The sequence below is a fragment of the Streptomyces sp. NPDC002643 genome (assembly GCF_053592555.1).
Window position 1 is genome coordinate 172,510 of sequence record NZ_JBSFVY010000014.1, and the last position, 56,355, is coordinate 228,864.

Consider the following 56,355-nt stretch of genomic DNA (forward strand, 5'->3'; position numbering starts at 1 on the left):
GATGAGGAGTGGGGCGGGGGTTCCGGGGTGGGTGACTCAACTCACGGGAGGAGTGGGGTGAATCGCTGGTATGCGGCAAATCGGTCAACTCGGGTAGGGCGATGCGCGACGGGGTGGGGTGCGAGTGGGTGCGCGACCGCGGGTCCGTCGTGGTCGCTCGCGCCCACGCGGCGGTGGCCGCATATCGATACGGCCCCGCGCCCCTTGAGGGCCGGGCGGCACCCGGTCCGCGCGGGTGAGCGGAACCCCGGCCGAGGCGGGGCCCCGGCCGCCGGGTGCCTGATGAGCGGGCCCGCACTACATCGCGCGGCCGAACGCCGTAGGCCCTCGGTGGTGATCGAAAGGTGACCGGATACGCTGACTCGGGTGATGGCAGCGACAGATCGACAAACTGTGTCATCGACCGTGAGAACCAGACCGACCGTGTGACCGTCAGTAGACGTCAGCAGACAGGAGAACCCTCGTGACCGTCGTCGAGCCGTTTGGGCTGAGCGCGCGGGACCAGGCTCTCGAAGCCGATGTCCAGGCCGGGCTGGTGGCCGTCGAAGAGGGTCTCCTTGAGGCCACCAAGAGCGAGGTTCCCTTCATCCAGGAGGCCGCCCAGCATCTGCTGCGGGCCGGCGGGAAGCGGTTCCGGCCGCTGCTGGTGATGCTCGCCGCACAGTTCGGTGACCCGTACGCGCCGGGGGTCGTGCCCTCGGCCGTGGTGGTCGAGCTGACGCATCTGGCCACGCTGTACCACGACGACGTGATGGACGAGGCCGAGGTACGGCGCGGGGTGCCCAGCGCCAACGCCCGCTGGGACAACTCCCTCGCCGTCCTCACCGGTGACTTCCTGTTCGCCCGCGCCTCCCACGTCCTCGCCGACCTCGGCCCCGAGGCCGTACGCGTCCAGGCCGAGGCCTTCGAGCGGCTGGTCACCGGGCAGATCCTGGAGACCGCCGGGCCGCGTGACGGACGCGATCCGATCGAGCACTACCTCGACGTCCTCGGCGGCAAGACCGGCTCGCTGGTCGCGGTCGCCGGGCGCTTCGGCGCGATGATGTCCGGCGCCGACGAGACCGTCGTCGACATCCTCACCCAGTACGGGGAGCGGCTCGGCGTCGCCTTCCAGCTCGCCGACGACGTCCTCGACATCGCCTCCGACTCCCACGAGTCCGGCAAGACGCCGGGTACGGATCTCCGCGAGGGGGTGCCGACCATGCCGGTGCTGCGGCTGCGGGAGCAGGCGGGGCGGACGGGGCTGCCGGAGGACATCGAGCTGTGCGAGCTGCTCGCCTCCGACCTGACCGACGACGCGCGGCACGCCGAGGCCCTGGCCCGGCTGCGCGAGCACCCCGCCCTGGAGCAGGCCCGCCGGGACACCGTCCGGTACGCCGAGGAGGCACGGGCCGTACTGACGCCGCTGCCGGAGTGCGGGGCGAAGGCGGCGCTGGTCGAGCTGTGCGACGCGGTGGTGCACCGGGCTGGTTAGGCACCCGGGGGTGCCATGACCCAACCGGGGGCTGCGCCCCCAGGGCCCCCGGCATCGCCCTTCGGGCTCGTCCTCAATCGCCGGACGGGCTCGATTTATCAATGGCCGCGCCCGTCTTGCCGGTGCGCCTCGTTGGTGCGTCTTGTCGGTGAGTCTTGTCGGTGCGCCGCGCCGCGTCTCGTCTCGTCTTGTCGATGGGCCGCGCCGTTCGTCCAAGTGCCCTCCGGGACCCCTCTGGTCGCCCCCCGAACCCCTACGGGTCGGGTGGAGGTGTCGCCCCGTCATGTCATCCCGTAGCAGTACGCCGAGTTGGCTCCCGAGTCTGACGACTCTCACGGGCCGATTTGGTCAGATGGGTATCACCACTCCTCACCGATTCGGGTGAGAATGGCGGCTCAAGGGGAGGCCGCCGCCGACGACGGAGGTAAGGCACACATGGCACCGTACGAAACCGACGACAGCGCCCGCGACGCGGCTGTGCTCGCGGCCGAGGCCGAGGAGGCGCGTTCGGCGCGGCGGCGCAAGGCGGCGCGGTACGTCGTCCCGGTCACCGTGGTGGGCCTGGCGGCGGCGACCATCGGGCTGGTCCCGGCCTTCGCCGGCTCCGGCGACCCGGATCTGCCGAAGATCAGCGCACAGGAACTCATCGAGAAGATCGCCGCGTCGGACGTCCAGCAGGTGTCCGGCACGGTGAAGATCACCACCGATCTGGGCCTGCCCGACCTGGGCGGACTCGCGGACAGCCTCGGCTCGGGGGCGCCCTCCGGCGGCTCGGGCGACGGCGGTTCGTCCGCCGACCCCTCCGCCAAACTGCTCGAACTGGCCACCGGCACACACACCTTGCGCGTGGCCACCGACGGCCCCGACAAGCAGAAGCTGTCCCTGCTGGACGAGGCCGCCGAGTACAGCGTCATCCACAACGGCGACGAGATGTGGGCGTACGACAGCGCCTCGAACGAGGTCTACCACGCGAGCGGCGTCGACGAGGGCAAGGGCGAGAAGGGCGACCGGGGTGACAAGGGCGAGGGCGGTTCGTCCGCCGAGGTGCCGGCCACGCCTCAGGAGTTCGCCGAGGAGGCCCTGAAGGCCGTCGACGACACCACCTCCGTGACCGTCGACGGGACCATGAGGGTCGCCGGGCGGGACGCGTACAAACTGCTGATCGAGCCGAAGCAGTCCGGTTCGACGGTCGGCGCGATCACCGTGGCGGTGGACTCCAAGACGGGGCTGCCGCTGAAGTTCACGCTCACCCCGGCGAGCGGCGGCGCGGCCGTCGTGGACGCGGGCTTCACCCAGGTCGACTTCGGCAAGCCGAGCGCCTCGACGTTCGACTTCACCCCGCCGAAGGGCGCGAAGGTCACCGAGGCCGACGAGATGGAGAAGTCCGGCCACGAGGGCTCCTCGTTCGAGGACTTCGACAGGGATGCGGCGCCCAACAAGTCCAAGGACGCGGGCAAGGGCTTCGAGGGCTCCGAGGAGGAGTTCGCGAGCGGCCTCGACGGGCTGAAGACCATAGGCGAGGGCTGGAGCACCATCGCCCAGTTCGACACGGGCGCCGAGGGCGCCATGCCCGGCGGCTCCGACACGGGCTCGGGCGACGCCAGGGTCGACGGTTTCCTGAACTCGCTCGGCGACCAGGTCAAGGGCGACTTCGGCTCCGGTACGGTCTTCAAGACCCGGCTGATCAACGTCCTGTTCACCGAGGACGGCAAGGTCTACGCCGGTGCCGTCACCAAGGACGCGCTGGTGAAGGCGGCGAACGCGGCCGAGTAGCGACCACCGCGGGCCACCGCGGACACCGCAGCGACACCCGGTCGGCGGGCCGGGGCGACAGCCCGACAAGGGGGCTCTCGTCCCGGCCCGCCGGTCGTACACCCGAGGGGAGCCATGACGGACGCACCTGCCATTCACACCCAGGGGCTGACCAAGACCTTCCGCGGCGGCCAAGTGGCCGTGGACCACCTGGAACTGACGGTTCCGGGCGGCAGCGTCTTCGGCTTCCTCGGGCCCAATGGCTCCGGCAAGACCACCACCATCCGTATGCTCATGGGCCTCATCGAGCCGACCTCGGGCACGGCCCAGGTGCTCGGCCATCCCATGCCGCGCGCCACCCGGACCGTACTGCCCCAGGTCGGCGCGCTCATCGAGGGCCCCGCGCTGTACGGCTTCCTCTCCGGCCGCGACAACCTCCTGCGCTACGACGCCGCCGACCCCACCGCCGACCCGCGTACCCGGCGCACCCGCGTCGCCGCCGCGCTGGACCGGGTCGGGCTCACGGCCGCCGCCGCTAAGAAGGCCAAGGCGTACTCGCTGGGCATGAAGCAACGCCTCGGCCTCGCCTCCGCGCTCCTCCAACCCCGCCGCCTGCTCGTCCTCGACGAGCCGACCAACGGCCTCGACCCGCAGGGCATGCGCGAGATCCGCGCCCTGGTACGGGAGTTGGCCTCCGACGGCACCACCGTCTTCCTCTCCTCCCACCTCCTCGACGAGATCGAACAGGTCTGCACCCACGCCGCCGTCATGTCCCGGGGCCGCCTGATCATCCAGGGCCCGGTCGCCGAACTGGCCGCCGGCGCCCGGGGCCGCCTGGTCGTCACGACCCCGGACACGTCGGAGGCGGCCAGGGTGTTGAAGGAGCACGGAGTCGGAGACGTGACCACGGAAGGGGAACGGGTGACGGCCGAACCACCGACGGACGGTGACGTGGCCGACCTGAACACGGCACTCGTCGCCGCCGGCGTCCGAGTCCGGGGCTTCGGAGTGGAACGCGCCTCCCTGGAGGACGCGTTCGTGGCACTGACAGGGGAGGGCTTCGATGTCGCGGGCTGAGACGACGGGCGGGGACGCGGGAGCGGTGGCGGACACGGCCTCCGCCCCTTCCAGCAGTGGGCCCGCCCCTGCTGCTCCCACCCGTACCCCCGGCCCCCTCTGGACCCTCGGCCTCTTCCGTAGCGAGCTGCTGACCACCTTCCGGCGGTGGCGGACGATCGCGCTGCTCGCCGTGCTCGCGGCCGTACCGATCCTGATCGGTATCGCGGTGAAGATCGAGACGGGCGACGGCCCCGGCCCCGGCGGAGGACCGGGCGGCGGAGGTGGGGGCGGAGGCCCGGCCTTCATCGCGCAGATCACCAACAACGGCCTCTTCCTGGTGTTCACGGCCCTGGCGGTGACGCTCCCGTTCTTCCTGCCGATGGCCATCGGAGTGATCGCGGGCGACGCCATCGCGGGCGAGGCCAACGCCGGCACACTCCGCTACCTCCTGGTCGCCCCCGCGGGCCGCACCCGTCTGCTGATCACCAAGTACGCGACGACGATGACGTTCTGCGTGGCGGCGACCCTGGTCGTGGCGACGTCCGCACTGATCGTGGGGGCGTTGCTGTTCCCCCTGGGCGAGCTGACGACGATCTCCGGTACCCGGATCACCTTCGCGGAGGGCCTGCTGCGGGCCCTGCTGATCGCGCTCGCGGTGGCCGCGTCACTGACCGGCATCGCGGCCCTGGGCCTGTTCATCTCCACTCTCACGAACAGCGGCATCGCGGCGATGGCGACGACCGTCGGCCTCCTGATCACGGTCCAGATCCTCGACCAGATCCCCCAACTGGACGCCCTCCACCCCTACTTCTTCTCCCACTACTGGCTCTCCTTCGCCGATCTCATGCGCGAACCGATCTACTGGGAGGACCTTCAGAAGAACCTCGGCCTCCAGGCCCTCTACGCCGCCGTCTTCGGCTCGGCGGCGTGGGCGAGATTCACGACGAAGAACATCACGGCGTAGGGGGTCACCCAGGGCGTCACCGCGCGAAGGGCGTCACCGTGGGGAGGGCGTCACCGCGGGGGTCTCGGTCACGCGGCCCCGGCGGTGTCGTACGGGAAGCGCGCGAGGGGTGCCTCCTGGGTGAAGAACGTCTTGGCGCGGGTGAGTGCCGCCGTGTCGGTGAGTACGTCGCCGGGCTTGCTGCCGTTGCCGATGAGTACGCCCCCGAATCTCATGCCCATGTAGGCGGCGGAGTTGTTGAGGGTGCCGATGAGGGGTGCGGTGACCTCCTCCTGCGGGTGGGCCTGGGCGGTGACGCCCCACAGGGTGCGGCCCGCGAGCGTCTGCTTGAAGTCGAGCCCCGGGGTGCGCAGCCAGCCCGACCAGTGGTCCAGATACCGCTTGGCCTGGGCGGAGACGGAGTACCAGTACAGCGGCGACACGATCACGATGTCGGTGGCCGCGAGCGTGGCGTCCAGCAGCAGCGCCGCATTGTCCCCCTCCGGCCGTACGTGGTCACTGTCGTGCCGTAGATCCTCGAACTCCGGCAACGGATGCTCCATCAGGCTCAGCCACCGCAGCTCGACCTCCTGCGGCAACTGCTCGGCGGCCGCGCGGGCGAGGGCCTCACTGTTCCCGTCGGGCCGGGCACTGCCGAGCACGAAGAGAAAACGACGTGTCATGGAATCCCCCTGGACGTGTGCGCTTGGAGGCGCACGATGAATACCTGCGTGGACAACATATGCGTGTGCATCCGCATTCCTGGGTGCCGCCGCGTGATCCCGTGTGTTCCCGTGTGTCCCTGCGTGTCCCTGCGTGTCCCGTGTGTCCCCGCGTGTTCTCGCGTGTTTCTCAGGGCGCGGAAGAGGCTGGTGCGGTGGTGGTCGGTGGCAGGTCCAGGAGGAGGGCCATGACGGCGACGAGGGTGGCGCCGCTGACGATCTCGCGGCGGCTGATCATCGCGGGGATGTCCGCGAGGGGGACCCACTCCAGCCGGTCGGACTCGTTCCGCTCGGTGGGTTCACCGACGCGGCGGGCGTCGTCCGTACGGAAGACGAAGTGCTGGGTGTCGGTGATTCCGGCTGCGGGCTGTGCGTAGACGAGTTCCCGCAACGTGCCCGGCCGCCACCCCGTCTCCTCCTCCAACTCCCGTGCCGCCGCCTCCTCGGGCCGCTCACCGTCCTCGACCAGTCCCATGGGCAGCTCCCAGGCCCAGGTGTCCGTGACGAAACGGTGCCGCCACATCATCAGCACCCGCCGCCGTTCGTCCACGGCGGCGGTCACGGCGAGGTCCCGCAGCCGGACCACGTGATAGTCACCCCGGGTCCCATCGGGTTGCTCCACATCCAGCGACCGCAACCGCACCCAAGGGGTGTCGAGAATCGCCCGTTCACTGTGGACGGTCCATTTCATACGGGGCTCTCCTGCTCTTGGCGTGTGTGGGGTGGGACTACGGGTCTGGCGGTGCTTCGGGTTCGGGTAGGGCTACGGGTCCGGGTGGGGCTACGGGTTCGGGTACGGCGGGATGGCTTCGGCGCCCTCCGCCACGCGCAGCAGCAGGGCCTCCTCGTGGTGCCGGGCGACGAGATGCAGCCCGACCGGGCAGCCGTCGGAGTCGAAGCTCGCGGGGATGCTCATCGCCGGATGGCCGCTGAGGTTGAACGCCCAGGTGAGAGCGGTGGAGTAACGCTCACCGGGGCCTTCGTGGCCGTGCGGGGCGTTGGGCGTGGTGGGGGTGAGGATCAGATCGACACCGGCGAAGAGGGCGTCGAGCCGCCGATCGTTCTCCGCCCGGATCGCCTGAGCGGCCCGCACCGCCGCCGAGCCGGAGCCCGCCGCAGCGCGCAGAGCGAGCCAGGCGGGGGCCGGGTCCTGCAACCGCAGGGGTGGGTACGGGTGGACGGGGCTGACTGGCCGTGTGGATTCGCCTGGCCGGACGGGTTCGTCCGACTGCGGGGGTTCGGTCGGTCGTACCAACCGTATGAGTCCGGCGTCCGCGAGGCGGAGCGCGGCGGCGTGGGCGACGGAGGCGGGCCCGGAGTCGGTGTCGGCGAAGCCGAGGTCGGGTGACCAGAGGGCGGTGGGGGGAGCCGATGGATCTACGCCGAGGGCCCCCGCTTCGGCCTCCCGGTCCACGCCCACGTAGCCGGCCCCGGTCTCGGCCCCGGCCCCGGTCTCGGCCCCGGCCCCGGCCCCGGTCTCGGCCCCGGTCTCGGCCTCCTGGCCCACGCCGACATACCCCGGCCCGGCCCCGGCCTTGCGGCCCGTTTCGACGAATCCCGTCCCGGCCCCGGTCTCGACCCTGCCGTCCACCTTGACGAGGCATGTCCCGGTCCCGGCCCCGGCCCTGCGGTCCACGTCGACGAATCCCGTCCCGGTCTCGGCCCGGGCCTCCCGGCTCGCATCAACGTACCCCGGCTCGGCCTCGGCCTCGCTCACGCAGCGCCAATACGCCGTCCCGTCCGATGCGTGGCGGGTGAGGACGCCGGGGGCGGCGAGGCCCGTGCGGTCGGTGGAGGGCAGTCGTCCGTTGGTGGTCTTCAGGCCGACGACCCCGCACCAGGCCGCCGGAATCCGTACCGACCCGGCTCCGTCGGTCCCGGTCGCCATCGGTACGAGTCCCGCGGCAACGGCTGCGGCGGACCCGGCGGAGGAGCCACCCGGAGTCCGGTCGGGGCACCAGGGGTTGACGGTCCGGCCACCGGCCCCGAGCCCCCAGGTCTGCCAGGGAGTTCCGGGCCCGGGAACGGAGGTCGCCCCCACGGGCACGCACCCGGCAGCCGTCAACGCCCGGGCCGCAGCCGTACGTACCCCGCTCCGCCCCTTCACGCCGATGGGCACACCGGCCAGCGGCAACCACACCCCGGCGGCCACTTGGGCATCCACCTCCGCCGCCCGCCGCAACGCCTCCTCGGCCCACACCTCGACGAACGCGCACAACACCGGCTCGACCCGCTCGATCCGAGCGAGCGAGGCCGCGACCACGTCGACGGCCGTCAACTCCCCGGCCCGGACGGCCGCGGCGATCCGCTCGGCCGACAGCGCCGCAAAGCCCTCGGCTGAGAGGGAGCCGGATGCCGGGATGACGGGGGCTGGTGAGTCCGGAGAGGGGGAGGTGTTCGGGTGCCTGGGGTTCATTGGCCTCATGGAGTTCTTCGTGGCGGCTCAGGGTTCTTCCCGGCGGCTCAGCGGCCGGGGCCGCCCGGTGTCGGGGCTTCGATGGGACGGGGGACTGCGCCGGGGGCGGGGCCCGGAGGGTCCGGGGGAGCCAGGTGCCGGGCCAGCCGAGGTGCTTCTTCCCTCAGCCCTCGCCCCACCCGGTCATCGAGGCGGGAGTGCGGCCCGGCCAGCGGCAGCGTACCCACCGGCATGATCATCTGCCGAGGCGGATGTGCATCGCACAGATCCGCACGGGGGTGCGAGGCGGCCGACGGACTTGCCCTGTGTCGGCCTTGGATCGGTCGCGCCGGTCACATCACTGCTGAAGCCGGCCGTGACGCTGAAGCCGGTCGTGACGCTGAAGCCGGCCGTGACGCTGACGCCGGTCGTGCCGGTCGTGCCCGGCCGGGCTGGAGCGGGCGCCCCCGCCCGGAGCGGGGTGTTCCACAACCGGCCGGGGACCGGGGTGTTCCATCACGGACCGGCGGCGTGCCGCATCACGAACTGCGCGATCGGCCCGCCCTAGCGCCGATGACGCAGGCGCCCATGACCGTCGCGGACTGGCTCAGATGCTCGTCGGCCTTCGCCTCGCCCGAGCACAGGAGGTGGCGATGCGGGAGCCGACAGTCAGCAGGCCGGTGACGACGCCGGCGGTGACCCGTCGGGCGAGCAGGCCGAGCGCCCTGGCGAGGTTTTGGTGACGGCCGTCGGCAGCCCGGCGGGCTTGTTGCCCACGGCAGCCACGGTGAGCAGGGTGTTCACGGGGTCCTCCCCGTGAGACGGGCCAGCGCCGCGCTCTCGCGGGGCAGCGGGCCGCTCAGGTCACCGGTGCGCCAGGCGGGCACCCAGGGCACGCGGTACACGTCGATGACGGAACCGATCGCCTTCACGTGCTGCACGAGCTGCCGGGGCAGCCGCCCCGGCGCGTCCGCGACCAGCACGATGGCGTCGAGGTCGAGCCCCGGCGGCGCGTCGCCCCGGCGGAAGATGTCGAGGGTGTGCGAGACCGCGTCCAGCCCGGCGGCATGCGTGCGCCCCACCAGCAGCACCGACGCCGGCTCCCCGTGCTCGGGGCGGGGCCAGTTGCGGCCCGCGTCATGACCGCCGAAGACGGTCGCGAGGGTGGTGGACCCGGCGCCGCCGTGCGTCGCGACCCAGGAGTACCGCCGTGCGGACGCGACGGGTTGGGGCCGCTGTTCCGGTGACGGCGGCGCCTGCGGTCCCATCTCGGTGACCGGCCCGCGCAGCCAGATCTCCGGCTCGGGCGCCCCCTGTTGTGTGCTCTCCTGCATCACCGCGTCACCACTCTCCACCCCACGTTCCCGTCACGCCTCATCGCCTCATCAGCTCATCGCCTCATCGTCACATGGTCCCGCCCACCCGCCCACCCGCCGACCTGCGGACCTCGCCGGTCAACGCCGGTCGCTCCGACCTCGCCGGTCACTCCGACCCACGAATCTGCCCGCCCGTCAGCTTGTCAGCTCGTCCGCTTGTCGGTTCGCCCGGCCCGTAGGGCGTTTCATTCCCTTACCGGCTCCGTCGTACCGCCACCGATCCGCACGGGGGACGGACGACTTGGAGGAGTCCGGAGGTGAGTTCCTGCGACGAGCCTGTGACGCGCTGGTGACGCGGGGAGTGGGGGTGAGCGGAGAGACTCGACTGACGCGGCGGTGTGCTGAAGCCCGTCGTGATGATGGTCGCGGTGAGCGGGGGAGGCGAGGCCGACGTGGCGGAACAGGGCGTCGGCGGCGGCCTCGGGACGGGCGGCGTACGGTGCGGAGGGGGACGACGATGAGGCTCGGCAGGGCGGCGGTCGCCGTACCCGCGTCCGTGGCCGGTGGCGCGGGCGCCCTCTGGAACGGCTGGGCCGGGCACTGGGCATGGACGACGGTCGAGGTCGGGCCGGACGACGACGGTGACGCACCGTCCGACACCCAAGTCGTGGCGTATGGTGCACTGTTCGTCGACGGAACGGCGTACGGCCGCGACGGCTGGACGGGAACCGGCCCACAGGCCACGGTGTACGTGGAGCCGGTGCGCTCGGCCAGGGGTGAGCCACGGCGGAAGGACGACGTACGTACGGTGGAGGCGGCGACGCCCCCGTCGGCGGCCCCGTCCGACCCCGCTGCAACCGCTTCGCCTTCTTCTCCCGTTTCTCCTTCTGACCGACCCGAGTGAGGGAACGATGACTCGACTCAGCCGCAAACAGAAGCGGGAACTCAAGCAGGCGGGACGGATGCCGGCCGGGGTGACCCCGATCGAGGTGCACGTCCACGCCGACGGCGGCGCGACGGTCGGCGGCATGCCCGTCCTCCCGTCCACCGGGGAGTCCCTCCAGACCGCCGCCCTCGACTACCTCCACCGCCTGGCCCTCGCCACCGGCCACCCCGTCCTCGCCACGGTCCACGACGAACGCATCGGTTACGTCATCCCTCTCCAGGTGCAGGTGGACGGCTCCAGCCACTACGCCGGGGAACCGGTGCGGGTGGGGGAGGCGAGGGGGTACACGGCCCAGGAAGGGGTGCGGCCCCGCGAAGGGGCACAGCCATACGAAGGCGTACGGTCGCACGAAGACGCGCGGGCACACGAACCGGTGGAGCCCGTCGCCGGGTCGATGCCCCTGCCTCCGCCCGTGAGTCCGCCCGCGCCTCCGGCCGAGCCCCCGTCCGTCCCCGCGTCGTCCACGTCGTCCGAGCCGCCGGAGTCGTCCGTACCATCGGCGCCCGCGCCCGCGCCACGTCGTGACAAGTCGACGCACGTACTGCGCGCGGTGCCCGAGTCGGCGGCGGACGCCGTGCCGCCGCAGGCCCGGTCGCTTCCCGCTCGGCCGGTGCCACGGCCCTCCGCTCATGCCCAGCCGCAGTCCGCCCCCGCGCATGCGCGGCCTCAGCAACAGGCGCCGCGACAGCCGGAGTCACAGTCCCCCGCCGAGCCGCAGCCGCAGGCATCCGCTCATGAGCGGCCGCAGCCGAAGAGGGAGCCCGGCACCATGCGCTTGGCGGCGGTTCAGCCGACGCCCACGGCGGAGCCGACCGCTTCCCAGGCGGAGCCGACCGCCGCCCCGGCGGACCCGACAACCCCTCCGGCCCGGTCGGCCGACCCCGACGCGGACCGCGCCGCACCCGCAGCCGTATCCGCACCCGCCCCCGAACACCCCCACCGCGACCCCAACACGCTCCCCTTCTCCGCGGCGAAGCCCGTGTCGGCCGGGGAGCCGAAGCGGGAGCCCCGGACGATGCCGCTCAGGGCGGCACAGCAGGGGGAGTCCGCGCCGGCGATGGGCGGTGTGGCCCCGTCGACGTTCGTACTCCGCGCCGTACCCGAGCCGAAGGACGGCCCCATCGCCCAGCCGCCCCGCACCCCGGGCCTCCCCCTGACCCTCCCGGGCGTCCCGGTCGCCGACGACCACACGCCCCCGACACCCGAGCCCGACGAGGACCCGACCCCCACCACGGACCCCGTCGCCCCTCCGGCCCCCGGCCCGGTCCGCGACGAGGCCTCCCCCCTGGGCACCGTCTCGCCCCCCACCGGCGCATTCGGCCCGCCCACCTCGAACACCCCCGCTCAGCACACCTCCAACCCCCCGGTGTCCGGCCCCACTTCACTGGAGCCCCACCCCTGGCCGCCGAACCGGAACCCGGCCCCGGAGCCCGCGCATCCCGAGCGGCCGCGCCCCTCCACACAGCCGCCGCACTCCGCGGACCCCACCGACACGCCTCCCCCCACCGACGCCGTGCCGCCCAAGGCCCTCGCCCAGCCCACCGACGCCGTCCCCCCACACCCCTCGAAGCCGATCTCACTCGACCCCCAGCCCTGGCCCCCGGCCGCGCCGCCCACCCCCCTGCCCGCGTCCATGCCGGCCGTGACCGCGGCGCCCCTCCGCGAGGTCAACGCGGAGTCGGAGCCCGGCTCACCCGATGTACCCCCGCCCCTCGCTCCTCCGGAGGAGTCCACGGCCGAGCCGTACTCCACCCCCGAGTGGAAGGCGCTGGAGGAGGACGCGGGCCCGAAGCCCACCCCCGTACGGGAGTTCGACGCGGTCGCCGAGGCCGTGCTGGACCAGGAGGAGACCGACGGCGGCGCGGCCACCCCCTTCGCGGAGCCGATGTCGCAGATCAACGAGGCCGTGAAGCTGGGCCGGATCAACGAGGCCGCCGAGATGGCCGAGCGGACCGTCGCCCAGGCCACCGCGGCCCTCGGCCCCCAGCACCCCGAGGTCCTGCGCATCCGCGAACTCACCGCGTACATCGCCTACTTGGCCGGTGACGCCCTGCGCTCCTTCCACCTCTCCCTCGACCTCGCCGCCCTCCGCCACCGGCTGAACGACCCCCGCGCCGCCTACGGCAACATCCAGAGCGCGGCGGCGGCCTGGCGAGCCGTCCGTGACCCGCTCCAGGGCCTCCACCTCGGCCGCGACCTCATCGCCGTATGGTCCGACCTCGCCGCCGAAGCAGGCCCCGCCGCCGACGACCTGGACCAACTAGAAAAGGCCCGCACCCGCATGGGCCGCCTTGCCGAACGAGCCCAGGTCAAGGACAGCGCCGCCCACGCCAGGAGCCCCCATGCCCAGGGCAAGTGACCCGGCAGCAGCCCGCAGCCGGGGGTCGGTCGGCGGCCCACGCCGCTGACCGACCCCCGGGAACACGATGTGCGCGCCTCGGCAGCCGCCGTGCCGCCGTCGGCGGACCGCCTACTCCGACAGCTCCCACACCGCGTACGCCGCCGCGTCCGAGTTACGGTCCAGCGCGGTGTCGTCGATGTTGGACGTGTTGTCGCAGGAGGAGTGGTAGCAGCGGTCGAAGGCCTGGCCGGAGGTGCCGCCCCACTTGGTGACCTGGGCCGCCGTCTTGGTGCGGCTGGCCCCGGTGAACAGGCCGCCGACCGGTACGCCCGCGCTCTTGAACGGCGCGTGGTCGGAGCGGCCGTCGCCCTCGGTCTCGATCTCGGTGGCGACGCCGATCCCCGCGAAGTAGTCCTTGAAGGTCTGCTCGATGGTCGGGTCGTCGTCGTAGACGAAGTACCCGGGGTTCGGCGAGCCGATCATGTCGAAGTTGAGGTAGCCGTCGATGGCGGCGCGGTTCGCGGAGGACAGGTTGTTGACGTAGTAGCGGGAGCCGACCAGGCCCAGCTCCTCCGCGCCCCACCAGGCGAACCGGAGGTGCTTGGCGGGCTGGTAGTTCGCGCGGGACACCGCGAGCGCGGTCTCCAGTACGGCCGCCGAACCGGAGCCGTTGTCGTTGATACCGGCGCCCGAGGTGACGCTGTCGAGATGCGAACCGGCCATGATCACCTGGCTGGTGTCGCCGCCCGGCCAGTCCGCGATCAGGTTGTAGCCGGTACGCCCGCCGGAGGTGAAGGACTGCGTGGTCGTGACGAACCCGGCCGCGTCCAGCTTGCCCTTCACATAGTTGAGGGAGGCCGTGTAACCGGCGCGACCGTGGGCCCTGTTGCCGCCGTTGGCCGTGGCGATCGACTGGAACTGGGTCAGATGGGCCTTGACGCTGGCCACGGGGAGGTCGGGTGCCGCCGCGGCCACCGCATCGGGGGCGGGGGCCGCCCCGGCCAGGGAACCGCTGGTGAACAACGTGGCCACCGCGACGGCCACGGCGGCAGCGGCACGCCCGGTGACTGGAACAGAGAGCTTCATGTGGGGGGCTCCGAATTCCAAGGGGTCCGGCACGGATGACGCTGTTGGCGCATCCATGTCAAACCCGAGTGAATGAGGTCCCAGGATGGTGCGGGCGCGGCTGACTCACCGTCAAGGGCGGTATTTGGACAGGGGTGTTCGTTTACCGGTGCGTACGCGGGCGTGGGCCGGTGGGCGCCGGGCGCGCCGGTGCGCGTACGGGGTGGGCGCGCGCCGGTGGGTGCGGGGTGTGGGCGCGCGCCGGTGAGCGCGGCGGGCGTCAGGGCTTCGCGTCGGCCGACGTGGTGGCCGCCGCCGTCGCTTCCGTCCCCTGCGCCGCCTCTGCCGCAACCGCCTCCACAGCCTTCACCGGCTCCACGGGCTCCACGGGCCCGGCACTCTCCACCGGCTCCGCCGGCTCTGCCGCCTCCACAGCCTCTCCTCGCTCCCCCGCCTTCACCACGCTCGCCGCCCCCAGCGCATCCAACTGCCTGCGCGACGCCTGTGCCGTCCGCAGTGCGTCCCACGTCAGCAGGGACAGCGCCAGCCATACGAGGGCGAAGCCGGCCAGGCGCTCGGGAGGCATGGCCTCGCCGAAGTACAGGACGCCCAGCAGGAACTGGAAGACCGGCGCCAGATACTGCAGCAGCCCCAGGGTGGACAGCGGTACGCGGATCGCGGCGGCCCCGAAGCAGACCAGCGGCAGGGCGGTGACCAGGCCGGTCGAGGCGAGCAGCAGGGCGTGTCCGGTGCCCTCGGTGCCGAAGGTGGAGTCGCCGTGGGAGCCCAGCCAGAGGAGATAGACGAGCGCGGGGAGGAACTGGATCGCCGTCTCGGCGGTGAGCGACTCCACGCCGCCGAGGTTGACCTTCTTCTTCACCAGGCCGTAGATGGCGAAGGAGAAGGCGAGGCAGAGGGAGATCCACGGGGGTCGGCCGTAGCCGATGGTGAGGACGAGGACGGCGGAGAAGCCGATGCCGACGGCCGCCCACTGGACGGGGCGGAGGCGTTCCTTGAGGAGGAGGACGCCCATGGCGATGGTGACGAGGGGGTTGATGAAGTAACCGAGGGAGGCCTCGACGACCTGGCCGTTGTTGACGGACCAGATGTAGACGCCCCAGTTGACGGTGATCGTGGCCGCGGCGATCGTGACGAGGCCGAGCCTGCGGGGCTGACGGAGCAGGTCGAGGGCCCAGGACCAGCGCCGCAGGGTGAGCAGGGCGAGGCCGACGAAGGCGAGGGACCAGACCATGCGGTGGGCGAGGATCTCCACGGAGCCGGCGGGCTTGAGGAGCGGCCAGTAGAGCGGGACGATGCCCCACATCCCATATGCCGCGAAGCCGTTCAGCAGCCCTATCCGATGTTCACCCCGCGACTGCGCCGCCACGTCCCCTCCTTCTCACCGGCCCGCACACCGAGTACGACCCCAAGTCCACGAAGGTAACGCCGAAACCCCCGGCTGTCATACCCGTATCGCAATACGGTCATGACAGCCGGGGGTGGTAGGTCGCGTGGTCTCATCCAACTGCGGGCAATCGTGCCGCTGGGGCGGCTCCCATCCCAAAGAGAGCGGCACCCTGCAAGCGCCGGTAAGCGAGACCCCGCCCCCGCTCAGCCGCAGCGGCACGGCACCCGCGCACCCACCGGCCGGCAAGATTCCGGCCCCCGGCTCTACGCCTTCAGCGCCGCCGCGATCGACTCCGAGATCGGCGTGGTGGGCCGCCCGATCAGACGGGCGAGGTCGCCGGACGTGACCACCAGCTCCCCCTTCTCGATGGACGCGTCAACCCCCGCCAGAATCGCGGCCAGCGGCTCCGGCAGCCCCACCCCCGCCAGAATCCCGGTGTACACCTCGACGGTCACCGGATTGTTGGCGATCTCCTTGCCCGTCTGCTTGGCCACCTCCGCCGCGTACTCGCCGTAGCTCCACGAGGCGTCACCACCCAGCTCGTACGTCTTGTTCTCGTGCCCCTCCCCGGTCAGCACGGCGACCGCCGCGGCCGCGTAGTCCGCACGCGTCGCGGACGATATCCGGCCCTCCCCACCGGCGTGGGTGACGGCACCGTGCTCCAGCACGGGAGCCAGCTGCTCGGTGTAGTTCTCGTTGTACCAACCGTTGCGCAGCAGCACATACGGCAGCCCGGAGGCGAGCAGCGCCTCCTCGGTGCCCCGGTGGTCGTCGGCGAGCGCGGCGGTCAGCGTGCCCGGCGCGCTGGTGTACGCGAGCAGCGCCGCACCGGCGGCCTTGGCGGCGTCGATGACGGCCTTGTGCTGGCCGACGCGGTCGTTGCCGATCTCGCTGCCGGAGATCAGCAGCACCTTGTCACCGGCGGAGAAGACGCCGTCGAAGGTCTCGGGGGAGCTGTAGTCGGCCACGGCGATCTTCACGCCGCGCGCCGCGAACCCGGCGGCCTTCTCCTCGTTGCGGACGACGGCCGTGATCTGCTCGGCCGGGACCTTCTCCAGCAGTCCCTCGATGACGAACTTGCCGAGCTGTCCGGTGGCTCCGGTGACGACGATGCTCATGGTTTCCTACTCCTCCTGGGCGGGTACGGCACTAACCCTAGGAGTAGCGCTAACTCTTCGAAAGTACCCACTTTGAAGTAAGGTACTGGCATGGCAGTAAGTGAAGTGGTGGTGCCCAAGTACGCCTACACGCCGCAAGGCGCCGAGGGCATGTGCCCCTACCGTCTCGTCCTGGAGCACGTCACCAGCCGTTGGGGCGTCCTCGTCCTCATCGAGCTGCTGGAGCGGTCGTACCGCTTCAGCGAGCTGCGCCGGGCCATCGGGCACGTCAGCGAGAAGATGCTCACGCAGACCCTCCAGACCCTGGAGCGCGACGGCCTCGTCCATCGCGATGCCAAGCCGGTCATCCCGCCCCGCGTCGACTACTCCCTCACCGACCTCGGCCGCGAGGCCGCCGTACAGGTCCGCGACCTCGCCGTGTGGACCAAGGAGCGCATGGACGCCGTGCAGCGGGCGCGCGAGGAGTACGACGGCCGCCGCCGGACGAACGAAGAGGCCCGCGCCTGACGAAATACGGCGCGGGCCTCCCCGCAGGACGTGCGGGCTTCCTCGCAGGACGTGCGGGCCTCCCGTAAGGCATGGGGCGTCTCGTCAGCCGACGACCGTCCCGTCGCCGACGACCGTCCCGTCAGCCGACGACCGTCCATGTGTCGCCGCCCGCCAGCAACGCGGCCAGATCGCCCTTGCCCTTCTGCTCGACGGCCGTGTCCAGCTGGTCGGCCATCTGCGTGTCGTAGACGGGGCGCTCGACCGAGCGGAAGACGCCGATCGGGGTCTGGTGCAGGGTGTCCGGGTCGGCGAGGCGCGAGAGCGCGAACGCGGTGGTGGGGGAGGGGGAGTGCGCGTCGTGGACCAGGACGCGCGACTCGTTCTCCGGGGTGACGGTCACGACCTTCAGATCGCCGGTCAGGTCGTCGCGTACGACACCGCGCGCGCCGTCCGCCCCGAAGCGGATCTGCTTGCCGTGCTCAAGACGGATCACGGCCTCCTCCGCCTGCTGCCGGTCCTTGAGGACCTCGAAGGCGCCGTCGTTGAAGATGTTGCAGTTCTGGTAGATCTCGATGAGCGCCGTACCCGGGTGGGCGGCGGCCTGGCGGAGCACCTCGGTGAGGTGCTTGCGGTCGGAGTCGACCGTGCGGGCCACGAAGGACGCCTCCGCGCCGATGGCGAGCGACACCGGATTGAAGGGGGCGTCCAGGGAGCCCATCGGCGTCGACTTGGTGATCTTGCCGACCTCGGAGGTGGGGCTGTACTGGCCCTTCGTCAGCCCGTAGATCCGGTTGTTGAAGAGCAGGATCTTCAGATTGACGTTGCGCCGCAGAGCGTGGATGAGGTGGTTGCCGCCGATGGACAGCGCGTCGCCGTCGCCCGTGACCACCCACACGCTCAGGTCGCGGCGGGACGTGGCGAGGCCGGTGGCGATCGCGGGGGCGCGCCCGTGGATGGAGTGCATCCCGTAGGTGTCCATGTAGTACGGGAAGCGGGAGGAGCAGCCGATGCCGGAGACGAAGACGATGTTCTCCTTGGCGAGGCCCAGCTCGGGCATGAAGCCCTGCACGGCGGCCAGGATCGCGTAGTCACCGCAGCCGGGGCACCAGCGCACTTCCTGATCGGACTTGAAGTCCTTCATGGACTGCCTGGCCGCGGCCTTGGGCACGAGGGAGAGCGCCTCGATCGTGTCCGTCCCCGCGCCCCCGGCGCTCTCCTTGGACGTGGACCTCTCAGCCATCGATGGCCTCCTTGAGAGCGGTGGCGAGCTGCTCCGCCTTGAACGGCATGCCGTTGACCTGGTTGTACGAGTGGGCGTCGACCAGGTACTTCGCCCGGATGAGCAGGGCGAGCTGCCCGAGGTTCATCTCCGGGATCACCACCTTGTCGTAACGCCTCAACACCGCGCCGAGATTCCTCGGGAAGGGGTTGAGATGCCGCAGATGCGCCTGCGCGATCGACTCCCCGGCCCGCCGCAACCGCCGTACGGCCGCCGTGATCGGCCCGTATGTCGAACCCCAGCCGAGGACGAGGGTCCGCGCTCCGTCCGGATCGTCGACCTCCACGTCGGGTACGTCGATGCCGTCGATCTTGGCCTGACGGGTGCGCACCATGAGGTCGTGGTTGGCCGGGTCGTACGAGATGTTGCCCGTGCCGTCCTGCTTCTCGATGCCGCCGATCCGGTGTTCGAGCCCCGGTGTGCCCGGGATCGCCCACGGCCGGGCGAGGGTCGCGGGGTCCCGCTTGTACGGCCAGAAGACCTCGCTGCCGTCGTCCAGGGTGTGGTTCGGCCCCTGGGCGAACTGGACGCGCAGGTCGGGCAGCTCGTCCGGCTCCGGGATACGCCACGGCTCGCTGCCGTTGGCCAGATAGCCGTCGGAGAGGAGGAGAACGGGTGTGCGATAGGTGAGGGCGATCCGGGCCGCCTCCAGGGCCGCGTCGAAGCAGTCGGCCGGGGTGTGGGGGGCGATCACGGGGACCGGGGCCTCGCCGTTGCGCCCGAACATCGCCTGGAGCAGATCCGCCTGCTCGGTCTTGGTCGGCAGACCGGTGGAGGGGCCGCCGCGCTGGATGTCGATGACCAGCAGCGGCAGTTCCAGGGAGACCGCGAGACCGATGGTCTCCGACTTCAGGGCCACACCGGGGCCGGAGGTCGTCGTGACAGCCAACGACCCCCCGAAGGCGGCCCCGAGCGCGGCCCCGATCCCGGCGATCTCGTCCTCCGCCTGGAAGGTCCGCACCCCGAAGTTCTTGTGCCGGCTCAGCTCGTGCAGGATGTCCGAGGCCGGGGTGATCGGATAAGAGCCCAGGTAGAGAGGCAGATCCGCCTGACGGGAGGCGGCGATCAGCCCGTACGACAGGGCCAGGTTCCCGGAGATGTTCCGGTACGTGCCGACCGGGAACGCCTGGGTCGCCGGGGCGATCTCGTACGAGACGGCGAAGTCCTCGGTGGTCTCCCCGAAGTTCCACCCGGCGCGGAACGCGGCGATGTTCGCGGCGGCGATATCGGGCTTCTTGGCGAATTTCGACCTCAGGAACTTCTCGGTGCCCTCGGTCGGCCGGTGGTACATCCAAGACAAGAGGCCGAGCGCGAACATGTTCTTGCTGCGCTCGGCCTCTTTCCTGGTGAGGTCGAATTCCTTGAGGGCCTCGACGGTCAGGGTGGTCAGCGGCACCGGATGCACGCTGTATCCGTCCAGCGACCCGTCCTCCAGCGGGCTCGTCGCATATCCGACCTTCTGCATCGCCCGTTTGGTGAACTCGTCCGTGTTGACGATGATCTCCGCGCCGCGCGGTACGTCGCCGATGTTGGCCTTGAGGGCGGCCGGGTTCATGGCGACCAGGACGTTCGGTGCGTCACCCGGGGTGAGGATGTCGTGGTCGGCGAAGTGCAGCTGGAAGCTGGACACGCCCGGGAGGGTGCCGGCGGGGGCCCGGATCTCGGCGGGGAAGTTCGGCAACGTCGACAGATCGTTTCCGAAGGAGGCCGTCTCGGAGGTGAAGCGGTCACCGGTGAGCTGCATCCCGTCACCGGAGTCGCCCGCGAACCGAATGATCACCCGATCGAGTCGACGGACATCCTTCGCCCCCGCTGTCCCCGCCGGTTTGCGCTGCTCCCTCAGTTCTCCCAAAACGGCCTCGTCGGCCTGCTCCGCTGGGCTGCTGACCTGGCTGGTCACTGAACTGGACCTCCCTTGAGGCGGCTGTCCGGGAACGGCCGTCCCGCAGGCCTTCCCAGCACCAACCCTACGTCGGCGAAGGTGACCTTCCCTCGCGCTTTCGCCTGATGGACGATGTTTTGAGACGGCTCACAGATGGCTTCCGCGATACTTCGACGCCCTGACTTGTCACGTTTCGCCCACCCCGGCAGGGTGCCGGCGAAGACGCCCTCCATCGGTCGCCGGTTCTCGTATCAGAGAGATGCCCGGGGGCCGATGGGATGAGCCGGTGACCTTGGTCACCGGGTACCCGTGGAGCGGCCATGGTCACCGGGTACCCCTGGGGCGGCGAAGGGCCACCTCGTTCATGAACCGAGGTACGCGCTCATGAGTTGAGGTAGGTGAGGACGGCGAGGACGCGTCGGTGGTCGCCGTCGCTGGGGGAGAGCCCGAGCTTCAGGAAGATATTGCTGACGTGCTTCTCGACGGCACCGTCGCTGACGACCAGCTGCCGGGCGATCGCCGAGTTTGTGCGCCCCTCCGCCATCAGCCCCAGCACCTCCCGCTCACGCGGGGTGAGCCCGGCGAGCACATCCTGCTTACGGCTGCGCCCGAGCAACTGTGCGACGACCTCGGGGTCCAGGGCGGTACCGCCACCGGCCACCCGTACGACCGCGTCCACGAACTCCCGCACTTCGGCGACCCGGTCCTTCAGCAGATACCCGACGCCACGGCTGGACCCGGCGAGCAACTCGGTGGCGTACCGCTCCTCGACATACTGCGACAGCACGAGCACCCCGAGCGAGGGGTGCTGCTTACGCAGCTGTACGGCGGCCCGTACGCCCTCGTCGGTGTGCGTCGGAGGCATCCGCACATCCGCGACGACGACATCGGGCAGCTCGCCCTGCGCGGCGAGATCGGTGATCGTCTTGATCAGCGCGTCCCCGTCACCGACCCCGGCGACGACGTCGTGCCCCCGATCGGTCAACAGCCGCGTCAGCCCCTCCCGCAACAGCACCGAATCCTCGGCGATGACCACCCGCACCCTGTCCTCCACGTTTCCGTCCCCCCAACCGACCGGCGGACCCCCGCCCGCACCACACCCCCAGCATCCCAGCAACGCCCCACGGGGTCCCCCGAAACAGCACCATTCCGAACATGGGGGCTCCCGGAATTACACGGCTGAGTTTGCTGAAGGGCGAACTGTGGGGGCGCCGGGCTGTGGGGGCGTCGGGGCGTCGGGCCGTCGGGGCCGTCGGGGCGTGGGGCCGTCGGGCCGTCGGGCCGGGCGGGAGTTGCGTGCGGCCTGGGCCGGAGCCGAATGGTTGCCGGTAGGTTCGTCGCACCGGAATCGAGTGGAGAGGTGCTGGGATGCTCACCCTGACCGCGGTCGCCGAGGACCCGCTCCTTCTGACGCGGAGCGTGACGCTGGACGACGGTTCGGAGCTCGTCTGCCGCCCACTCACCCACACCGACACCGCTCGGCTGGCCACCTTCCTCGAAGGTCTGTCCGCCGAATCGAGACGACTGAGCACGTTCGACGGCTACGACCTCGCCGCCGCCCAGGACCTGTGCGACGCGATCGCCCGCTACGACAAGCTCAGGCTGGTACTCGACGAGGTGCCGTCCGGCAGAATCGTCGGCCTCCTGGAACTGAGCCTCGACCTCCACCCCTCGGACATCACCCGCTACCGAACGGCCGGAATCCACCTCTCGGCCACCGACTGCCGCTTCGGTCCGACCCTGGCCGACGACCACCAGGGCAGAGGCGTGGGAACCAAGGTCTTCCCCCTCGTCGCCGACGTCGCACGGCGTTTCGGCAAGAAGAGGATCATCCTCTGGGGCGGCGTCCTCGCCGACAACCCACGCGCCATCCGCTACTACGAGAAGCAGGGCTTCCGAACGGTCGGCCCCTTCACCGGCACCGACGGCACACAGTCGCTCGACATGATCCTCGACCTCCGGAACACCTCGCCGGGAACACCGGAGCCCGTACAGCCGGGAAAACCGGAGCGCGCCCAAGGGTGAGCCCCCCGGACGCGCCCCCGACACGCTCACCCAAAACGAAGCGTCCCCCACAAGCCACTCACCCAAAGGAAAGCGACGGTCCGCAGGGAAGTCACCGCCCGCCAGGAAGTCACCGTCCGCAAGGCAGTCACCGCCCGCGAGAAAGCGTCCGCCCGCAAGGCAGCGACCCTCCGCCGGGAAGTCACTCTCCGCAAGGAAGCGACCGCCCGCAAGGCACCCACCGCCCGCCCATCACACCCGCCAGGGCAACTCCGCCGTCACCCGAGTAGGACCACCCGCCGGCGAGTCCACGACGAGCACCCCGTCCACGGCCCCCAACCGCTCGGCCAGCCCCGCCAACCCGGACCCCGCCCCGACCTCGGCGCCCCCCACCCCGTCATCCATGACCTGCAGCAACAGCCGGTTCTCCACCTTCCACACATCCACGGTCGCCCGCGAAGCCCCCGCATGCTTGCTCACGTTCTGCAGCAACTCGGAGACGGTGAAGTAGGCGATCCCCTCGATCGCCGGCACCGGCCGCCCCGGCAGCTCCACATCCACCACGACCGGCACGGCACACCGTGACGCCACCGCCGAGAGCGCCGCGTCCAGACCCCGATCCGTCAACACGGCCGGATGAATCCCCCGGGCCAGGTCCCGCAGTTCCTGAAGCGCGGTCTTGACCTCCCCGTGCGCCGAGTCCACCATCCGCGCCGCCGCCCGGGGGTCCTCCGCCAGCTTCTCCCTCGCCAACCCCAGATCCATGGCCAACGCCACCAGCCGTGCCTGTGCCCCATCGTGCAGATCCCGCTCGATCCGGCGCAGATCCGCGGCAGCGGTGTCCACGACGACCCCCCGGTCGGACTCCAGCTCGACCACACGAGCCCCGAGCCGCGACGGCCCCAGCAGCGCACCCACCAGCACCCGGTCGACCATCGTGAGCGCCCGGAGAACCCACGGCGTGGCCATGGTGAAGAGCAGCCCCACCAGCGCGGTCATGGTCACCTCGAACGGGTTGTCGAGATACACGGAGTGCGTCTCGTCCCCGTAGAGCTGCAGCCCGTCCTGCCCGGCCCACACCGGGAAGACCCAGAACCACAGCGGATACGTCAGCAGCGCCCATCCATACGTCCAGAACGTCACCGCGACGACGAACGAGAACACCGACCACGGAAACTGGATGACGGAGTAGAGCAACTGCCGCCAGGACGACCCGCTGCGCAGAACGGCCCCCATCCACGCGAGAGCCCCGTGCCCCTTCGGCCGCAACGGCTCCGGCGGCCCGACCTCCACACCGAGCAGGGCACGAGCGCGAACCCGCTCCAACGCCCCGAGGCCCCGGCACCCGGCGAGCGCCGCGGCGAGCACCGGTACGCCGATGAAGGTGATCAGCAGCCCGGCGCCGACGGACAGCATGGTCACGGCGTACGTGAACATCAGAATCCCCAGCGGCAGGCTCAGCACCACATACGCCAACTCCCGCCAGGTCCGCCCCTCGAACGGCGCCCGAACCCCCGCCGGCAGCCGATGACGCCGCCGCTCCTCGCCCCAGCTCCCGTACCCGTACTCCGAAGCCATCACCGTTCCCATCCCTCCCACACAAACCACCAGCTCGTACCCCCAACCCTCCTCTCCGCACCCCTCCACAACCATGGAGCAGGTCGGCGTCTCGCCCCGGGGGTTTTCCCCACCCCCCACCCCCAGACAACTGCGGACAGCCACACCGCCGCGCTGACCACCCACCCACCGCCGTAGCCGCGTCCAATCGCACCACTGGGGCGGCACCCCACGCAGCGGTCGCCGCAGCTGCGGGCAGTCGCGCCGCTGGGGCAACGACCGCCCAGGGTCGTCGTAGCCGCAGGCAATCGCGCCGCTGGGGCAGCGCCCACCCGGCGGTCGTCATAGCCGCGCACAGTCGTGCCGCTGGGGCAGCGCCCGCCCAGCGGTCGTCGCAGCTACGGGCAGGCAGTCGCTTCTATTGGGGCGGCACCCACGCAGCGGTCGTCGTAGCCGCGCACAGTCGTGCCGCTGGGGCGGCACCCGCCCAGCGGTCGTCGCAGCTGCGGGCAGTCGCGCTACTGGAGCGGCACCCACCCGGCAGTCGTCGCAGCTGCGGGCAGGCAGTCGCTTCTATTGGGGCGGCACCCACGCGGCAGTCGTCGTAGCCCGTCGTAGCTGCGGGCAATCGTGCCGCTGGGGCGGCACGGGTGGGCGCAGCGGCACCCTGTCAGCGCCGGCAAGCGCAACCCACGCCCGCCCAGCCCCACCCCCGGGCACCCACCCACCAAGGCACGCCCCCACGCACCCCCTCACCAAGACCCCGGTCACCCACATACCCAAGGCCCCCCCGGCCACCCCCGTACCAAGCCACCCCCTGCCCCCAACTACCGCCCCCTCCAAGGCAACTCAGCCGTAATAGTCGTAGGCCCACCCACAGGCGAATCAACCATGAACAACCCATCCACCGCCCCCAGCCGCTCCGCCAACCCCGCCATCCCACTCCCCCCGTCCAACCGAGCCCCACCCCGCCCGTCGTCCCACACCTGGATCAACAACCGATCACCGGCCCGCCACACATCCACCGCCGCCGTCCTGGCCCCACTGTGCTTGCTCACGTTCTGCAGCAACTCGGAAACAGTGAAGTAAGCGATCCCCTCAATGGCCGCCGCAGGCCGAGCCACAAGCTCGACACTCACCTGCACCGGCGCCGTACACCGCGAGGCCACCGCGGACAACGCCGCATCGAGCCCCCGGTCCGTCAACACCGCCGGATGGATACCGCGAGCCAGATCCCGCAGCTCCTGAAGCGCCAGCTTCACCTCGCCATGCGCCTCCTCGACCATCGAGGCGGCGGCATCGGGGTCCTCCAGCAGCTTCTCCTTGGCGAGCCCGAGCCCCATCGCGAGGTTCACGAGCCGAGCCTGCGCCCCGTCGTGCAGATCCCGTTCGATCCGGCGCAGATCGGCCGCGGCGGTGTCCACCACAACCCCCCGATCCGACTCCAGCTCGGCGATCCGCCGCTCCAACTCGTCCGACGGCGACAACAGCGCCCGTACCATCACCCGATCCACATTCGCCAGCCCCCGCACGACGAACGGCAGCACCGGCCACGCCACGAACAACCCCACAAGAGTGATCACGAACGTCGCGATCCCCCACGGCAGCCGGATCAGCTCATACAGCATCGAACGCCAGCCGACCGGGTCCTTCACGCTCATCCACACCTGCGCGAAGAACCCCTCCCCGCCACCCCGCAACGGCAACGGACTCGGCTCGTCCACCCGCACCCCGAGCAACTCCCGCGCCCGCATCCGCTCCAGCCGACCCAACTGCCGCGCACCCATCAACGCGGAGGCCAACAGCGGAAACCCGATCACGGTCAACGTCAGAAACACGCTGGTGGACAGCGCCGTCACCACGAAGACGAACCCGAGCACGGCCATCGGAAGGTTCAGCAGCAGATGCGCGATCTCCTTCCACGTCCGCGCCTCGAACGCGACACGAGGCGGCGGCAACGGCTCGGCGGGCGTATGACTCGACGGCAACACCCGACCGTACGACCGCCTGGCCCCACCCGACGGGAACGAGCCCGAAGCCGAGCCCGAAGCCGCCGAGGCCGACGAGGACGAAGGCCCAGCCGACGAGGGCGAAGCCGAAGCCGATGAGCGCGAGGGCGAGGGCGAGGGCGATGGCGAAGCCGAGGACGACGAGGAATCGAAGCGGGGCGCGGTCATACCCCTCACCCTGCCCGCCGAACCCCCACCGACGCCATGAGGCGAACCGCCCCGCCCCCCTGGGGAAAACCCCACCCCCACATGCCGAGCCGTGACGGCCTGCTTACGGTCTCTTTAGCAGGGCCTAGACTCCCGTGCGTACAGATCGTCGAACAGCGACGGATGCAACGCCGTACGTCTCGCGTACGTACAGCCACCGGATCAGAACCAGCCGGATCAGCCAGGTCAGCCGAATCCGTCAGGTCGATCGGGGTCAGTCAGGGTCAACCAGGTCAACCAGGTCAATCAGTCAGTCAGTCAGGGAACGAGGGGCGGACGTGCCGGAACCGACCGTCGTCGCCGTCACGGCGGAGCGCGCGGAGCACACGGGGAACGTGATCGCGGCGGACTACTTCCAGTCCTACTCGGTGGTCGGACTGCTCGCCGCGATCGGCGTGCTCTTCGTGGCCATCGCCTTCGGCGCGGGCCGACTCCTGCGCCCCGAGGTACCCACGCGGGAGAAGCTCCTGACGTACGAGTGCGGAGTCGACCCCGTAGGGGAGGGCTGGGCCCACACCCAGGTCCGCTACTACGTCTACGCCTTCCTCTACGTCATCTTCGCCATCGACTCGATCTTCCTCTTCCCCTGGGCCACCGTCTTCGCCCGCGACGGCTACGGCGCTACCACCCTCGTGGAGATGTTCGTCTTCCTCGGCTTCCTGGCCGTGGGCCTGCTCTACGCATACAAGAAGGGGGTCCTGGCATGGACGTGACCCCAAAGCCAAAGACATCGAAGGCATCGCCGACAGCGGACGCGGCGGGCACCACCCCCGTCCCGCTCCCCGAACCCAAGCGGCTCGGCGCCCTGGCCCGCCTCGCGCCCGAACCCATGAAGGTGATCCTCAACTGGGGTCGCCGCTACTCCCTCTGGGTCTTCAACTTCGGCCTCGCCTGCTGCGCCATCGAGTTCATCGCCGCCTCGATGGCCCGCCACGACTTCATCCGCCTCGGCGTCATCCCGTTCGCCCCGGGACCCCGCCAAGCCGACCTGATGGTCGTCTCCGGCACGGTCACCGACAAGATGGCCCCCGCCGTCAAACGCCTCTACGAGCAGATGCCCGAACCGAAGTACGTCATCTCCTTCGGCGCCTGCTCCAACTGCGGCGGCCCCTACTGGGACTCGTACTCCGTGACGAAGGGCGTCGACCAGATCATCCCCGTCGACGTCTACGTCCCCGGCTGCCCACCCCGCCCCGAGGCCCTCCTCCAGGGCATCCTCAAACTCCAGGAGAAGATCGCCCGCGAGTCACTGGGGGAGCGCTACGGCGACGCCCCGCGCCCTTCGGTCTCAGCCCTGCAGAGCGACCTGGTCAAGCCCCCGGCTCCCGCATCCGGCGCCGGCACGGGCCCCGCCACCTCGGGCGACGACACCGGGGAGGCCATCCCATGACCGGCTGGCTCCCCGCCCCCGTCGAGGAACTCTTCGGCCCCGACGCCACCGCCGAGGAGTCCTACGACGTCCTCACCGTCGACGTCCCGCCGACCACCTGGCCCCAGGCCCTGCGCACCGCCCACACCACCCTGGGCTGCACCTATTTCGACTGGCTCAGCGCCGTCGACGAACCCGGCACCGGCTTCCGCGTCTCCGCCCACGTCGTCGCCCTCGCCCCCGTCCGACGCCTCCTCCTCCGCACCACCGTCCCCCACGAGTCCCCGGTCCTGCCCACCGCCGTCGACATCTACGCCGGCGCCGCCTGGCACGAACGCGAAACCCACGAGATGTTCGGCGTCCGCTTCGAGGGCCACCCCGCCCTGGACCACCTCCTCCTCCCCGAAACCTTCGAGGGCCACCCCCTCCGCAAGGACTTCGTCCTCGCCGCCCGAGTCGCCAAGCCCTGGCCCGGCGCCAAGGAACCGGGCGAGCCCGCAGCCGGTACGGCCCACGGCGCCCCCAAGCGCCGCCAAATGCTCCCCCCCGGCGTCCCCGACCCCAACGAATGGGGCCCCCAAAAGGGCCAACTCCCCCCACCCCCCACCCGCCCCACCCGAACCGCAGCCCCCCGCCGCACAACAACAGAGGACTCCACCAGCCGGCCCTCGACCCCGGGCGAGCCGTCCCCTCCGGCGTCCCCTCGCCCACGCCGCACCCGCACGGCCGCCCAGGGCTCCGCCAGCCAGCCCCCGGCCGAGAGCACACCACCCGAGCCCTCGACCCCGGGCGAGCCGTCCCCTCCGGCGTCCCCTCGCCCACGCCGCACCCGCACCGCTGCCCAGGGCTCCGCCAGCCAGAACGCCCCCGGTGCGGCACCCGGCACCCCGACCGGCCCGCCGACGCCCCCGGCGTCACCGCGCCGTAGCCGAAGCGCTTCGGAGGGCTCGGCCAGCCAGCACCAGCCCCCCGAGGCCCCGCCCCGCGCCGACAAGCCCTCGGCACCCTCGACTCCGGGTGCCCCAACCCCCGACGCACCCTCGGCCCCGACCGAGCCGACGCGCCCCACCCCCTCACGCCCCGCCCCCCGTAGCGCGGACGCCCCCTGGCACCACGCCCGCCCGGCCTTCGACGAGCCGACACCCGCGCCCGCACCTGAGCCCGGGGCCGACACCGACCGTGAGCCCGCGCCCGAGGCCAAGCCCGCCCCCGAGGCCGAGGCGAGGCACGATGGCGAACTGGCACCCGAGGCCGAACCCGCGCCTGACACCGAGCCCAAGCCCGGGGCCGGGGCCGACACCGAACCCGCGCCTCACGCCCTGCGCGAGCCCGAGTCCAAGGCCCAGCCCGAGCCCACGCCACAGCCGCCCAGGTCACCCGAGGAACCCTCAGCAGCCAAGCCCCTCCCCACCGAGTCCCCGGACGAGGCTGCCCCCGACCCGGCTGGCCCCGACCCGGCCGCCACCGGCACGGACGCTCCGCGCGGCGACACCGTCACCCCGACCCCCGAGAACCCCGACCCCGAAGCCCCCACAGGAGGCCCGCAGTGAACGACGCCCTGGACGTCGCCCTGCGACTCCTCCTCGTCTTCGTCGTCTTCCTCACCTTCCCCCTGATCATCGGCCAGACCGAACACAAGGTCATGGCCCATATGCAGGGCCGCCTGGGCCCCATGTACGCGGGCGGCTTCCACGGCTGGGCCCAACTCGTTGCCGACGGCGTCAAGTTCGCCCAGAAGGAAGACGTCGTCCCGGCCGGCGCGGACCGCCGCATCTTCCAACTTGCCCCCGCCGTCGCCCTCCTCCCCTACCTCCTCGTCCTCGTGGCCATCCCCATCGGCCCGGGCGAGGGCGCGGTCGGCGAGGTCGTCGACGCGGGCATCTTCTTCGTCCTCGCCGTGATGGGCGTGGGCGTCCTCGGCTCCCTCATGGCCGGCTGGGCCTCCGCCAACAAGTTCTCCCTCCTCGGCGGCCTCCGCACCGCCGCCCAACTCCTCGCCTACGAACTCCCCATGCTCCTGACGGCCGCCTCCGTCGCCATGGCGGCCGGAACGGTCTCCCTCCCCGGCATCCTCGACGCCTTCGAATGGTGGTGGCTGCCCTGGCAGATCGTCGGCGCCATCGTCTTCTTCGTCGCCGGCCTCGCCGAACTCCAACGCCCGCCCTTCGACATGCCCGTCGCCGACTCCGAGATCATTTTCGGCGCCTACACCGAGTACACCGGCCTCCGTTTCGCTCTCTTCCTCCTCGCCGAGTACGCCGGAATCGTCGTCCTGTGCGGTCTGACCACCGTCCTCTTCCTCGGCGGCTGGCACGGCCCCGGCGGTGCCGACGGCCTCGGCTGGGTCTGGACTCTCCTCAAGACGGCAGTCCTCGCCTTCCTCGTCATCTGGCTCCGCGTCACCTATCCCCGCCTGCGCGAGGACCAGCTCCAGAAACTCTCCTGGACCCTCCTCGTCCCCCTTTCTCTCGCCCAGATCGCCCTCACCGGCGTCGTCAAGGTGGTGTTCCTCTGATGTCCCGCCCGTCGCTCGGCCACCACTCCGCAACGACGCCCTCCGGGCGGCCTCGCCTGTCGATCCCCGGCTCCGGCCTCGCCAAGGGCCTGGCCGTCACCCTCCGCACGATGACGCGTAGGTCCGTCACCGAGCAGTACCCGGACACCCAGCCCGAGCTGCCGCCCCGCACCCGCGGCGTCATCGGCCTCTTCGAGGAGAACTGCACGGTCTGCATGCTGTGCGCCCGTGAGTGCCCGGACTGGTGCATCTACATCGACTCCCACAAGGAGACCGTCCCGCCCGCCGCCCCCGGTGGCCGCGAGCGCAGCCGGAACGTTCTCGACCGCTTCGCCATCGACTTCTCCCTCTGCATGTACTGCGGTATCTGCATCGAGGTGTGCCCCTTCGACGCCCTCTTCTGGTCCCCGGAGTTCGAGTACGCCGAGACCGACATCCACGAACTCACCCACGAACGCGACAAGCTCCGCGAGTGGATGTGGACCGTCCCCGCCCCACCGGCCCTCGACCCCGCCGCCGAGGAACCGAAGGAGATCGCCGCCGCCCGCAAGACCGCCGAGAAGCTGGCCGCCACGCAGCAGCCGGACCAGCCTCCTCACCCGGAGCAGGCTTCCCGCCCCACCACCCGGCCCGGGCCGACCGAGCCGCCGAAGCAGTCCGAGTCGCCCAAGCCGACCGAGCCGGGGGAGGGGGCCTCGTGAGTCCCGCCGCAGCCGCGTCCGCCCTCGCCGCCACGACGCACCCCACACTGCCCCTCTCCGCCGTCGAGACCCGAGGTTTCCTCTCCCCGACCGGCGTCGAGATCGCCTTCCTCCTCGTCGGCCTGGTCACCTTCGGCGCCGCGATCGTCACCGTCACCACCCGCCAGCTCGTGCACGCCGCCCTCTGGCTGGTCGTGGCCCTCGGCGGCCTCGCCGTCGAATACCTCCTCCTCACCGCGGAGTTCATCGCCTGGGTGCAGGTCCTCATCTATGTCGGTTCCGTCGTCGTCCTCCTCCTCTTCGGTCTGATGCTCACCAAGGCCCCCATCGGCCGTTCCCCGGACGCCGACTCCGGCAACCGGTGGGCCGCCCTCGCCGTCGCTGCGGCCGCTGCCGCCGCCCTCGTCTGGGTCGTGGTCGATGCCTTCCGCGCCACCTGGATCGGCCTCGACGACCCCACCGCCGGCTCCACCGAAACCACCGGCGAGAGCCTCTTCCAGAACTGGGTCCTCCCCTTCGAGGCCCTCTCCGTCCTCCTCCTGGCCGCCCTGGTCGGAGCGATCGTCCTCTCCCGCAAGAAGAGGGCGGAGTCGAGCTCTCCCCCTGTGAACTCCCGGGCCGCGACCGGTGGTTCCCCATCCATCCCGAATTCCCGGAATCACCCGATCGGGCGAAAGAACCCCTCCGTGACGGCCGAAACCACCGAATCAGCCGACCCATCTGATCCATCCGAACCGGCCGATTCAGCTGATCCGACCCAACAGACCGAACGGGTCGGACAGGCCCAGCAGACCGAACTCGCCCATCAGGCCGAACGGTCCGAACAGGCCGCACGGGCACAGTCGCCCGAGGATTCCAAGGCAGTCGAGGGAGGCACCCCCTGATGCACCTCGCCTACCCCGTCGTCCTCTCCGCCCTCCTCTTCTGCACGGGCCTCTACGGAGTCCTCGCCCGCCGCAACGCGATCCTGGTCCTGATGTCCGTCGAGCTGATGCTCAACGCCGTCAACCTCAACCTCGTCGCCTTCGACGTCTGGCTCAGCGAGGCCGCCGACGAGACCCTGCACTCCGGTCAGGCCCTGACCCTGTTCACCATCACCATCGCCGCCGCCGAGATCGGCATCGGCCTGGCGATCGTCCTCGCCGTCCACCGCAACCGCGGCACCGCCGACATCGACAAGCTCCGCGACACCGCCGAGCGCCCCGGGACCGATGGCCCCGACTCCGACAGCGACGCCCACAAGGCCGACCAGGCCGAGCCGGCCGGACGGACCGAGAAGGCTGAGGCCACCGCGTGACCACGACCACCCTCGCCGTCCTCGTCCCCCTTCTCCCGTTCCTCGGCGCCGCCGCCGGCCTGCTCCTCGGCCGCACCGCCCCCGGTTTCGTCCGCCCCCTGGCGGTACTGCCCACCCTCACCGCCTTCGCCCTGGCCGTCGTGGTCGCCCTACGCCAGGGCGGCGACCAGGCCGTGAACGCCGCCACCCAGCTGACGCCCACCGGCTCGATCCCCATCGAACTCGCCCTGCACATCGACGGCTTCGCCGCCCTCGTCGCCGTCCTGGTCTGCCTGGTCGCGACCTGCGTGCAGATCTACTCGACGGGCTATCTCCGCGACGACCCGCGCTACCCCTCGTACGCCGCTCTTGTCTCCCTCTTCACCTCCGCGATGCTCCTCGTCGTCTACTCCGGCGACCTGATGGTGCTCCTGGTCGGCTGGGAGATCATGGGCATCTGCTCGTACTTCCTGGTCGGCCACTACTGGGAGACCCCGGAGGCCCGCGCCGCCTCCCTCAAGGCCTTCCTGGTCACCAAGCTCGGTGATGTCCCCTTCCTGATCGGTCTGTTCGCCCTCGCCACGGACGCCGGCTCGTTCCGCATCACCCGCATCCTCGGCTCCGTCGCCGAAGGCGGCCTCGACCATCCGACACTGATCGCCCTGCTGCTCCTCGCCGGTGTGGCGGGCAAGTCCGCCCAGTTCCCGCTGCACACCTGGCTCCCCGACGCGATGGCGGGCCCGACCCCCGTCTCCGCGCTGATCCACGCCGCGACGATGGTCGCCGCCGGTGTGTACTTCATCGCCCGTCTCCTCCCGGTCTTCGCCGCCTCCTCGGCGGCCCTGGTCGTCCTCGCCGTCATGGCCGCCGTCACCATGGTCGGCTCGGGCCTCGCCGCCCTCGCCCAGGACGACATCAAGCGCGTCCTCGCCTACTCGACGATCGGCCAGCTCGGCTACATGACCGGCGCCCTCGCCGTGGGCGACCGCGAGGCCGCCGTCTTCCACCTCCTCTCCCACGGCGCCTTCAAGGCCCTGCTGTTCCTCGCCGCCGGCGTGATCATCCACGCCGCCGGGACCAACTCCCTGGCCGCCATGTCCCGCATGAGCGACCTGCGCGCCCGCGTTCCCGACGCCTACTGGACGATGACCGTCGCTCTCCTCGCCCTCGCCGCGATCCCGCCCTTCAGCGGCTTCTTCTCCAAGGAGTCCGTCCTCGGAGCAGCCGAGCACGCCGCCACCGGCCACACCGAGCACGTCCCCGGCGCCGTCGGCTGGACCGTCCTCGTCGCAGGCCTCCTCACGGCCCTGCTCACGGCCGCGTACGCCACCCGCCTGTGGCTGCTCTCCTTCCGGGGCCGGGGCGCCGAAGCCCCCGACCACGGCCGCCAGCCCCTCACCATGACCGTGGTGCTGTGGGTGCTGGCCGTACCGTCCCTCGCCCTGGGCGCGCTCTCCTACGGCACGCTCCCCGGCTGGTTCGACGGCGGCGAACTCGCCCCCACCCTCACCACCTCGGTCCTCGGCACCGGCATCGCCCTCACCGGCGGGCTCCTGACGTACGCGGCTTGGCGGTACACCTCGGCGGCAGCGGCCCGTACCCCCATGGGCGCGGTCGCGGCCCATCCCGAAGCGGATGCCGGCACGGTCGAGGCGGAGGCCATCGCCAGCCACGCGCCCGCCTACGGAGACGTGGCCTCGGCACCCGACCCGACGGACCCTGGCCGCCTCCTGCTCGGCCCTCTGTACCGCCACGCCGCCGTCGGCTTCCACCTCGACGCCGTGTACACGGCCCTCTTCGTCCGCCCGGTCCAGGCCGGAGCGAGTCTCGTCCGGTTCCTCGACCGCGAGGTCGTCGACACCTACGTCAGCGGCGCGGGCGCTCTGCCGCGCCTGCTGGGCGCGGCCGTACGCCGGGCACAGACCGGCAATGTGCAGACCTATGTGAGCGCGCTGCTCGCCGGCACCGTCGTCCTGGTGGTCGCCGTCCTCGTCGTCGCCACGGGAGCGTGAGCAGGCGTGATCGATATCAACGAGTCCGTGATGCAGTTCCTTCTGGCGTTCGTCGTCGTCGGCCCGCTCATCGGCGCCGCCGCCGCTCTCCTGCCACCCCCGCCCGGGCTGAAGGGGAAATCGCCCGGGCAGGCCGTGCTCCGCCACGGCGTCACCGTGACCGGCGCGGTGCTCATCGCCGCGATCGTCCTCGCGCTCGGCTTCGACCACGACCAGCCGTCGAAAATGCAGGCGAGCACGGACATCAGCTGGATTCCCGCACTCGACGTGCGCATCCACCTCGGCATCGACGGCATCTCCCTCCCCCTTCTGCTCCTGACCGCGCTGCTGACCTTCCTGTGCGCGCTCTACTCGTACTTCAAGATGCCCACGGGCCCGTCCCCGAAGGCCTTCGTCTCGCTGCTGCTCGTCCTGGAGTCCGGCACCCTCGCGACCTTCGCCGTCCTCGACCTGCTGCTGTTCTTCCTCGCGTTCGAGATGGTCCTCATCCCGATGTACTTCCTCATCGCCCGCTGGGGCGGTGAGCAACGCGCGCAGGCCGCTTGGAAGTTCATCCTCTACACCCTGCTCGGTTCCGTGGTCATGCTGCTCGGCCTGCTCCTGATCGGAATCAAGGCGGGCACATTCGACATGGTGGCACTCGCCACTGACAATCACCCCGAGCTGACCGCATCCGTGCAGGTCATCGCCGTTTTGTCGATCGGGATCGGGCTCGCGGTCAAGACCCCGATGTGGCCCCTGCACAGCTGGCTGCCGGACGCCCACACCGCCGCCCCGACCGTCGGCTCGGTGCTACTGGCTGGTGTCCTGCTGAAGATGGGTACGTACGGGTTCGTCCGTATCCTGCTGCCGATCACACCGGACGGTTTCCGCACGTTCGCGCCGTACCTCGCGGCCTTCGCCGTGGTCGGGATCATCTACGGGTCCCTCGCCTGCCTCGCCCTCGCCAAGCAGGGCGCGAAGGGCGACCTCAAGCGCCTCATCGCGTACTCCTCCGTCGGCCACATGGGCTTCGTGCTGCTCGGCATCGCGACGATGACGCCCACCGGCGTGAACGGCGCCCTGTTCGCCAACATCGCCCACGGCCTCATCACCGGACTGCTCTTCTTCCTGGTCGGAGCCCTCAAGGACCGCACCGGCACCACCGACCTCGACGCGCTTTCCCAGGAGACCGGCGCCGCCCTCTACGGCAAGGCCCCGCGCCTCGGCGGCCTCCTCGCCTTCGCCGCCGTCGCCTCGCTCGGACTGCCCGGCCTCGCCGGGTTCTGGGGCGAGATGCTGGCCCTCTTCGGAGCGTTCGAGCCTGCCGACGGCCTCAGCCGCCCGGCCTTCCTGACCTTCATGACGATCGCCGCGTTCGGCACACTCCTCACCGCCGCGTACATGCTGATCGTGGTCCGCCGCGTCTGCATGGGCGCCGCCGCGCAGGAGGCGCCACGACTGGCGGACGTACAGACGTACGAGTTCGCCGCGTGGACCCCGCTCGTCGCCCTCACCGTCCTCGCCGGCCTCTGGCCCGCGGCCCTGCTCGGCCTGACCGACCCGGCCGTGCAGCAGCTCCTCGCAGGAGGCACCCGATGAGCGCCCTGGTCCAGCCGATGGCCCAGCCCTTGGCCGAGTCCGTCGTCCAGTCCGTCGACTGGCTCGCCATCGCGCCCCCCACCATCGCCGCCGCCGTCGGCCTCGCCGTCCTCGTCGCCGACCTCTTCGTGGGCGACACCAGGAAGGCCCTGCTCGGCTGGACGGCGGTCGCGGGCCTCGCCCTCTCCCTGCTCGCCCTGCTGCCCCTCCTGGACGGCGACAAGGCCACCTTCTGCCTGACCGGCGCCCCGGAGGTCTGCAGCTACACCGCCGACCGCTTCACCCTCGTCATCCAGTTCCTCGTCCTCGGCGGCGCCCTCCTCGCGGCCCTGCTGTCGATGACGACCCTGAAGGACGCCAAGAGGGAACTCCCCGAAGGGGAGTTCTGGTTCCTGCTGCTGTCGTCCGCCGCCGGAGCCGCCCTCCTGCCCGCTTCCCGCGACCTCGCGACCCTCATCGTCGCCCTGGAAGTCGCCTCCCTGCCCGCGTTCGCCCTGGTGGGCATCCGGCACGGCGACAAACGATCCTCCGAGGCGGCCCTGAAGTTCTTCCTGTCGTCCGTCACCGCCACCGCCGTCAGCCTCCTGGGCATCAGCTTCCTCTACGCCACAACGGGCACCCTCTACCTCACCGAGATCGCCGACCGCGTCCAGGACGTCGACAGCCAACTGCACACCGTCACCCAGGCCGGCATCGTCCTCACCCTCATCGGCTTCGCCTTCAAGACGGCGGCCGTACCGTTCCACTTCTGGGTCCCCGACACCTACGTGGGCGCCCCGCTCCCGGTGGCCGCCTATCTGTCGGTCGTCGGCAAGGCGGTCGGCTTCTCCGGCCTCATCCTCATCGCCGTCGTCGCCCTCCCGTCGTACGCCGACATCTGGGGCCCGGCACTCGCCACGCTGGCCGCCCTCACCATGACCGTCGGCAACGTCGGCGCCCTCAAACAGCGCTCCACGCGCGCGTACAGCGCGGTACGCCTACTCGCCTGGTCCTCCGTGGGCCAGGCCGGCTACCTCCTGGTGCCGATCGCGGCGGCCGCCTACTCCGACGACGCCGAACAGGCGATCGGCTCCACGGTCGCCTACGCCCTGATGTACGCGGTCGTGAACCTCGGAGCCTTCGCCGTGGCCGCCCTCGTCGGCCGCACGAAGACCCTCAACCGCGTCAGCGACTACCGAGGCCTCTACGCCTCCAGCCCTGTGACCGCCCTGCTGATGGCCTTCTTCCTGCTCTGCCTGGCCGGGCTGCCCCCGGGCATCATCGGCCTGTTCGCCAAGGTCACCGTCTTCTCGGCGGCCGTCGACGCCGGCCTCGGCTGGCTCGCCGTCGTCATGGCCGTCAACGTCGTGATCGCCCTGTACTACTACCTCCAGTGGACGGCCCTGCTGTTCCGCGCCCCCGAAGGCGAGCCCGAGCCGCACCGAGTCCCCGCCCCGCTGACCGCCGCGATCGCCCTCACCGGAGTCGTCGGCATCGCCCTCTCCGGCGCTCCGCAGTTGATCCTGCGCTTCACCGACACGGGCCTCTTCTAGCACCGCCCGTACGCGTGCGTGGGCACACGTCGTCCACTCACGCGTACGAGTGCACGTGCCGCCCCATGCCACAGAGCCGCCACCCGGACGGCTCACGGCCCGCCCCGCCCGCACAAGGGAACTAGGACCCCCCGTCTGGCGTTGACCAGTACGGGAGGGTCCACTGAGAGGTGGAGTCAACAGCAACAGCGAGCAAAGGGTTCCCCTGCCGCACGACTTGGAGGGCGTACCGTGCACCGCCGGCACAACGGGCTCAGGACCGCCGTACTCCTCGGGGGACTGTCCGCACTCATCATCGTCATAGGAAGCCTCTTCGGCCGTACGGGACTGATCATCGCGGTCCTCGTCGCCCTCGGCACGAACGCCTACGCGTACTGGAACAGCGACAAGCTGGCTCTACGCGCGATGCGTGCCCGCCCGGTGAGCGAGTTCGAGGCCCCGGCCCTCTACCGCATGGTCCGCGAGCTCTCCACCCAGGCCCGCCAGCCCATGCCCCGCCTGTACATCTCCCCGACGGACGCCCCCAACGCCTTCGCGACCGGCCGCAACCCGCGCAACGCGGCCGTGTGCTGCACGGACGGCATCCTCCGGCTGCTCGACGAGCGCGAATTGCGGGGCGTCATCGGCCATGAGCTGAGCCACGTCTACAACAGGGACATCCTGATCTCGTCGGTCGCGGGAGCCCTCGCCTCGGTGATCATGTTCCTGGTGAACTTCGCCTGGCTGATCCCCATCGGCCGCTCCGACGACGATGACGGCCCCGGACTGCTGGGCATGCTGCTCATCATGATCCTCGGCCCGCTCGCCGCCTCCCTCATCCAACTGGCCATCAGCCGCTCCAGGGAGTACGAGGCGGATGCCTCCGGTGCCCAGCTCACCGGCGACCCCCTGGCCCTGGCCAGCGCCCTCCGCAAGCTCGAAGCGGGCACCAAGCAGCTTCCACTGCCCCCGGAGCCCCGCATCGAGACCGCGAGCCACATGATGATCGCGAACCCGTTCCGCCCGGGCCAGGGACTGTCCAAGATGTTCTCCACCCACCCGCCCATGGCGGAACGCATCACCCGACTCGAAAAGATGGCAGGACGTCACCAGTGAAGACCATCCTCAACATCATCTGGCTGATCCTCAGCGGCTTCTGGCTCTTCCTCGGCTACCTGTTCGCAGGTCTGCTGCTGTGCATCACGATCATCGGCATCCCGTTCGGCATCGCGGCGTTCAGGATCGGTATCTACGCCCTGTGGCCCTTCGGGTACACCACGGTCGAACGTCGCGGTGCCGGCGCGGGCTCGCTCCTCGGCAACGTCCTGTGGGTGATCCTGGCCGGCTGGTGGCTGGCCCTGGCCCATATCTTCACGGGCATCGCGCTCTGCGTGACGATCATCGGCATCCCGTTCGGCATCGCCAACTTCAAGCTCGTCCCGCTCTCGCTGTTCCCGCTGGGCCGCGAAATCGTGTCGTCGGACCGCCCGTTCGCCTACCGGTAGAGCGCCCCGCCGAGAGTTGTCCACAGGCCCGGCCGCGGCGGCGCCGGCAGTTATCCACAGGCCCGCCCGGCTGTCGGTCGCGGCGGGCATCATGGAGCCATGAACGAGATACGACCGATCACAGCACAGGGGTCGTGAGCAGGTCGGTTCAGCCGCGCTGCGCCGACCCCCGCCCGGCACACCACCGCCGTACGCCATAGGCAGCCGCGCCCGCGCCCAGTACGGCCGCGCCCACACCCACCGACACCCCCGGCAGCGCGAACGCCAGGGTCACGCAGCCGACGAGCCCGACCACCGGCACGACGCGTGAGACGGGGGCCGAACTCAATGTCCAGGCGGACGCGTTGGCGACCGCGTAGTAAGCGAGCACACCGAAGGAGGAGAAACCGATCGCGCCCCGGACGTCCACAGTGGCGGCCAGGACGGCGACCACGGCACCGACCGCCACTTCCGCCCGGTGCGGTACATGGAAACGGGGATGCACGGCGGCCAGCGCACCGGGGAGATGCCGGTCCCGAGCCATGGCGAGCGTCGTGCGCGACACACCCAGGATGAGCGCCAGCAGCGACCCGAGCGCTGCCACGGCGGCGCCCACCCGCACCACGGGCACCAGCCCCTCCACCCCGGCCGCCCGCACCGCCTCGGCCAGCGGAGCCGAGGCCCGCCCCAGACCATCGGAGCCCAGCACGGAAAGGACAGCCACCGCGACAGTCGCGTACACGACCAGCGCGATACCGAGGGCGACGGGGATCGCGCGCGGGATCGTGCGCTCCGGATACCGCACCTCCTCGCCCAGGGTGGCGATCCGCGCGTACCCCGCGAACGCGAAGAACAACAGCCCGGCCGCTTGAAGCACTCCGCCCACACCACCGGACGCCCCGATGCCCAGCCGCCCGGCGTCGGATTCGCCGGACGTCAGACACACGACCACCACGGAAGCGAGGACCGCCAGCACCACAGCCACGATCACCCGGGTCAGCAGAGCCGACTTCTGGACACCGCCGTAGTTCACGGCGGTCAGCGCCACCACGGCGGCCACCGCCACGGCGTGCGCCTGACCAGGCCAGACGTACGCGCCGACGGTGAGCGCCATCGCCGCGCACGAGGCCGTCTTGCCGACGACGAACGACCAGCCGGCCAGATACCCCCAGAGGTCGCCCAGCCGCTCACGCCCGTACACATACGTGCCGCCGGAGGCGGGATACACGGCGGCCAGCCGTGCCGACGACATGGCGTTGCAGTACGCGACCACGGCCGCGACCGCGAGCCCGAGCAGCAGCCCGGACCCGGCGGCGCGCGCAGCGGGCCCGGGGGCCGCGAAGACGCCCGCGCCGATCATCGATCCGAGACCGATGACCACCGCGTCACCGACCCCGAGCGTGCGGCGCAGTTGGGCGGCCGAGTCGGGCTGTGTCATGGGCCGCACCCTACTGACCGGGGCAACCGGCGGACGTCACCGAGGCGTCCTCCGGAACAACAGGACACGAATACCCGGACCGGACACCCGTTCTCTTCGGATCTCTCCGGGTGGGAAGACAGCACGAGCACAGCACAGGTACAGCACGAAAGGGCAGGTTCACGGCATGAGCATCATCGGCTGGATCGTTCTGGGATTGTTGGCCGGCGCCATCGCCAAGTTCCTGCTGCCGGGCAGGGACCCGGGTGGTTTCATCGGCACGACTCTCATCGGTGTCGCGGGCGCCTTCATCGGCGGGTGGATCTCCTCCCGCTGGCTGGACCACCCCATCACGAAGGACTTCTACGACGGCGCCACCTGGGCGGCGGCGATAGGCGGCTCACTGGTGCTGCTGATCGCCTACCGCCTCCTGTTCGGCCACTCCCGCCGCTGAGCGGGCCTGTCCACCCGAGACCGCGGCCGACAGGCGCGAAGAGTAGGCACCTCGACCGAAACCGGCCGGGTGTCCACCCTTCCGCACAACGACCTACGACCCCTACGACTCACCGCGGCCGGCCGTCGGCGGCGGCTGGCGTCCATGGCTCATCGGAGGGCCGAGACGCGACCCGGCTGATTACCGGTAGTTGACGAACTGCAGCGCGAAGTCGAAGTCCTTGCCCTTCAGGAGGGCGATCACGGTCTGCAGGTCGTCGCGGCTCTTGGAGCTGACGCGCAGTTCGTCGCCCTGGACCTGAGCCTTGACGCCCTTCGGGCCCTCGTCGCGGATGATCTTCGCCACCTTCTTGGCGTTCTCCTGGGAGATGCCCTCCTGGATCGTGGCGAAGATCTTGTACTCCTTGCCGGACAGCTGGGGCTCACCCGCGTCCAGGGCCTTCAGTGAGATCCCGCGCTTGATCAGCTTGGACTGGAAGACGTCGAGGACGGCCTTCACACGGTCCTCGGAGTTCGCCTCCATGAGGATCTTCTCGCCGGACCACGAGATCGAGGCGCCGACGCCCTTGAAGTCGTAGCGCTGGGAGATCTCCTTGGCGGTCTGGTTGAGGGCGTTGTCGACCTCCTGCCGCTCGACCTTCGAGACGATGTCGAAACTGGAGTCGGCCATGTCCTGTGGCTCCTTGTATCGGGGTATCGGGGGGGCGTGTCGGGACCATCGGCTGCGAATCGGCGCGCACCAAAGACGACCGCCGAGCCCGGAATCGGGTCCCGGGCCGCATTCGGACAAGCCTAGCCACCCCGCCCCGTCGGGGTGCTGATCAATCAGGTGGCGGAGCACCCCTGGGCATCAGGTATCGTTTACGTCGTCGCCACGGAGCACCACCGAAAAGTGGTTCGAAGGGCGGCAAATCCCAGGCGGTGTGCCCGAGTGGCCAATGGGAGCGGACTGTAAATCCGTCGGCTTAGCCTACCCAGGTTCGAATCCTGGCGCCGCCACAGGAGGGAAGCCCCTTCCGAACTGCGAAAGCAGTCCGGAAGGGGCTTCTTCGTCTTCCTTTTGCATATGCCGCAAGTATGGGTGGCAGCCCGGATGCGGATGCGGTGCGGATCGCGCATCCTGGGGAGTCCTCCACACACGCGAGGCAGACTGGCTCCATGTCATCCCGTCGCAGAAACTGCCCCGAATGTCGTCGTGAGATCGCTGTCGTGGCGGGGCGGTTCGCTCGGCATGATCCGCCCGGGGCCAGTGGGGAGCTGGTGTCGTGCCCGGGGTCGCGCAGGCCCGCCCAACTCGGGGCGGCTCAGCCCGCGCTCGACGGTTATGCCGTCCCGGAGTTCCCCGGTCAGCTGCCACTCTTCTGACCCGACGAGCACCCTGGCAGGCACCAGCCTCGCCGACCCGCACCAGCCCTCACCAGTAGGCGCCCAGCCCTCGCTGGCCCTCACCGGCAGGCACCCGCCCTCACCCGCCCTCACCGGCAGGCACCCGCCCTCACCCGCCCTCACCCGCCCTCGCTAACCCTCACTGAACCGCCCCTCGCCGAGCCTCAGTTGCCCGCGATCGACTTCACCGCCACCGAGACCGGGGTCGAACCGCTGATCGCCTCCAGGGTCAGACCGGCCGTCGCCGGGGTCTCCAGCAGCTCCGCGAGCAGGGCGGCCACGTCGTCCCGGGGGATCGGCCCACGCCCGGTGGCGACCTCCAGCCGTACCAGCCCGTTGCCCGGATCGTCCGTCAGCATTCCGGGACGCAGGATCGTCCAGTCCAGACCCTCCAGACCCCGCACGTACTCATCGGCCTCCCCCTTCGCCCGCAGATAGGCGTCGAAGACCTCGCGCCCCTCGTGGTGGGGGTCCGCCCCCATCGACGACACGACCACATGACGTCGTACACCCGCTCGAACCGCCGCGTCGGCGAACAGGACGGCCGCGCCGCGATCGACCGTGTCCTTCCGGGCCGACCCGCTGCCCGGACCGGCGCCCGCCGCGAACACACAGGCGTCCGCGCCCCGCAGACGCGCCGCGACCTCCTCGACCGACGCCGACTCCAGATCGCACACCACCGGTTCGGCACCGGCCGCGCGCAGATCGTCGGCCTGCTCCGCGCGGCGGACGATCCCCGCGACCTCGTACCCCCGCGCGGCGAGCAGCCGCTCCAGTCGCAGCGCGATCTGACCATGACCTCCAGCGATGACAATGCGCATGCTTCCGACCGTACGCCCGAAGGAACACCTTCGCCGTGCAACCATTTATCTGCCCCGTATGTCTCACAGGTGTTCGCCGTTTCGGCGAGCGCACAGAACCACACGGGGGGACGTCATCACCGTCATGCGCACATCTGTCGTACGTACGTCCATGGCACGCGTATCCGCGGCCGGGGCGCCCGTCATCCGTCGTACCGTCACCGGGATCGGCTGCACCGCCGCCGCGCTCGTCACGGTGGCTGCCTGCGGCACCGTCCAGAATCTGACCGCGGGACAGAAGGTCGACAACGCCGTCGAACGGCTGGGCGAACAGAAGTCGCTGGCCTTCGGGCTCGAACTCGACGCCGAACCCGAGGACCTCACCGCGCTCGCGGGCAAGGACTCCGAGGAACTGCCGCCCGAGATGGCGAAGTTCCTCACCGGCATGCGCGTGGACGTGTCGGTCAAGTCCAAGAAGGCGCTGGCCGATTCCGGTGAGAAGGACATCGTCGGCGTCGGCATGAAGGTCTCCGGCGACGACGGCGTGCTCGTCGAGTACCGCGTCGTCGGCGACTACACCTACTTCCGCGCCGATATGCAGGCCGTGGGCGACGCCATGGGCGTGCCGCTCCCGACGGACGACGAACTCGACCAACTCCCCGAGAGCGAGCAGTACGTGCGGCCGCTGTTCGAGGGGGAGTGGGTCAAGATCGAGACCGCCGCGATGGAGGAGGCAGCCGAGGACGCGGGCGCCGGCTCGGGCGGCTCCGACGAACTCGACGCCAAGACCCAGAAGAAGGTCCTCGACGCCGTACGCGGTGTCGTCGCCCGCGAGGTCGACTTCACGACCAAGGAGGGCGAGGACGGCACCGAGGTCATCACCGCCAAGGCCAACTTCCGCGACCTCCTCACCGGCGTCTTCGACAAGCTCAAGCCCCTGCAGGACGAACTCCCGCCGGGCGCCGAACTCCCCACGGCCAAGGACCTCAAGGACGCCCCCGACCGGAACGTCGCGGTCGACTTCACCCTCAAGAACGGCGACCTCACCCGCGTGGAGACCGACCTCGCGGTCCTCGCCGACGACCCCAAGGGCGCCAAGGCCCCGCTGGTCCTCACCTTCGACAAGAACACCACCGACCTCACGGCCCCGAAGAACGCCACGGAGATCCCGGCCGAAGACTTCGGCGGCCCCTTCGGCGGCGGCATGCTCGCCGCCTGACGGCCACCCCGGCCACCCCGACCAGGCCGTACGGCACACCAGTACGGCCTGGTCCCGCCCCCCAACCCGCACGGCCCGATCCAGTCCTCAACCACACGGCCGGGTCCAGGCCCTCACCCGCACAACCCAGCACCGTCCTCCACCCCTACGCCGGCTCCCCCCGCCCCTGCCGAGGCAACTCCGGCCCCGCCCCCGCCGCCCCCGTCGAGCCGCAGAACTCCCGTACCGCGCTCGTCCGCGCCACCACGCGCCCCCCGTGCACCACGATCCGGCTGTACGCAAGCGAAAGCGCCCCCGACAGCCGTTCGCCCGGTACGGCCAGCAGTTCGGCCGGGAAGCCCGCCTCGACCCGGACCTCAGGCAGACCCAACGCGGCACGGGCCGTGCCGCTCACCGCGTCGTACGCCTCCTCGGGACGCAGCCCACAGCGCGAGGCCAGCAGGAACGCGGCCTCCAGAGGATCACCGCGCCCCACGGGGTTGGACACGTCCCGCAGCGCCCCACCACCCGCGGCCACCCGCACCCCGGCCGCCCGCAACAGCCGTACGGGCGCCGTCCCCCGCCGCTCAACGCTCCCACAGCCCCCCTGCGGCAGACAGACGACCGTCACACCGGCCGCCGCGAGCTGGTCGGCGGCACGGGACGCGGCCTGGGAGGGCAGCCGCGCCAGCCCACCGCACGGCCCCAGCGTGACACCGGGCCGCAGCCCACCCGCCATGGCCGCCAGCCGAGCCAGACGCGCCGGATCGTCGGCGTCGGTGTGCAGATCCACCGGACAACCGTGCTCGGAGGCGACCTCCAGAACCGCCTCCACATACCCGGCGGGATCGGGGTCCAGATCCGGACACCCGCCCACCACCGACGCGCCCATCTTCACCGCGTCCCGCAACATCGCGAGCCCGTCCGCCCCGGCCGCCCCCGTCAGCACCCGGGGCATCGCCACCGCCGTCAACTCGACCAGCCCGCGCAACGCCCGCCGCGCCTGGAGCACGGCCGCCAGCGCCCCCAGCCCCTGCACACCGCCCACCCGGACATGCGACCGCAGCGCGGTGGCCCCGTGCCCCAGTTGGAGCAGCGCCGCCTCGGTGACCCTGCGCTGGACGTCCTGGACGTCGTACGAGACCGGCCCCTCGACATCGGCGGACAGAGCCGTGTCGCCATGGGCGTGCGCCTCGACGGGCGCCGGGAGCAGCAGATGACCGCGCAGGTCCACCCGGGCCACGGGCGACCCGGAGACGCCGGAGCCGCACACGCTCAGGCTGCCCGCCGTGCCGACCGCCTCGATCCGTCCCCGGCCCAGCCGCACATCCACGACACGGCCGTCGGCGAGCCGCGCCCCGCACAACAGCAGGGCGCCGGCCCCGTCGGGTCCCGAGGGCGGCCCGGACGGGAAGGGGGACGGCTGCGGCTGACTGTCGGGCATCGTGCTCCAAGGACTCGACAGGGACTCGGTGAGGGCTGGGTCGGCGGCTGGGTTGGGGGCCGGAGTGGGGCTGGGTTGGGGCTGGGTTGGGATTGGAGGTTCGGTGGGGACCGGACACGGCTTGTAGGGACGGGACACACGGCTCGTAGGGACGCGACGGCGGCTGCCCGGTGAGGGGCACAAGATCACGCAGAGTGAGTCGAGCCTAGGCGGGCCGTACGCCCTCGGCGCGGAGGAGCGCAATAGTCGTACCGGTGTGGTTCACCTGGTGGGGGACGCGGGGGAGGCCTGGGAACGGTGGTGCCGCCGGGACCGACGGGGCCTCGGTGAACGCCCGGGAGAACCCGCCCGCACGGTGGTGGGACGTTCCTTGAACGGGCCGTCGACGCGTCGTGGACGAGCCGTGGACGGAGGCCGGGAACAGTCGTGGACGAGCCGCCGACGGGGGCCGGGAAACGGATTTGGGCGAACGGCCGTGGGGCGTGTAATGTCTTCATCGCTCGCCCCAATAGCTCAGTCGGCAGAGCGTCTCCATGGTAAGGAGAAGGTCTACGGTTCGATTCCGTATTGGGGCTCTGGTGTGAAAGGTCCCCACCGCGAGGTGGGACCGATCGCATCACAGCGGTGTAGCTCAGTCGGTAGAGCAAGCGGCTCATAATCGCTGTGTCACCGGTTCAAGTCCGGTCACCGCTACTGACAGTAGCCGATTGCGGGGTCGGTCCTTCGATCGGCTACTCTTTCTTGCGTTAAATCAATCCCATCCGTTCGTCAAGGAGCACTCACGTGGCTGCCACCGACGTCCGCCCGAAGATCACGCTGGCCTGCGTGGAGTGCAAGGAGCGGAACTACATCACCAAGAAGAACCGGCGTAACAACCCGGACCGTCTTGAGATGAAGAAGCACTGCCCGCGTTGCAACGCGCACACCGCGCACCGCGAGACGCGATAAATCAGGCTCGTACGACGAGGCCGTCCCCAAGAGATTGGGGGCGGCCTCGCGTCGTTGAGTGGCCCAGTACCGGCCAGTAGACGATCCGGTCCAGTAGACCTTCGGTCAGCAGCCCTCGGTCCGTCGATCGAGCGGTCAGCCATCAGGTCAGTGGATACAACCAGGTGGAACAACCAGGAGGTGCCGAGCCATGGCGCTCGACCAGTCCTTCGTGGGGCGGACCTACCCGCCCACCGACCCCTACGAGGTCGGCCGGGAGAAGATCCGCGAGTTCGCGGAGGCCGTGGGGGATGCCAACCCGGCGTACACGGACCCGGAGGCCGCCAAGGCGCTCGGGCACCCCGATGTGATCGCCCCGCCCACCTTCGTGTTCTCGATCACCTTCAAGGCGGCGGGACAGGTCACCCGCGACCCCCAGCTGGGCCTCGACTACAGCCGCGTGGTGCACGGCGACCAGAAGTTCGCCTACAAGCGGCCCGTGCGCGCCGGTGACCGGCTCACCGTCACCTCGACCATCGAGGCGATCAAGTCGCTCGCCGGCAACGACATCCTGGACATCCGCGGCGAGGTCCACGACGAGGCGGGCGAGCATGTCGTGACCGCCTGGACCAAGCTCGTGGCCCGCGCGGCCGAGGAGGCGTGACGAAGCCATGACCGCGAAGATCTCCTACGACGACGTCAAGGTCGGCACCGAACTGCCCGCCCAGACCTTCGGCGTGACCCGCGCCACCCTCGTCCAGTACGCGGGTGCCTCCGGCGACTTCAACCCCATCCACTGGAACGAGAAGTTCGCCAAGGAGGTCGGTCTGCCCGACGTCATCGCGCACGGCATGTTCACCATGGCCGAGGCGATCCGCGTCGTCACCGACTGGACCGGCGACCCCGGCGCGATCGTCGAGTACGGCGTCCGCTTCACCAAGCCGGTGATCGTCCCCAACGACGACGAGGGCGCCACCATCGAGGTCAGCGCCAAGGTGGGCGCCAAGCTCGACGACAACACCGTCCGCGTCGACCTCACCGCGATGAGCGCCGGCCAGAAGGTCCTGGGCATGTCGCGGGCGGTCGTACGACTGGCGTGAGGCGCGCTGTGTGAGCTGAGCCGGACTGTGCGAGCTGAACCCGCGCTGTGTAAGGGGCGTTCGCTATTGCGGGGCGCTCCTTACGCGTTTGTGGGCCCCCGGCCGACAGAACGGGTTGGGCGGGTGTGGAGTTCCGGGGGGAGCCTCTTCGACCGGCGGCGTTCTGCGTCCTCCCGAGCCGTCCTACGCCTCCCGGTCGTCCCGAGCCGTCCTACGCCTCCCGGTCGTCCCGAGCCGTCCTACGTCCTTCCGGTCGTCCCGAGCCGTCCTACGTCCTTCCGCGTCGCCCCGCGTCGGCCTGCGTGCTCCCGAGCTGTCCTGTGCCTCCCACGTCGTCCCGCGTCGGCCTGCGTCCTCCTGCGCCGTCTTACGCCCTCCCGCGTCGTCCTGGCTGTCAGTGGTGTCTCGTAGTCTTGGGCGCGTGCAGGAACTCCATGACGCTCCCCTCGCCCCGCTGACCACCTTCCGGCTGGGTGGGCCCGCGCGGCGGCTGATCACGGCGACCACCGATGACGAGGTGATCGCCGCCGTACGCGAGGCCGACGACACCGGTACGCCCCTGCTGGTCATCGGCGGCGGCTCGAACCTGGTCGTGGGCGACAAGGGATTCCCCGGGACCGCGCTGGTCGTCGCCACCAAGGGGTTCGACCTCGACGGCACCCGGCTGGAGCTGGCCGCCGGCGAGGTGTGGACCGATACCGTCGCCCGCACCGTGGAAGCCGGGCTCGCCGGGATCGAGTGCCTCGCCGGAATCCCCGGCTCGGCGGGGGCCACGCCGATCCAGAACGTCGGCGCGTACGGCCAGGAGGTCTCCTCCACCATCACCGAGGTCGTCGCCTACGACCGCCGCGCCCGCGAAACGGTCACCGTCGCCAACGCGGAGTGCGCCTTCTCGTACCGCCACAGCCGCTTCAAGGGCGAACCCGAGCGGTATGTCGTCCTGCGCGTCCGGTTCCGACTGGAGGACGCGGACGGGCTGTCCGGGCCGATCAAGTACGCCGAGGCGGCCCGGGCGCTGGGCGTCGAGCCCGGTGAGCGCGCCCCCCTCGCCGCCGCCCGCGACGCCGTGCTGAAGCTGCGCGCCGGGAAGGGCATGGTGCTCGACCCCGAGGACCACGACACCTGGTCCGCGGGCTCCTTCTTCACCAACCCGATCCTCACGGAAGAGGAGTTCGCCGCCTTCCACGCGCGCGTGCGGGCCCGGCTCGGCGACGACGTCACCCCGCCCGCGTACGCCGCCGGTGACGGCCACACCAAGACCTCCGCCGCCTGGCTCATCGACAAGGCGGGCTTCACCAAGGGATACGGCACCGGGCCCGCCCGTATCTCCACCAAGCACACCCTGGCCCTCACCAATCGCGGCGAGGCCACCACCGAGGATCTCCTCGCTCTGGCCCGCGAGGTCGTCGCCGGGGTCCACGACGCCTTCGGGATCACCCTGGTCAACGAACCGGTGACGGTCGGCGTCAGCCTCTAGCCGCACAGCCGCCGCACAGCCGCCGCTCAGTACGCGACCCCCACCCCCTGCTTCACCGCACCCGTGTCCCCCATCAGCGTCAGCATCGCGTGGGCCACGTCCGCGCGGGCGATGAAGCGGCCCCGGGGCGGGAAACCGCCGACGACCGTCCGGTAGCGGCCGGTGAGTGGCTTGTCCTGGAGCCTCGGGGGCCGGATGACGGTCCAGTCCGTCGCGCTGTGCGCCAGCGCGGTCTCCATCTCCCGCAGATCGGCGTAGACGTCCTTCAGGACGGCGGAGACCAGGGCGCGCATGCCTCGGTCGAGGGGCCCGTCCTTCGGCTCCGGGCCCACCGGCGCGGCGCTCACCACCACCAGCCGCCGCACCCCCTCCGCCTCCATGGCGTCCAGCACCGTACGGGTCAGCCGCGTCGCCACCCCGGCGTCCTTGCGGCCCCGCGCGCCGAGCCCCGACAGCACCGCGTCCCGACCCGCGACCGCCGGACGCAGCGCCCCCGGGTCGGTCAGATCGGCGCGGACCACCTCAAGCCCGGGAGCGCCGGCCACCTCCAGCCGAGCGGGGTCCCGGACGACCGCCGTGACCTCGTGTCCCGCGTCAAGGGCCTGTCGGACGAGCTGGCCACCGATGCCGCCGGTGGCTCCGAAAACGGTGAGCCTCATGGGAAATCCCCCTGCATCCGAATCGAGTGGGTGAGTGTTCACTCACCCCTGCCTCCTCTAGAGTGGGTAAGCACTCACTCACCCGTCAAGGGGCAGAGCACAAGAGGCAGAAGACATCGAGACAGAAGACGCAGAGACCGAAGACAAGAAGACGAGGGAATGACGCATGGAGAACAAGCCGGCCCGGGTCCGCATCCTCGACGCCGCGCATGAACTGATGCTCACGGTCGGCCTCGCGCGCACCACGACCAAGGAGATCGCGCGGGCCGCCGCATGCTCCGAGGCCGCGCTCTACAAGCACTTCGACAGCAAGGAGGACCTGTTCATCCGCGTCCTCACCGAACGGCTGCCCCGGCTGAACCCCCTGCTGCGGGCGCTCACCGACGAACCGGGCGGCGGCACGCTGGAGGAGAACCTCACCGGCATCGCCCGCCAGGCCGCCCTGTTCTACGAGCAGAGCTTCCCGATCGCCGCCTCGCTCTACGCCGAGACCCAGCTCAAACGACGGCACGACGACGCGATGCGCGGGCTGGGCATGGGGCCGCATGTGCCCATCGAGTCGCTGGACGCGTATCTGCGGGCCGAGCGGGCGAGAGGACGGGTCGCGGAGGACGCCGACACCTTCGCCGCCGCCTCCCTGCTGCTCGGCGCCTGCGCCCAGCGGGCGTTCGCCTACGACGCCGCCGAGGATGCCCGCCCGCCCGTCGACGAGTTCGCCGCCCGCCTGGCCCGCACCCTGCTCACCGGCCTCACCGACCCCACCGGAGCCACCGGCTGAGGGGCCGGCTCGCGCTCACCGGCTGACGGTCGGCTCCGCCGCCAGCCACTCGTCCACACCCGTCAGCAACTTCGCCCGTGCCTCCTCCGGCGCGGCCGACGCCCTGATGGACTGCCGTGCCAACTCGGCCAACTCCTCGTCCGTGAAAGCGTGGTGATGGCGGGCGATCTCGTACTGCGCGGCGAGACGGGAGCCGAACAGCAGAGGGTCGTCGGCGCCCAGGGCCATGGGGACGCCGGCCTCGAAGAGGGTGCGCAGGGGGACGTCCTGCGGCTTCTCGTAGACGCCGAGGGCGACATTCGAGGCGGGGCAGACCTCGCAGGTCACACCCCTGTCCACGAGCCGTTTCAGCAGCCCGGGGTCCTCCGCCGCGCGCACCCCGTGGCCCACCCGGTTCGCGTGCAGGTCGTCCAGGCAGTCACGCACCGAGGACGGGCCGGTCAACTCGCCGCCGTGCGGGGCCGACAGCAGACCGCCCTCCCGCGCGATGGAAAAGGCCCGGTCGAAGTCCCGCGCCATACCCCGGCGTTCGTCGTTCGACAGCCCGAAGCCGACGACACCCCGGTCCGCGTACCGCACCGCCAGCCGGGCCAGCGTGCGCGCGTCCAGGGGGTGCTTCATACGGTTCGCGGCCACCAGCACCCGCATACCGAGCCCGGTCTCCCGCGAGGTCGTCTCCACCGCGTCCAGGATGATCTCCAGCGCCGGGATCAGCCCGCCCAGACGCGGCGCGTACGACGTCGGGTCCACCTGGATCTCCAGCCAGCCCGAGCCGTCCCTCAGATCCTCCTCCGCCGCCTCCCGCACCAGCCGCCGGATGTCGTCGGGCTCCCTGAGACACGAACGCGCCGAGTCGTACAGCCGCTGGAAGCGGAACCAGCCCCGCTCGTCCGTCGCCCTCAGCCTCGGCGGTTCCCCACTGGTCAGCGCCTCCGTCAGCGCCTCGGGCAGCCGCACACCGTACTTGTCGGCCAACTCCAGAACGGTCCCCGGACGCATCGACCCGGTGAAGTGAAGGTGCAGATGGGCCTTCGGCAGTGCGGAGAGATCACGTACTTGCTCCATTGGCCGATCCTGCCGTACGTCCGAGCCGGACCGGTAGCGGATTCCCCGAACGTGGTCTTGCTCGCACAAATGAAGCGGGGAGGACCTGGGAAATTTCCCAGGTCCTCCCCGCGAGCGGACGCTCAGGACGTCAGTCCCGCGCCTCCGCCAGCAGCTTCTGGATGCGGGAGACGCCTTCGACCAGGTCCTCGTCACCCAGCGCGTACGAGAGCCGCAGATAGCCGGGGGTGCCGAACGCCTCTCCCGGGACGACCGCGACCTCGGCCTCCTCAAGGATCAGCTCGGCCAGCTCCACCGAGGAGGCCGGGCGCCTGCCGCGGATCTGCTTGCCGAGCAGTGCCTTCACCGACGGGTAGGCGTAGAACGCGCCCTCGGGCTCCGGGCAGAGGACGCCGTCGATCTCGTTGAGCATCCGCACGATCGTCTGGCGGCGACGGTCGAAGGCCTCGCGCATCTTCGCGACCGCCTCCAGATCACCGGAGACCGCCGCGATGGCCGCCACCTGGGCGACGTTCGACACGTTCGACGTGGCGTGCGACTGGAGGTTGGTCGCGGCCTTCACCACGTCCTTCGGACCGATGACCCACCCCACGCGCCAACCGGTCATGGCGTACGTCTTCGCCACACCGTTGACCACGACGCACTTGTCGCGCAGCTCCGGCAGCAGCGCCGGCAGCGACACGGAGGCCGCGTCACCGTAGACGAGGTGCTCGTAGATCTCGTCCGTCATCACCCACAGACCGTGCTCCACCGCCCAGCGGCCGATCGCCTCGGTCTGCGCCTCGGTGTACACCGCGCCCGTCGGGTTCGACGGCGACACGAAGAGGACGACCTTGGTCCGCTCCGTACGGGCCGCCTCCAGCTGCTCCACCGAGACCCGGTACCCGGTGGTCTCGTCCGCGACGACCTCGACCGGGACACCGCCCGCGAGACGGATCGACTCCGGGTACGTCGTCCAGTACGGGGCCGGGACGATGACCTCGTCGCCCGGGTCGAGGATCGCGGCGAAGGCCTCGTAGATGGCCTGCTTGCCGCCGTTGGTGACCAGGATCTGCGAGGCGTCCACCTCGTAGCCCGAGTCGCGCAGCGTCTTCGCGGCGATCGCGGCCTTCAGCTCGGGCAGCCCCCCGGCCGGGGTGTACCGGTGGTACTTCGGGTTCTTGCAGGCCTCGACGGCCGCCTCGACGATGTAGTCCGGGGTCGGGAAGTCGGGCTCACCGGCGCCGAAGCCGATCACCGGACGCCCGGCGGCCTTGAGGGCCTTGGCCTTGGCGTCCACGGCGAGGGTGGCGGACTCGGAGATCGCGCCGACTCGGGCGGAGACCCGGCGCTCGGTGGGAGGGATTGCAGCGCTCATGGGGCCATCGTTCCAGACCCGAAACCTGTCCGGCACGCGGGTTTCACAGACTGAACAGCGATTGAACAGCCGTCCGGAATCGGGCCCCGCGACAGGCGATCTTCGACCGGCAACGCCCTTACGGCCACTTTCTGTTCGACGTCGGCCGCCGGACCACGTACACTCTCACCTCGTTGGCCTCCACCGGCCGCACTCAGCGGGTGCACACCGAGCACCCGACCGGATGCGGTACGTTTGGGGAGAACCACAAAGGGTCGTAGCTCAATTGGTAGAGCACTGGTCTCCAAAACCAGCGGTTGGGGGTTCAAGTCCCTCCGGCCCTGCTACACACTCCTCACGCCAGGATGTGTGACGCATGTACGTACAGCAATGTTCCGCCGTGCGGCTCAGACCGGGCGCGGCACGGCCACGACCCGGACCGGAATCAGGTGAGGATGAATGACGGACGCCGTGGGCTCCATCGACACGCCTGATGCCCAGGACGAGGCGCCGGAGGACAAGAAGAAGACCCGCAAGGGCGGCAAGCGCGCCAAGAAGGGCCCGCTGAAGCGTCTCGCGCTCTTCTACCGTCAGATCGTCGCGGAGCTGCGGAAGGTCGTCTGGCCCACCCGCTCCCAGCTGACCACCTACACGACTGTGGTCATCATCTTCGTCGTCATCATGATCGGTCTGGTGACTGTGATTGACTTCGGACTCGACAAGGCGGCCAAGTACGTCTTCGGCTGAGCCGACTGCGAAGGGCGCCGTGCCAGGCGCCCCTTTCGCGCGTTCCACCCCCATGTATCCAGGAAGAAGCAGCCACCGTGTCTGACCCGAACCTGAACGACGCCATCGAGTCTCGCGGGGAGGCCGTCGAGTCCGTGGATGATGAGCTCGACATCGTCGAGGGAGCGGACGAGGTCGACGAGTTCGAGGCTGCCGAAGCCGAGGCGGGGGAGCCGGCCGAGGAAGCCGCCCTGCACGTCGAGGACGCTGACGAGGCCGAGGCCGAAGAGGCCACCGAGGAAGCCGCCGACGGGGAAGAAGCCGACGAGGAAGAGGCCGAGCCGGTCGACCCCGTCCAGGCCCTCCGCGAGGAACTGCGGACCCTGCCCGGCGAGTGGTACGTCATCCACACGTACGCCGGTTACGAGAACCGGGTGAAGACCAACCTGGAGCAGCGCGCCGTCTCGCTGAACGTCGAGGACTACATCTTCCAGGCCGAGGTGCCGCAGGAAGAGGTCGTCCAGATCAAGAACGGCGACCGCAAGACCATCCGTCAGAACAAGCTCCCCGGGTACGTCCTGGTGCGCATGGACCTGACGAACGAGTCCTGGGGCGTCGTCCGCAACACCCCCGGTGTCACCGGCTTCGTGGGCAACGCCTACGACCCGTACCCGCTGACCCTGGACGAGATCGTCAAGATGCTCGCTCCGGAGGCCGAGGAGAAGGCCGCCCGTGAGGCCGCGGAGGCCGAGGGCAAGCCGGCGCCCGCCCGCAAGGTCGAGGTCCAGGTGCTGGACTTCGAGGTCGGCGACTCGGTCACCGTCACCGACGGTCCGTTCGCCACGCTGCAGGCCACGATCAACGAGATCAACGCCGACTCCAAGAAGGTCAAGGGTCTGGTGGAGATCTTCGGACGTGAGACGCCGGTCGAGCTTTCGTTCGACCAGATTCAGAAGAACTGAGCAGAGACCCAAAACAGCAGGTCAGGTCGGCCCTCGGATGGCCTTCCTGACCTGCTCGTTTTTGGGCCTGCATCTATACCCGTTATCGTTGTGCGGTATGCCTTCAACCGGGACGCGAACCTGGATGAGGGCGCACTCGAATCGAAAGGACCCGGAGAGCAATGCCTCCCAAGAAGAAGAAGGTCACGGGGCTCATCAAGCTCCAGATCCAGGCCGGCGCCGCCAACCCGGCTCCGCCGGTCGGCCCGGCGCTGGGTCAGCACGGCGTCAACATCATGGAGTTCTGCAAGGCCTACAACGCCGCGACCGAGTCGCAGCGCGGTTGGGTCATCCCGGTGGAGATCACGGTCTACGAGGACCGCTCCTTCACCTTCGTCACCAAGACGCCTCCGGCCGCCAAGATGATCCTCAAGGCCGCGGGCATCGAGAAGGGCTCCGGCGAGCCGCACAAGACCAAGGTCGCCAAGATCACCGAGGCGCAGGTCCGCGAGATCGCCCAGACCAAGCTGCCCGACCTCAACGCCAACGACCTGGACGCCGCCGCGAAGATCATCGCCGGTACCGCGCGTTCCATGGGCGTCACGGTCGAGGGCTGACCTCAACCTTCGTAGAACCCCTGCGGCGGCCGTATGGCAGTCGCACGTGGCAGGGCCTGCTCGGCCCGTACCACGACTCCTTTCAGAACACACAGGAGCAGTTGTGAGCAAGCGCAGCAAGGCTCTCCGCGCTGCGGACGCCAAGATCGACCGGGAGAAGCTGTACGCCCCGCTCGAGGCCGTCCGTCTCGCCAAGGAGACCTCCACGACCAAGTTCGACGGCACCGTCGAGGTCGCCTTCCGTCTGGGTGTCGACCCTCGCAAGGCCGACCAGATGGTCCGTGGCACCGTGAACCTCCCGCACGGCACCGGTAAGACCGCCCGGGTCCTGGTCTTCGCGACCGGTGACCGTGCCGAGGCCGCACTCGCCGCGGGCGCCGACATCGTCGGCTCCGACGAGCTCATCGACGAGGTGTCGAAGGGCCGTCTGGACTTCGACGCCGTCGTCGCCACCCCGGACCTCATGGGCAAGGTCGGTCGTCTCGGCCGTGTCCTCGGTCCCCGTGGTCTGATGCCGAACCCCAAGACCGGCACCGTGACCCCGGATGTCACCAAGGCTGTCACCGAGATCAAGGGTGGCAAGATCGAGTTCCGCGTCGACAAGCACTCGAATCTGCACTTCATCATCGGCAAGACGTCGTTCGACGACACCAAGCTGGTGGAGAACTACGCGGCCGCGCTTGAGGAGATCACCCGTCTCAAGCCGTCCGCCGCCAAGGGCCGCTACATCAAGAAGGCCGCCATCAGCACCACGATGGGCCCCGGCATCCAGCTCGACCCCAACCGCACCCGCAACCTCCTTGTCGAGGAGGACCCGGCCGCGGTCTGAGCCTGAAGGCTCACCCATCGGGTTCACGGGCCCCACACCCCTTTTCCGGGGGGTTGTGGGGCCCGCGCCCGTTTCCGGCCTGCCGCAGGGGCCGTCCGGGAAATCGGGGCAACCGGAGCGAGGCGTGGGCTACGCTCGGCCCACTTCCTTGTATTCGACACAATGTTCTTTGCGTTCTCCGGGGGGAAACGATGGGGATTTCCGTACACACACGGCGTGGGAAGAAGCTCGCCGGGGTCGCGGCCCTGGTGATCGTCGGTGGGGCCGTCGGCTGCAGCGCCGGGACGGACACCGAGAAGAAGGGCGGTGCCTCCGGGATCGCCCGGAGCGCCACCGAGGTCCTGACCGTGGCGTACGAGAAGACCGCCGAGGCCAAGTCCGCCAAGGTCGAGATGACCATGTCGATACCGGGGGCTCTCGACAGCGCCGGCGGCGGCGACATGACGATGACCGGGGTCATGGGCTGGGACCCGACGGTCATGGACCTGACGATGAAGGGCTCCATGCTCGCCACCGAGCCGGACGCGCCGGAGCAGATCCGGATGATCTGGCGCGACAACGTCATGTACATGGACATGGGGGCAGCCGCCGCCAAGGACATGGACGGCAAGCGCTGGATGAAGATGGACCTCGCGGCCGCCGCCGAGGCCTCCGGGAGCGAGGAGGCCACCAGGGCCATGACCTCGGGCCTGGAGAACATGAACCAGAACCCGGTGGAACAGCTCGCCCTGCTCCTGGAATCGCCCAACCTCAAGCACGTCGGCAGCGAGAAGATCGACGGCGTGGA

The 56,355-nt window shown here is 70.5% G+C and carries 53 protein-coding genes and 4 tRNA genes (1 of these 57 only partly in view); 38 read left to right on the plus strand and 19 right to left on the minus strand.

Features of this window, described 5'->3' with window-relative positions; all coding sequences use genetic code 11:
* Positions 1-463: 463 nt before the first annotated feature.
* The 4 genes from ACWD4G_RS22565 (at position 464) to ACWD4G_RS22580 (ending at position 5,249) form a co-directional block, all read left to right on the plus strand.
* Positions 464-1,474, plus strand: a complete 1,011-nt coding sequence (locus ACWD4G_RS22565; protein WP_451296077.1) for a polyprenyl synthetase family protein — start codon at positions 464-466, stop codon at positions 1,472-1,474.
* A 435-nt stretch (positions 1,475-1,909) separates the two neighbouring features.
* Positions 1,910-3,247 (plus strand): LolA family protein, encoded by a 1,338-nt coding sequence (locus ACWD4G_RS22570; protein WP_451296079.1) that lies wholly within the window; start codon positions 1,910-1,912, stop codon positions 3,245-3,247.
* Between the two features lie 114 nt (positions 3,248-3,361).
* Positions 3,362-4,303, plus strand: a complete 942-nt coding sequence (locus ACWD4G_RS22575) for an ABC transporter ATP-binding protein (RefSeq protein WP_451296081.1) — start codon at positions 3,362-3,364, stop codon at positions 4,301-4,303.
* The gene (locus ACWD4G_RS22580; RefSeq protein ID WP_451296083.1) at positions 4,290-5,249 is read left to right on the plus strand and encodes an ABC transporter permease; all 960 of its coding nucleotides are present in this window, start codon (positions 4,290-4,292) and stop codon (positions 5,247-5,249) included. Before ACWD4G_RS22575 ends, ACWD4G_RS22580 begins: the two co-directional genes overlap by 14 nt.
* A gap of 68 nt (positions 5,250-5,317) precedes the next feature.
* On the opposite strand, the gene ACWD4G_RS22585 is transcribed toward ACWD4G_RS22580, so the two are convergent.
* The 3 genes from ACWD4G_RS22585 to ACWD4G_RS22595 all read right to left on the minus strand — a co-directional run bounded on the left by ACWD4G_RS22585 (position 5,318) and on the right by ACWD4G_RS22595 (position 8,366).
* The gene (locus ACWD4G_RS22585; RefSeq protein WP_451296085.1) at positions 5,318-5,911 is read right to left on the minus strand and encodes a flavodoxin family protein; all 594 of its coding nucleotides are present in this window, start codon (positions 5,909-5,911) and stop codon (positions 5,318-5,320) included.
* A gap of 169 nt (positions 5,912-6,080) precedes the next feature.
* Complete coding sequence (locus ACWD4G_RS22590; protein ID WP_451296087.1) at positions 6,081-6,641, minus strand: NUDIX hydrolase; 561 nt, start codon at positions 6,639-6,641, stop codon at positions 6,081-6,083.
* A gap of 90 nt (positions 6,642-6,731) precedes the next feature.
* A complete protein-coding gene (locus ACWD4G_RS22595) occupies positions 6,732-8,366 on the minus strand; it encodes an amidase family protein (protein ID WP_451296088.1) in 1,635 nt (544 codons plus the stop codon).
* Positions 8,367-8,721: 355 nt separating this feature from the next.
* Here ACWD4G_RS22595 and ACWD4G_RS22600 point away from each other — a divergent pair, with 355 nt between their 5' ends.
* Positions 8,722-8,913 carry a hypothetical protein gene (locus ACWD4G_RS22600; RefSeq protein ID WP_451296090.1) on the plus strand — a complete coding sequence of 64 codons (192 nt, stop codon included), beginning with the start codon at positions 8,722-8,724 and terminating at the stop codon, positions 8,911-8,913.
* Positions 8,914-9,145: 232 nt separating this feature from the next.
* On the opposite strand, the gene ACWD4G_RS22605 is transcribed toward ACWD4G_RS22600, so the two are convergent.
* Complete coding sequence (locus ACWD4G_RS22605) at positions 9,146-9,679, minus strand: DUF6668 family protein (RefSeq protein WP_451296092.1); 534 nt, start codon at positions 9,677-9,679, stop codon at positions 9,146-9,148.
* Between the two features lie 499 nt (positions 9,680-10,178).
* On the opposite strand from ACWD4G_RS22605, the gene ACWD4G_RS22610 reads away from it, so the two are divergent.
* A complete protein-coding gene (locus ACWD4G_RS22610; protein ID WP_451296094.1) occupies positions 10,179-10,565 on the plus strand; it encodes a hypothetical protein in 387 nt (128 codons plus the stop codon).
* Positions 10,566-11,376: 811 nt separating this feature from the next.
* Complete coding sequence (locus tag ACWD4G_RS22615) at positions 11,377-12,966, plus strand: hypothetical protein (RefSeq protein ID WP_451296096.1); 1,590 nt, start codon at positions 11,377-11,379, stop codon at positions 12,964-12,966.
* Between the two features lie 111 nt (positions 12,967-13,077).
* Here ACWD4G_RS22615 and ACWD4G_RS22620 read toward each other — a convergent pair whose 3' ends face one another.
* From ACWD4G_RS22620 to ACWD4G_RS22630, 3 genes are all read right to left on the minus strand, one after another.
* Positions 13,078-14,034, minus strand: coding sequence for a M28 family metallopeptidase (locus ACWD4G_RS22620; protein ID WP_451296098.1), 957 nt, complete (start codon positions 14,032-14,034; stop codon positions 13,078-13,080).
* A 259-nt stretch (positions 14,035-14,293) separates the two neighbouring features.
* On the minus strand, positions 14,294-15,400 hold the full coding sequence (rarD, locus tag ACWD4G_RS22625) for an EamA family transporter RarD (RefSeq protein ID WP_451296100.1): 1,107 nt from the start codon (positions 15,398-15,400) through the stop codon (positions 14,294-14,296).
* 284 nt (positions 15,401-15,684) lie between these two features.
* Complete coding sequence (locus ACWD4G_RS22630; RefSeq protein WP_451296102.1) at positions 15,685-16,539, minus strand: NAD(P)H-binding protein; 855 nt, start codon at positions 16,537-16,539, stop codon at positions 15,685-15,687.
* A 90-nt stretch (positions 16,540-16,629) separates the two neighbouring features.
* Between ACWD4G_RS22630 and ACWD4G_RS22635 the strand changes: the two genes are divergently transcribed.
* The gene (locus ACWD4G_RS22635) at positions 16,630-17,046 is read left to right on the plus strand and encodes a winged helix-turn-helix transcriptional regulator (RefSeq protein ID WP_451296104.1); all 417 of its coding nucleotides are present in this window, start codon (positions 16,630-16,632) and stop codon (positions 17,044-17,046) included.
* Between the two features lie 121 nt (positions 17,047-17,167).
* Here ACWD4G_RS22635 and ACWD4G_RS22640 read toward each other — a convergent pair whose 3' ends face one another.
* The 3 genes from ACWD4G_RS22640 to ACWD4G_RS22650 form a co-directional block, all read right to left on the minus strand.
* Entirely contained in the window at positions 17,168-18,268 is a 1,101-nt protein-coding gene (locus ACWD4G_RS22640; RefSeq protein WP_451296106.1) for a 2-oxoacid:ferredoxin oxidoreductase subunit beta, read from the minus strand.
* Positions 18,261-20,207, minus strand: a complete 1,947-nt coding sequence (locus tag ACWD4G_RS22645) for a 2-oxoacid:acceptor oxidoreductase subunit alpha (protein ID WP_451296108.1) — start codon at positions 20,205-20,207, stop codon at positions 18,261-18,263. Before ACWD4G_RS22645 ends, ACWD4G_RS22640 begins: the two co-directional genes overlap by 8 nt.
* A gap of 364 nt (positions 20,208-20,571) precedes the next feature.
* Positions 20,572-21,231 (minus strand): LuxR C-terminal-related transcriptional regulator, encoded by a 660-nt coding sequence (locus ACWD4G_RS22650; RefSeq protein ID WP_451296245.1) that lies wholly within the window; start codon positions 21,229-21,231, stop codon positions 20,572-20,574.
* Positions 21,232-21,557: 326 nt separating this feature from the next.
* Between ACWD4G_RS22650 and ACWD4G_RS22655 the strand changes: the two genes are divergently transcribed.
* Positions 21,558-22,214, plus strand: coding sequence for an N-acetyltransferase family protein (locus tag ACWD4G_RS22655; protein WP_451296110.1), 657 nt, complete (start codon positions 21,558-21,560; stop codon positions 22,212-22,214).
* Positions 22,215-22,445: 231 nt separating this feature from the next.
* On the opposite strand, the gene ACWD4G_RS22660 is transcribed toward ACWD4G_RS22655, so the two are convergent.
* Both ACWD4G_RS22660 and ACWD4G_RS22665 read right to left on the minus strand, forming a co-directional pair.
* The gene (locus ACWD4G_RS22660; protein ID WP_451296112.1) at positions 22,446-23,771 is read right to left on the minus strand and encodes a sensor histidine kinase; all 1,326 of its coding nucleotides are present in this window, start codon (positions 23,769-23,771) and stop codon (positions 22,446-22,448) included.
* Between the two features lie 806 nt (positions 23,772-24,577).
* Positions 24,578-25,738 (minus strand): sensor histidine kinase, encoded by a 1,161-nt coding sequence (locus ACWD4G_RS22665; RefSeq protein WP_451296114.1) that lies wholly within the window; start codon positions 25,736-25,738, stop codon positions 24,578-24,580.
* 506 nt (positions 25,739-26,244) lie between these two features.
* On the opposite strand from ACWD4G_RS22665, the gene ACWD4G_RS22670 reads away from it, so the two are divergent.
* The 12 genes from ACWD4G_RS22670 (at position 26,245) to ACWD4G_RS22725 (ending at position 38,436) form a co-directional block, all read left to right on the plus strand.
* Complete coding sequence (locus ACWD4G_RS22670; protein ID WP_451296116.1) at positions 26,245-26,679, plus strand: NADH-quinone oxidoreductase subunit A; 435 nt, start codon at positions 26,245-26,247, stop codon at positions 26,677-26,679.
* Positions 26,670-27,356 carry an NADH-quinone oxidoreductase subunit B gene (locus tag ACWD4G_RS22675; RefSeq protein ID WP_451296118.1) on the plus strand — a complete coding sequence of 229 codons (687 nt, stop codon included), beginning with the start codon at positions 26,670-26,672 and terminating at the stop codon, positions 27,354-27,356. The genes ACWD4G_RS22670 and ACWD4G_RS22675 overlap by 10 nt, the downstream gene beginning before the upstream one ends.
* Positions 27,353-28,885, plus strand: a complete 1,533-nt coding sequence (locus ACWD4G_RS22680; RefSeq protein WP_451296120.1) for an NADH-quinone oxidoreductase subunit C — start codon at positions 27,353-27,355, stop codon at positions 28,883-28,885. The genes ACWD4G_RS22675 and ACWD4G_RS22680 overlap by 4 nt, the downstream gene beginning before the upstream one ends.
* Complete coding sequence (locus ACWD4G_RS22685) at positions 28,882-29,850, plus strand: complex I subunit 1/NuoH family protein (protein ID WP_451296122.1); 969 nt, start codon at positions 28,882-28,884, stop codon at positions 29,848-29,850. The genes ACWD4G_RS22680 and ACWD4G_RS22685 overlap by 4 nt, the downstream gene beginning before the upstream one ends.
* Positions 29,850-30,551, plus strand: a complete 702-nt coding sequence (locus ACWD4G_RS22690) for a 4Fe-4S binding protein (protein WP_451296124.1) — start codon at positions 29,850-29,852, stop codon at positions 30,549-30,551. The genes ACWD4G_RS22685 and ACWD4G_RS22690 overlap by 1 nt, the downstream gene beginning before the upstream one ends.
* 47 nt (positions 30,552-30,598) lie before the next feature.
* Entirely contained in the window at positions 30,599-31,435 is an 837-nt protein-coding gene (locus ACWD4G_RS22695; RefSeq protein WP_451296247.1) for an NADH-quinone oxidoreductase subunit J family protein, read from the plus strand.
* Entirely contained in the window at positions 31,435-31,848 is a 414-nt protein-coding gene (gene nuoK, locus ACWD4G_RS22700) for an NADH-quinone oxidoreductase subunit NuoK (protein ID WP_451296126.1), read from the plus strand. Before ACWD4G_RS22695 ends, nuoK begins: the two co-directional genes overlap by 1 nt.
* Entirely contained in the window at positions 31,845-33,839 is a 1,995-nt protein-coding gene (locus tag ACWD4G_RS22705; protein ID WP_451296128.1) for an NADH-quinone oxidoreductase subunit 5 family protein, read from the plus strand. Before nuoK ends, ACWD4G_RS22705 begins: the two co-directional genes overlap by 4 nt.
* A 6-nt stretch (positions 33,840-33,845) precedes the next feature.
* Entirely contained in the window at positions 33,846-35,420 is a 1,575-nt protein-coding gene (locus ACWD4G_RS22710) for a complex I subunit 4 family protein (protein WP_451296130.1), read from the plus strand.
* Positions 35,417-36,952: an NADH-quinone oxidoreductase subunit N gene (locus ACWD4G_RS22715; RefSeq protein WP_451296132.1), complete on the plus strand. Its 1,536-nt coding sequence runs from the start codon at positions 35,417-35,419 to the stop codon at positions 36,950-36,952. The genes ACWD4G_RS22710 and ACWD4G_RS22715 overlap by 4 nt, the downstream gene beginning before the upstream one ends.
* Positions 36,953-37,183: 231 nt before the next feature.
* Positions 37,184-38,047 (plus strand): zinc metalloprotease HtpX, encoded by an 864-nt coding sequence (htpX, locus tag ACWD4G_RS22720; protein ID WP_451296134.1) that lies wholly within the window; start codon positions 37,184-37,186, stop codon positions 38,045-38,047.
* Positions 38,044-38,436: a YccF domain-containing protein gene (locus ACWD4G_RS22725; RefSeq protein ID WP_451296136.1), complete on the plus strand. Its 393-nt coding sequence runs from the start codon at positions 38,044-38,046 to the stop codon at positions 38,434-38,436. Before htpX ends, ACWD4G_RS22725 begins: the two co-directional genes overlap by 4 nt.
* Positions 38,437-38,584: 148 nt before the next feature.
* On the opposite strand, the gene ACWD4G_RS22730 is transcribed toward ACWD4G_RS22725, so the two are convergent.
* A complete protein-coding gene (locus tag ACWD4G_RS22730; RefSeq protein ID WP_451296138.1) occupies positions 38,585-39,853 on the minus strand; it encodes an APC family permease in 1,269 nt (422 codons plus the stop codon).
* A 166-nt stretch (positions 39,854-40,019) separates the two neighbouring features.
* Here ACWD4G_RS22730 and ACWD4G_RS22735 point away from each other — a divergent pair, with 166 nt between their 5' ends.
* On the plus strand, positions 40,020-40,286 hold the full coding sequence (locus ACWD4G_RS22735; RefSeq protein WP_451296140.1) for a GlsB/YeaQ/YmgE family stress response membrane protein: 267 nt from the start codon (positions 40,020-40,022) through the stop codon (positions 40,284-40,286).
* A gap of 180 nt (positions 40,287-40,466) precedes the next feature.
* Here ACWD4G_RS22735 and ACWD4G_RS22740 read toward each other — a convergent pair whose 3' ends face one another.
* Positions 40,467-40,955: a YajQ family cyclic di-GMP-binding protein gene (locus ACWD4G_RS22740; protein ID WP_451296142.1), complete on the minus strand. Its 489-nt coding sequence runs from the start codon at positions 40,953-40,955 to the stop codon at positions 40,467-40,469.
* A 247-nt stretch (positions 40,956-41,202) separates the two neighbouring features.
* Here ACWD4G_RS22740 and ACWD4G_RS22745 point away from each other — a divergent pair.
* A tRNA-Tyr gene (locus tag ACWD4G_RS22745) sits at positions 41,203-41,284 on the plus strand.
* A gap of 159 nt (positions 41,285-41,443) precedes the next feature.
* Complete coding sequence (locus ACWD4G_RS22750; RefSeq protein WP_451296144.1) at positions 41,444-41,650, plus strand: hypothetical protein; 207 nt, start codon at positions 41,444-41,446, stop codon at positions 41,648-41,650.
* 185 nt (positions 41,651-41,835) lie between these two features.
* On the opposite strand, the gene ACWD4G_RS22755 is transcribed toward ACWD4G_RS22750, so the two are convergent.
* Positions 41,836-42,492, minus strand: coding sequence for an SDR family oxidoreductase (locus ACWD4G_RS22755; protein ID WP_451296146.1), 657 nt, complete (start codon positions 42,490-42,492; stop codon positions 41,836-41,838).
* A gap of 151 nt (positions 42,493-42,643) precedes the next feature.
* Between ACWD4G_RS22755 and ACWD4G_RS22760 the strand changes: the two genes are divergently transcribed.
* A complete protein-coding gene (locus ACWD4G_RS22760) occupies positions 42,644-43,690 on the plus strand; it encodes a hypothetical protein (RefSeq protein WP_451296148.1) in 1,047 nt (348 codons plus the stop codon).
* A 145-nt stretch (positions 43,691-43,835) separates the two neighbouring features.
* On the opposite strand, the gene ACWD4G_RS22765 is transcribed toward ACWD4G_RS22760, so the two are convergent.
* Positions 43,836-45,113: an amidohydrolase family protein gene (locus ACWD4G_RS22765; RefSeq protein WP_451296150.1), complete on the minus strand. Its 1,278-nt coding sequence runs from the start codon at positions 45,111-45,113 to the stop codon at positions 43,836-43,838.
* Between the two features lie 502 nt (positions 45,114-45,615).
* On the opposite strand from ACWD4G_RS22765, the gene ACWD4G_RS22770 reads away from it, so the two are divergent.
* The 6 genes from ACWD4G_RS22770 to ACWD4G_RS22795 all read left to right on the plus strand — a co-directional run bounded on the left by ACWD4G_RS22770 (position 45,616) and on the right by ACWD4G_RS22795 (position 48,617).
* Positions 45,616-45,688: transfer RNA gene (locus ACWD4G_RS22770), tRNA-Thr, on the plus strand.
* 45 nt (positions 45,689-45,733) lie between these two features.
* A tRNA-Met gene (locus tag ACWD4G_RS22775) sits at positions 45,734-45,806 on the plus strand.
* Between the two features lie 90 nt (positions 45,807-45,896).
* Positions 45,897-46,061 (plus strand): 50S ribosomal protein L33, encoded by a 165-nt coding sequence (gene rpmG, locus ACWD4G_RS22780; protein WP_003948671.1) that lies wholly within the window; start codon positions 45,897-45,899, stop codon positions 46,059-46,061.
* Between the two features lie 190 nt (positions 46,062-46,251).
* The gene (locus ACWD4G_RS22785) at positions 46,252-46,704 is read left to right on the plus strand and encodes an FAS1-like dehydratase domain-containing protein (protein WP_451296152.1); all 453 of its coding nucleotides are present in this window, start codon (positions 46,252-46,254) and stop codon (positions 46,702-46,704) included.
* A 7-nt stretch (positions 46,705-46,711) separates the two neighbouring features.
* Positions 46,712-47,140, plus strand: a complete 429-nt coding sequence (locus ACWD4G_RS22790) for a MaoC family dehydratase (RefSeq protein ID WP_451296154.1) — start codon at positions 46,712-46,714, stop codon at positions 47,138-47,140.
* Positions 47,141-47,561: 421 nt separating this feature from the next.
* On the plus strand, positions 47,562-48,617 hold the full coding sequence (locus ACWD4G_RS22795) for a UDP-N-acetylmuramate dehydrogenase (protein WP_451296155.1): 1,056 nt from the start codon (positions 47,562-47,564) through the stop codon (positions 48,615-48,617).
* Positions 48,618-48,643: 26 nt separating this feature from the next.
* Here the strand turns inward: ACWD4G_RS22795 and ACWD4G_RS22800 are convergent, their stop codons facing one another.
* The gene (locus ACWD4G_RS22800; RefSeq protein WP_451296157.1) at positions 48,644-49,276 is read right to left on the minus strand and encodes an NAD(P)-dependent oxidoreductase; all 633 of its coding nucleotides are present in this window, start codon (positions 49,274-49,276) and stop codon (positions 48,644-48,646) included.
* A 166-nt stretch (positions 49,277-49,442) separates the two neighbouring features.
* Here ACWD4G_RS22800 and ACWD4G_RS22805 point away from each other — a divergent pair, with 166 nt between their 5' ends.
* Positions 49,443-50,054 (plus strand): TetR/AcrR family transcriptional regulator, encoded by a 612-nt coding sequence (locus ACWD4G_RS22805; RefSeq protein ID WP_451296159.1) that lies wholly within the window; start codon positions 49,443-49,445, stop codon positions 50,052-50,054.
* Positions 50,055-50,069: 15 nt separating this feature from the next.
* Here ACWD4G_RS22805 and ACWD4G_RS22810 read toward each other — a convergent pair whose 3' ends face one another.
* Together ACWD4G_RS22810 and ACWD4G_RS22815 are read right to left on the minus strand one after the other, a co-directional pair.
* Positions 50,070-51,119 (minus strand): adenosine deaminase, encoded by a 1,050-nt coding sequence (locus ACWD4G_RS22810; protein ID WP_451296161.1) that lies wholly within the window; start codon positions 51,117-51,119, stop codon positions 50,070-50,072.
* Between the two features lie 130 nt (positions 51,120-51,249).
* Complete coding sequence (locus tag ACWD4G_RS22815; RefSeq protein ID WP_451296163.1) at positions 51,250-52,476, minus strand: pyridoxal phosphate-dependent aminotransferase; 1,227 nt, start codon at positions 52,474-52,476, stop codon at positions 51,250-51,252.
* A gap of 250 nt (positions 52,477-52,726) precedes the next feature.
* Here ACWD4G_RS22815 and ACWD4G_RS22820 point away from each other — a divergent pair.
* The 6 genes from ACWD4G_RS22820 to ACWD4G_RS22845 form a co-directional block, all read left to right on the plus strand.
* A tRNA-Trp gene (locus ACWD4G_RS22820) sits at positions 52,727-52,799 on the plus strand.
* A 115-nt stretch (positions 52,800-52,914) separates the two neighbouring features.
* A complete protein-coding gene (secE, locus tag ACWD4G_RS22825) occupies positions 52,915-53,202 on the plus strand; it encodes a preprotein translocase subunit SecE (RefSeq protein ID WP_009313784.1) in 288 nt (95 codons plus the stop codon).
* A 77-nt stretch (positions 53,203-53,279) separates the two neighbouring features.
* A complete protein-coding gene (nusG, locus tag ACWD4G_RS22830) occupies positions 53,280-54,143 on the plus strand; it encodes a transcription termination/antitermination protein NusG (RefSeq protein ID WP_451296165.1) in 864 nt (287 codons plus the stop codon).
* Between the two features lie 161 nt (positions 54,144-54,304).
* A complete protein-coding gene (rplK, locus tag ACWD4G_RS22835) occupies positions 54,305-54,739 on the plus strand; it encodes a 50S ribosomal protein L11 (RefSeq protein WP_316750050.1) in 435 nt (144 codons plus the stop codon).
* Positions 54,740-54,842: 103 nt separating this feature from the next.
* Positions 54,843-55,568, plus strand: a complete 726-nt coding sequence (gene rplA / locus ACWD4G_RS22840) for a 50S ribosomal protein L1 (protein ID WP_451296167.1) — start codon at positions 54,843-54,845, stop codon at positions 55,566-55,568.
* Positions 55,569-55,759: 191 nt separating this feature from the next.
* Positions 55,760-56,355 carry the 5' portion of a hypothetical protein gene (locus ACWD4G_RS22845; RefSeq protein WP_451296169.1) on the plus strand. It continues 397 nt past the right edge of the window, so 596 of the gene's 993 nt are visible here — the first part of the coding sequence; its start codon is at positions 55,760-55,762; the stop codon falls past the right edge of the window.

Bases quoted from the DNA above. Each gene is read 5' to 3' on its own strand.
- ACWD4G_RS22570 (WP_451296079.1), top strand. From the start codon at position 1,910: ATGGCACCGTACGAAACCGACGACAGCGCCCGCGACGCGGCTGTGCTC.
- ACWD4G_RS22575 (WP_451296081.1), top strand. From the start codon at position 3,362: ATGACGGACGCACCTGCCATTCACACCCAGGGGCTGACCAAGACCTTC.
- ACWD4G_RS22580 (WP_451296083.1), top strand. From the start codon at position 4,290: ATGTCGCGGGCTGAGACGACGGGCGGGGACGCGGGAGCGGTGGCGGAC.
- ACWD4G_RS22585 (WP_451296085.1), bottom strand. From the start codon at position 5,911: ATGACACGTCGTTTTCTCTTCGTGCTCGGCAGTGCCCGGCCCGACGGG.
- ACWD4G_RS22590 (WP_451296087.1), bottom strand. From the start codon at position 6,641: ATGAAATGGACCGTCCACAGTGAACGGGCGATTCTCGACACCCCTTGG.
- ACWD4G_RS22595 (WP_451296088.1), bottom strand. From the start codon at position 8,366: ATGAACCCCAGGCACCCGAACACCTCCCCCTCTCCGGACTCACCAGCC.
- ACWD4G_RS22605 (WP_451296092.1), bottom strand. From the start codon at position 9,679: ATGCAGGAGAGCACACAACAGGGGGCGCCCGAGCCGGAGATCTGGCTG.
- ACWD4G_RS22610 (WP_451296094.1), top strand. From the start codon at position 10,179: ATGAGGCTCGGCAGGGCGGCGGTCGCCGTACCCGCGTCCGTGGCCGGT.
- ACWD4G_RS22615 (WP_451296096.1), top strand. From the start codon at position 11,377: ATGCGCTTGGCGGCGGTTCAGCCGACGCCCACGGCGGAGCCGACCGCT.
- ACWD4G_RS22620 (WP_451296098.1), bottom strand. From the start codon at position 14,034: ATGAAGCTCTCTGTTCCAGTCACCGGGCGTGCCGCTGCCGCCGTGGCC.
- ACWD4G_RS22630 (WP_451296102.1), bottom strand. From the start codon at position 16,539: ATGAGCATCGTCGTCACCGGAGCCACCGGACAGCTCGGCAAGTTCGTC.
- ACWD4G_RS22635 (WP_451296104.1), top strand. From the start codon at position 16,630: ATGGCAGTAAGTGAAGTGGTGGTGCCCAAGTACGCCTACACGCCGCAA.
- ACWD4G_RS22640 (WP_451296106.1), bottom strand. From the start codon at position 18,268: ATGGCTGAGAGGTCCACGTCCAAGGAGAGCGCCGGGGGCGCGGGGACG.
- ACWD4G_RS22655 (WP_451296110.1), top strand. From the start codon at position 21,558: ATGCTCACCCTGACCGCGGTCGCCGAGGACCCGCTCCTTCTGACGCGG.
- ACWD4G_RS22660 (WP_451296112.1), bottom strand. From the start codon at position 23,771: ATGGCTTCGGAGTACGGGTACGGGAGCTGGGGCGAGGAGCGGCGGCGT.
- ACWD4G_RS22675 (WP_451296118.1), top strand. From the start codon at position 26,670: ATGGACGTGACCCCAAAGCCAAAGACATCGAAGGCATCGCCGACAGCG.
- ACWD4G_RS22680 (WP_451296120.1), top strand. From the start codon at position 27,353: ATGACCGGCTGGCTCCCCGCCCCCGTCGAGGAACTCTTCGGCCCCGAC.
- ACWD4G_RS22690 (WP_451296124.1), top strand. From the start codon at position 29,850: ATGTCCCGCCCGTCGCTCGGCCACCACTCCGCAACGACGCCCTCCGGG.
- nuoK (WP_451296126.1), top strand. From the start codon at position 31,435: ATGCACCTCGCCTACCCCGTCGTCCTCTCCGCCCTCCTCTTCTGCACG.
- ACWD4G_RS22715 (WP_451296132.1), top strand. From the start codon at position 35,417: ATGAGCGCCCTGGTCCAGCCGATGGCCCAGCCCTTGGCCGAGTCCGTC.
- ACWD4G_RS22730 (WP_451296138.1), bottom strand. From the start codon at position 39,853: ATGACACAGCCCGACTCGGCCGCCCAACTGCGCCGCACGCTCGGGGTC.
- ACWD4G_RS22735 (WP_451296140.1), top strand. From the start codon at position 40,020: ATGAGCATCATCGGCTGGATCGTTCTGGGATTGTTGGCCGGCGCCATC.
- ACWD4G_RS22740 (WP_451296142.1), bottom strand. From the start codon at position 40,955: ATGGCCGACTCCAGTTTCGACATCGTCTCGAAGGTCGAGCGGCAGGAG.
- ACWD4G_RS22750 (WP_451296144.1), top strand. From the start codon at position 41,444: ATGTCATCCCGTCGCAGAAACTGCCCCGAATGTCGTCGTGAGATCGCT.
- ACWD4G_RS22755 (WP_451296146.1), bottom strand. From the start codon at position 42,492: ATGCGCATTGTCATCGCTGGAGGTCATGGTCAGATCGCGCTGCGACTG.
- ACWD4G_RS22760 (WP_451296148.1), top strand. From the start codon at position 42,644: ATGGCACGCGTATCCGCGGCCGGGGCGCCCGTCATCCGTCGTACCGTC.
- ACWD4G_RS22765 (WP_451296150.1), bottom strand. From the start codon at position 45,113: ATGCCCGACAGTCAGCCGCAGCCGTCCCCCTTCCCGTCCGGGCCGCCC.
- ACWD4G_RS22785 (WP_451296152.1), top strand. From the start codon at position 46,252: ATGGCGCTCGACCAGTCCTTCGTGGGGCGGACCTACCCGCCCACCGAC.
- ACWD4G_RS22790 (WP_451296154.1), top strand. From the start codon at position 46,712: ATGACCGCGAAGATCTCCTACGACGACGTCAAGGTCGGCACCGAACTG.
- ACWD4G_RS22800 (WP_451296157.1), bottom strand. From the start codon at position 49,276: ATGAGGCTCACCGTTTTCGGAGCCACCGGCGGCATCGGTGGCCAGCTC.
- ACWD4G_RS22805 (WP_451296159.1), top strand. From the start codon at position 49,443: ATGGAGAACAAGCCGGCCCGGGTCCGCATCCTCGACGCCGCGCATGAA.
- ACWD4G_RS22810 (WP_451296161.1), bottom strand. From the start codon at position 51,119: ATGGAGCAAGTACGTGATCTCTCCGCACTGCCGAAGGCCCATCTGCAC.
- ACWD4G_RS22815 (WP_451296163.1), bottom strand. From the start codon at position 52,476: ATGAGCGCTGCAATCCCTCCCACCGAGCGCCGGGTCTCCGCCCGAGTC.
- secE (WP_009313784.1), top strand. From the start codon at position 52,915: ATGACGGACGCCGTGGGCTCCATCGACACGCCTGATGCCCAGGACGAG.
- rplK (WP_316750050.1), top strand. From the start codon at position 54,305: ATGCCTCCCAAGAAGAAGAAGGTCACGGGGCTCATCAAGCTCCAGATC.